At 57.4% G+C, this 54,784-nt stretch carries 61 protein-coding genes and 1 riboswitch (1 of these 62 running past the window's edge); of the genes, 27 read left to right on the top strand and 34 right to left on the bottom strand.

Translation table 11 applies throughout. The annotated features are described in order from the left end of the window. Together EKL15_RS14665 and EKL15_RS14660 are read right to left on the bottom strand one after the other, a co-directional pair. A protein-coding gene (locus EKL15_RS14665; protein ID WP_232734395.1) for an FKBP-type peptidyl-prolyl cis-trans isomerase N-terminal domain-containing protein crosses the window boundary here: on the bottom strand, positions 1-1,355 show its 5' portion. The gene continues 736 nt to the left of window position 1, outside the view; the window shows 1,355 of its 2,091 coding nt (coding positions 1-1,355); the start codon lies at positions 1,353-1,355; the stop codon falls past the left edge of the window. Beyond that, complete coding sequence (locus EKL15_RS14660) at positions 1,352-1,756, bottom strand: hypothetical protein (protein ID WP_087762685.1); 405 nt, start codon at positions 1,754-1,756, stop codon at positions 1,352-1,354. Before EKL15_RS14660 ends, EKL15_RS14665 begins: the two co-directional genes overlap by 4 nt. Before the next feature lie 436 nt (positions 1,757-2,192). Between EKL15_RS14660 and EKL15_RS14655 the strand changes: the two genes are divergently transcribed. Together EKL15_RS14655 and EKL15_RS14650 are read left to right on the top strand one after the other, a co-directional pair. Next, complete coding sequence (locus tag EKL15_RS14655; RefSeq protein ID WP_087762684.1) at positions 2,193-4,013, top strand: exopolysaccharide biosynthesis protein; 1,821 nt, start codon at positions 2,193-2,195, stop codon at positions 4,011-4,013. 130 nt (positions 4,014-4,143) lie between these two features. After that, positions 4,144-4,869 (top strand): IS3 family transposase, encoded by a 726-nt coding sequence (locus EKL15_RS14650; protein ID WP_100395677.1) that lies wholly within the window; start codon positions 4,144-4,146, stop codon positions 4,867-4,869. Positions 4,870-5,140: 271 nt separating this feature from the next. Here EKL15_RS14650 and cutC read toward each other — a convergent pair whose 3' ends face one another. Beyond that, positions 5,141-5,899, bottom strand: coding sequence for a copper homeostasis protein CutC (cutC, locus tag EKL15_RS14645; protein ID WP_047730909.1), 759 nt, complete (start codon positions 5,897-5,899; stop codon positions 5,141-5,143). A gap of 101 nt (positions 5,900-6,000) precedes the next feature. Here cutC and EKL15_RS14640 point away from each other — a divergent pair, with 101 nt between their 5' ends. After that, positions 6,001-7,149, top strand: a complete 1,149-nt coding sequence (locus EKL15_RS14640) for a MalY/PatB family protein (RefSeq protein WP_100395676.1) — start codon at positions 6,001-6,003, stop codon at positions 7,147-7,149. Here the strand turns inward: EKL15_RS14640 and EKL15_RS14635 are convergent. After that, a complete protein-coding gene (locus EKL15_RS14635) occupies positions 7,146-7,712 on the bottom strand; it encodes a VOC family protein (protein WP_100395675.1) in 567 nt (188 codons plus the stop codon). The genes EKL15_RS14640 and EKL15_RS14635 overlap by 4 nt on opposite strands. 842 nt (positions 7,713-8,554) lie before the next feature. On the opposite strand from EKL15_RS14635, the gene argS reads away from it, so the two are divergent. Beyond that, a complete protein-coding gene (argS, locus tag EKL15_RS14630) occupies positions 8,555-10,285 on the top strand; it encodes an arginine--tRNA ligase (protein WP_060423941.1) in 1,731 nt (576 codons plus the stop codon). A gap of 62 nt (positions 10,286-10,347) precedes the next feature. Here the strand turns inward: argS and murJ are convergent, their stop codons facing one another. From murJ to rimJ, 4 genes are all read right to left on the bottom strand, one after another. Next, the gene (gene murJ, locus EKL15_RS14625) at positions 10,348-11,883 is read right to left on the bottom strand and encodes a murein biosynthesis integral membrane protein MurJ (protein ID WP_033647656.1); all 1,536 of its coding nucleotides are present in this window, start codon (positions 11,881-11,883) and stop codon (positions 10,348-10,350) included. A 106-nt stretch (positions 11,884-11,989) separates the two neighbouring features. Further along, a complete protein-coding gene (locus EKL15_RS14620) occupies positions 11,990-12,910 on the bottom strand; it encodes a Gfo/Idh/MocA family protein (RefSeq protein ID WP_147839859.1) in 921 nt (306 codons plus the stop codon). Next, positions 12,903-13,547 carry a YceH family protein gene (locus tag EKL15_RS14615; protein ID WP_203089849.1) on the bottom strand — a complete coding sequence of 215 codons (645 nt, stop codon included), beginning with the start codon at positions 13,545-13,547 and terminating at the stop codon, positions 12,903-12,905. Before EKL15_RS14615 ends, EKL15_RS14620 begins: the two co-directional genes overlap by 8 nt. A gap of 9 nt (positions 13,548-13,556) precedes the next feature. Then, positions 13,557-14,141 (bottom strand): ribosomal protein S5-alanine N-acetyltransferase, encoded by a 585-nt coding sequence (gene rimJ, locus EKL15_RS14610; RefSeq protein WP_087762865.1) that lies wholly within the window; start codon positions 14,139-14,141, stop codon positions 13,557-13,559. 345 nt (positions 14,142-14,486) lie between these two features. Here rimJ and mdtH point away from each other — a divergent pair, with 345 nt between their 5' ends. The 5 genes from mdtH to EKL15_RS14585 all read left to right on the top strand — a co-directional run bounded on the left by mdtH (position 14,487) and on the right by EKL15_RS14585 (position 19,180). Further along, complete coding sequence (mdtH, locus tag EKL15_RS14605) at positions 14,487-15,692, top strand: multidrug efflux MFS transporter MdtH (protein WP_060423950.1); 1,206 nt, start codon at positions 14,487-14,489, stop codon at positions 15,690-15,692. Positions 15,693-15,764: 72 nt separating this feature from the next. Continuing rightward, the gene (locus EKL15_RS14600; protein ID WP_049202450.1) at positions 15,765-16,013 is read left to right on the top strand and encodes a hypothetical protein; all 249 of its coding nucleotides are present in this window, start codon (positions 15,765-15,767) and stop codon (positions 16,011-16,013) included. A gap of 127 nt (positions 16,014-16,140) precedes the next feature. Then, positions 16,141-16,788, top strand: a complete 648-nt coding sequence (gene grxB, locus EKL15_RS14595) for a glutaredoxin 2 (RefSeq protein ID WP_060423952.1) — start codon at positions 16,141-16,143, stop codon at positions 16,786-16,788. A 35-nt stretch (positions 16,789-16,823) separates the two neighbouring features. Then, a complete protein-coding gene (locus tag EKL15_RS14590) occupies positions 16,824-18,464 on the top strand; it encodes an AarF/ABC1/UbiB kinase family protein (RefSeq protein WP_203089847.1) in 1,641 nt (546 codons plus the stop codon). A 152-nt stretch (positions 18,465-18,616) separates the two neighbouring features. Beyond that, positions 18,617-19,180 (top strand): lipoprotein, encoded by a 564-nt coding sequence (locus EKL15_RS14585; protein WP_004927555.1) that lies wholly within the window; start codon positions 18,617-18,619, stop codon positions 19,178-19,180. A gap of 56 nt (positions 19,181-19,236) precedes the next feature. Here the strand turns inward: EKL15_RS14585 and yebF are convergent, their stop codons facing one another. From yebF to cspC, 5 genes are all read right to left on the bottom strand, one after another. Beyond that, positions 19,237-19,596, bottom strand: a complete 360-nt coding sequence (gene yebF / locus EKL15_RS14580; protein ID WP_060423958.1) for a protein YebF — start codon at positions 19,594-19,596, stop codon at positions 19,237-19,239. Between the two features lie 70 nt (positions 19,597-19,666). Then, a complete protein-coding gene (gene yqfB, locus EKL15_RS14575; protein WP_060423960.1) occupies positions 19,667-19,975 on the bottom strand; it encodes a N(4)-acetylcytidine aminohydrolase in 309 nt (102 codons plus the stop codon). Between the two features lie 39 nt (positions 19,976-20,014). Next, a complete protein-coding gene (locus tag EKL15_RS14570) occupies positions 20,015-20,338 on the bottom strand; it encodes a YebG family protein (protein ID WP_060423963.1) in 324 nt (107 codons plus the stop codon). Positions 20,339-20,426: 88 nt separating this feature from the next. After that, the gene (dbpA, locus tag EKL15_RS14565; protein WP_203089845.1) at positions 20,427-21,809 is read right to left on the bottom strand and encodes an ATP-dependent RNA helicase DbpA; all 1,383 of its coding nucleotides are present in this window, start codon (positions 21,807-21,809) and stop codon (positions 20,427-20,429) included. Positions 21,810-21,956: 147 nt separating this feature from the next. Beyond that, positions 21,957-22,166: a cold shock-like protein CspC gene (gene cspC, locus EKL15_RS14560; protein WP_004927572.1), complete on the bottom strand. Its 210-nt coding sequence runs from the start codon at positions 22,164-22,166 to the stop codon at positions 21,957-21,959. A gap of 246 nt (positions 22,167-22,412) precedes the next feature. Between cspC and purT the strand changes: the two genes are divergently transcribed. Beyond that, the gene (gene purT / locus EKL15_RS14555; protein ID WP_060423968.1) at positions 22,413-23,591 is read left to right on the top strand and encodes a formate-dependent phosphoribosylglycinamide formyltransferase; all 1,179 of its coding nucleotides are present in this window, start codon (positions 22,413-22,415) and stop codon (positions 23,589-23,591) included. Between the two features lie 34 nt (positions 23,592-23,625). Here purT and EKL15_RS14550 read toward each other — a convergent pair whose 3' ends face one another. Next, positions 23,626-23,871 carry a YoaH family protein gene (locus tag EKL15_RS14550; RefSeq protein ID WP_049202444.1) on the bottom strand — a complete coding sequence of 82 codons (246 nt, stop codon included), beginning with the start codon at positions 23,869-23,871 and terminating at the stop codon, positions 23,626-23,628. A 70-nt stretch (positions 23,872-23,941) separates the two neighbouring features. After that, on the bottom strand, positions 23,942-24,943 hold the full coding sequence (locus EKL15_RS14545) for a glycosyltransferase (protein ID WP_203090077.1): 1,002 nt from the start codon (positions 24,941-24,943) through the stop codon (positions 23,942-23,944). Between the two features lie 530 nt (positions 24,944-25,473). Between EKL15_RS14545 and pabB the strand changes: the two genes are divergently transcribed. The 4 genes from pabB (at position 25,474) to EKL15_RS14525 (ending at position 31,088) form a co-directional block, all read left to right on the top strand. Beyond that, a complete protein-coding gene (gene pabB / locus EKL15_RS14540; protein WP_203089843.1) occupies positions 25,474-26,847 on the top strand; it encodes an aminodeoxychorismate synthase component 1 in 1,374 nt (457 codons plus the stop codon). Then, positions 26,844-27,422, top strand: a complete 579-nt coding sequence (locus EKL15_RS14535; RefSeq protein WP_060439766.1) for a CoA pyrophosphatase — start codon at positions 26,844-26,846, stop codon at positions 27,420-27,422. The genes pabB and EKL15_RS14535 overlap by 4 nt, the downstream gene beginning before the upstream one ends. A 446-nt stretch (positions 27,423-27,868) precedes the next feature. Next, positions 27,869-29,233 (top strand): L-serine ammonia-lyase, encoded by a 1,365-nt coding sequence (gene sdaA, locus EKL15_RS14530; RefSeq protein ID WP_060423975.1) that lies wholly within the window; start codon positions 27,869-27,871, stop codon positions 29,231-29,233. Positions 29,234-29,501: 268 nt separating this feature from the next. Next, entirely contained in the window at positions 29,502-31,088 is a 1,587-nt protein-coding gene (locus tag EKL15_RS14525; RefSeq protein ID WP_060439765.1) for an EAL domain-containing protein, read from the top strand. A gap of 16 nt (positions 31,089-31,104) precedes the next feature. On the opposite strand, the gene EKL15_RS14520 is transcribed toward EKL15_RS14525, so the two are convergent. Further along, complete coding sequence (locus EKL15_RS14520) at positions 31,105-32,649, bottom strand: TerC family protein (protein WP_049195011.1); 1,545 nt, start codon at positions 32,647-32,649, stop codon at positions 31,105-31,107. A 562-nt stretch (positions 32,650-33,211) separates the two neighbouring features. Between EKL15_RS14520 and manX the strand changes: the two genes are divergently transcribed. From manX to mntP, 5 genes are all read left to right on the top strand, one after another. After that, on the top strand, positions 33,212-34,171 hold the full coding sequence (gene manX / locus EKL15_RS14515; protein WP_033654424.1) for a PTS mannose transporter subunit IIAB: 960 nt from the start codon (positions 33,212-33,214) through the stop codon (positions 34,169-34,171). Positions 34,172-34,226: 55 nt separating this feature from the next. Next, positions 34,227-35,027, top strand: a complete 801-nt coding sequence (locus tag EKL15_RS14510) for a PTS mannose/fructose/sorbose transporter subunit IIC (RefSeq protein ID WP_033634888.1) — start codon at positions 34,227-34,229, stop codon at positions 35,025-35,027. A 15-nt stretch (positions 35,028-35,042) separates the two neighbouring features. After that, positions 35,043-35,885, top strand: coding sequence for a PTS mannose transporter subunit IID (locus EKL15_RS14505; RefSeq protein ID WP_033634889.1), 843 nt, complete (start codon positions 35,043-35,045; stop codon positions 35,883-35,885). A 54-nt stretch (positions 35,886-35,939) separates the two neighbouring features. Continuing rightward, positions 35,940-36,398 (top strand): DUF986 family protein, encoded by a 459-nt coding sequence (locus EKL15_RS14500; protein ID WP_100395669.1) that lies wholly within the window; start codon positions 35,940-35,942, stop codon positions 36,396-36,398. 218 nt (positions 36,399-36,616) lie between these two features. Next, positions 36,617-36,804: riboswitch (yybP-ykoY riboswitch) on the top strand. Positions 36,805-36,811: 7 nt separating this feature from the next. Next, entirely contained in the window at positions 36,812-37,381 is a 570-nt protein-coding gene (gene mntP / locus EKL15_RS14495) for a manganese efflux pump MntP (protein WP_004927615.1), read from the top strand. A 62-nt stretch (positions 37,382-37,443) separates the two neighbouring features. Here mntP and rlmA read toward each other — a convergent pair whose 3' ends face one another. Then, positions 37,444-38,262 carry a 23S rRNA (guanine(745)-N(1))-methyltransferase gene (gene rlmA, locus EKL15_RS14490; protein WP_100395668.1) on the bottom strand — a complete coding sequence of 273 codons (819 nt, stop codon included), beginning with the start codon at positions 38,260-38,262 and terminating at the stop codon, positions 37,444-37,446. A 162-nt stretch (positions 38,263-38,424) separates the two neighbouring features. On the opposite strand from rlmA, the gene EKL15_RS14485 reads away from it, so the two are divergent. Beyond that, positions 38,425-39,141: a polyphenol oxidase family protein gene (locus EKL15_RS14485; protein WP_060439762.1), complete on the top strand. Its 717-nt coding sequence runs from the start codon at positions 38,425-38,427 to the stop codon at positions 39,139-39,141. Between the two features lie 52 nt (positions 39,142-39,193). Here EKL15_RS14485 and cspE read toward each other — a convergent pair whose 3' ends face one another. From cspE to EKL15_RS14470, 3 genes are all read right to left on the bottom strand, one after another. After that, on the bottom strand, positions 39,194-39,403 hold the full coding sequence (cspE, locus tag EKL15_RS14480; RefSeq protein ID WP_002221949.1) for a transcription antiterminator/RNA stability regulator CspE: 210 nt from the start codon (positions 39,401-39,403) through the stop codon (positions 39,194-39,196). A 41-nt stretch (positions 39,404-39,444) separates the two neighbouring features. Continuing rightward, complete coding sequence (locus EKL15_RS14475; protein WP_002211058.1) at positions 39,445-39,561, bottom strand: DUF2627 domain-containing protein; 117 nt, start codon at positions 39,559-39,561, stop codon at positions 39,445-39,447. Positions 39,562-40,243: 682 nt separating this feature from the next. Next, positions 40,244-41,278: an MBL fold metallo-hydrolase gene (locus EKL15_RS14470; protein WP_100395667.1), complete on the bottom strand. Its 1,035-nt coding sequence runs from the start codon at positions 41,276-41,278 to the stop codon at positions 40,244-40,246. Positions 41,279-41,500: 222 nt separating this feature from the next. On the opposite strand from EKL15_RS14470, the gene EKL15_RS14465 reads away from it, so the two are divergent. Beyond that, entirely contained in the window at positions 41,501-41,791 is a 291-nt protein-coding gene (locus tag EKL15_RS14465; protein WP_044031054.1) for a hypothetical protein, read from the top strand. A gap of 47 nt (positions 41,792-41,838) precedes the next feature. On the opposite strand, the gene EKL15_RS14460 is transcribed toward EKL15_RS14465, so the two are convergent. The 3 genes from EKL15_RS14460 to EKL15_RS14450 form a co-directional block, all read right to left on the bottom strand. Further along, on the bottom strand, positions 41,839-43,200 hold the full coding sequence (locus EKL15_RS14460) for an amino acid permease (RefSeq protein WP_038877059.1): 1,362 nt from the start codon (positions 43,198-43,200) through the stop codon (positions 41,839-41,841). Positions 43,201-43,375: 175 nt separating this feature from the next. Then, entirely contained in the window at positions 43,376-43,612 is a 237-nt protein-coding gene (locus EKL15_RS14455) for a DUF4060 family protein (RefSeq protein ID WP_004927680.1), read from the bottom strand. Positions 43,613-43,686: 74 nt separating this feature from the next. Beyond that, on the bottom strand, positions 43,687-43,989 hold the full coding sequence (locus EKL15_RS14450; RefSeq protein ID WP_100395666.1) for a phage protein NinX family protein: 303 nt from the start codon (positions 43,987-43,989) through the stop codon (positions 43,687-43,689). Between the two features lie 170 nt (positions 43,990-44,159). Between EKL15_RS14450 and fos the strand changes: the two genes are divergently transcribed. Beyond that, positions 44,160-44,567 (top strand): fosfomycin resistance glutathione transferase, encoded by a 408-nt coding sequence (gene fos, locus EKL15_RS14445; protein WP_038877053.1) that lies wholly within the window; start codon positions 44,160-44,162, stop codon positions 44,565-44,567. Between the two features lie 37 nt (positions 44,568-44,604). Here fos and EKL15_RS14440 read toward each other — a convergent pair whose 3' ends face one another. After that, a complete protein-coding gene (locus tag EKL15_RS14440; RefSeq protein ID WP_060439760.1) occupies positions 44,605-44,883 on the bottom strand; it encodes a YebO family protein in 279 nt (92 codons plus the stop codon). Positions 44,884-44,964: 81 nt separating this feature from the next. Then, positions 44,965-45,123, bottom strand: a complete 159-nt coding sequence (locus EKL15_RS14435) for a PhoP/PhoQ regulator MgrB (protein WP_004927688.1) — start codon at positions 45,121-45,123, stop codon at positions 44,965-44,967. A gap of 161 nt (positions 45,124-45,284) precedes the next feature. Between EKL15_RS14435 and EKL15_RS14430 the strand changes: the two genes are divergently transcribed. Next, positions 45,285-45,518, top strand: coding sequence for a YobH family protein (locus tag EKL15_RS14430; protein ID WP_038877047.1), 234 nt, complete (start codon positions 45,285-45,287; stop codon positions 45,516-45,518). A gap of 40 nt (positions 45,519-45,558) precedes the next feature. On the opposite strand, the gene EKL15_RS14425 is transcribed toward EKL15_RS14430, so the two are convergent. Further along, positions 45,559-45,798 (bottom strand): DUF2766 family protein, encoded by a 240-nt coding sequence (locus EKL15_RS14425; protein WP_025303170.1) that lies wholly within the window; start codon positions 45,796-45,798, stop codon positions 45,559-45,561. Positions 45,799-45,981: 183 nt separating this feature from the next. Between EKL15_RS14425 and EKL15_RS14420 the strand changes: the two genes are divergently transcribed. Both EKL15_RS14420 and EKL15_RS14415 read left to right on the top strand, forming a co-directional pair. Then, positions 45,982-46,194 carry a YccJ family protein gene (locus EKL15_RS14420; RefSeq protein ID WP_004927694.1) on the top strand — a complete coding sequence of 71 codons (213 nt, stop codon included), beginning with the start codon at positions 45,982-45,984 and terminating at the stop codon, positions 46,192-46,194. Positions 46,195-46,641: 447 nt separating this feature from the next. Beyond that, complete coding sequence (locus EKL15_RS14415) at positions 46,642-47,028, top strand: helix-turn-helix domain-containing protein (protein ID WP_004927697.1); 387 nt, start codon at positions 46,642-46,644, stop codon at positions 47,026-47,028. Between the two features lie 21 nt (positions 47,029-47,049). Here EKL15_RS14415 and EKL15_RS14410 read toward each other — a convergent pair whose 3' ends face one another. The 5 genes from EKL15_RS14410 to lysM form a co-directional block, all read right to left on the bottom strand. Beyond that, positions 47,050-47,397, bottom strand: coding sequence for a DUF1304 domain-containing protein (locus EKL15_RS14410; RefSeq protein WP_225529049.1), 348 nt, complete (start codon positions 47,395-47,397; stop codon positions 47,050-47,052). Positions 47,398-47,830: 433 nt separating this feature from the next. Then, the gene (locus tag EKL15_RS14405) at positions 47,831-48,772 is read right to left on the bottom strand and encodes a pirin family protein (RefSeq protein WP_060423995.1); all 942 of its coding nucleotides are present in this window, start codon (positions 48,770-48,772) and stop codon (positions 47,831-47,833) included. A gap of 107 nt (positions 48,773-48,879) precedes the next feature. Then, positions 48,880-49,044 (bottom strand): hypothetical protein, encoded by a 165-nt coding sequence (locus EKL15_RS14400; RefSeq protein ID WP_164491940.1) that lies wholly within the window; start codon positions 49,042-49,044, stop codon positions 48,880-48,882. Positions 49,045-49,067: 23 nt separating this feature from the next. Continuing rightward, complete coding sequence (locus tag EKL15_RS14395) at positions 49,068-49,301, bottom strand: hypothetical protein (protein WP_148045862.1); 234 nt, start codon at positions 49,299-49,301, stop codon at positions 49,068-49,070. A gap of 186 nt (positions 49,302-49,487) precedes the next feature. After that, positions 49,488-49,934, bottom strand: coding sequence for a peptidoglycan-binding protein LysM (gene lysM, locus EKL15_RS14390; protein ID WP_016927389.1), 447 nt, complete (start codon positions 49,932-49,934; stop codon positions 49,488-49,490). 228 nt (positions 49,935-50,162) lie between these two features. On the opposite strand from lysM, the gene EKL15_RS14385 reads away from it, so the two are divergent. Then, the gene (locus EKL15_RS14385; RefSeq protein ID WP_038877040.1) at positions 50,163-50,354 is read left to right on the top strand and encodes a YebW family protein; all 192 of its coding nucleotides are present in this window, start codon (positions 50,163-50,165) and stop codon (positions 50,352-50,354) included. 121 nt (positions 50,355-50,475) lie between these two features. Beyond that, on the top strand, positions 50,476-50,700 hold the full coding sequence (locus EKL15_RS14380; RefSeq protein ID WP_060423997.1) for a biofilm development regulator YmgB/AriR family protein: 225 nt from the start codon (positions 50,476-50,478) through the stop codon (positions 50,698-50,700). Positions 50,701-50,779: 79 nt separating this feature from the next. Here EKL15_RS14380 and ompC read toward each other — a convergent pair whose 3' ends face one another. The 3 genes from ompC to astB form a co-directional block, all read right to left on the bottom strand. Beyond that, on the bottom strand, positions 50,780-51,862 hold the full coding sequence (gene ompC / locus EKL15_RS14375; protein ID WP_060423999.1) for a porin OmpC: 1,083 nt from the start codon (positions 51,860-51,862) through the stop codon (positions 50,780-50,782). 568 nt (positions 51,863-52,430) lie between these two features. Further along, positions 52,431-53,414: a succinylglutamate desuccinylase gene (gene astE, locus EKL15_RS14370; RefSeq protein ID WP_060424002.1), complete on the bottom strand. Its 984-nt coding sequence runs from the start codon at positions 53,412-53,414 to the stop codon at positions 52,431-52,433. A gap of 10 nt (positions 53,415-53,424) precedes the next feature. Continuing rightward, positions 53,425-54,765 (bottom strand): N-succinylarginine dihydrolase, encoded by a 1,341-nt coding sequence (gene astB / locus EKL15_RS14365; protein WP_203089841.1) that lies wholly within the window; start codon positions 54,763-54,765, stop codon positions 53,425-53,427. Between the last annotated feature and the right edge of the window lie 19 nt (positions 54,766-54,784).

Here is a 54,784-nt window from a genome sequence, read left to right as displayed (position 1 = left end):
TGCAGTGTCGCTTTATCCCGCTGCTGCGCAGCCTGCGCGCTTTCCGCCGTTACCACCGCCAAACGTTGTTCCAACGCTTTAGCTTGTTCGGTTTGCGTCTTGTTTTTTTCCTGCAGCTGCGCCAGCTGCTGCTGCAGTTCACCCGTCGCCTTGACGGCTTCAGCCTTTTGCTGCGCCAGCGCCGTCTTCAGGCTTTTCTCTTGCTGTTCGGCCTGTTGGCGTTGATCATCACGCTCTTTCTGCAGCTGCGCCAGCTGCTGCTGAAGTTCACCCGCCGCCTTGGCGGCTTCGGCCTTTTGCTGCGCCAGCGCCGTCTTCAGGCTTTTCTCTTGCTGTTCGGCCTGTTGGCGTTGACCATCACGCTCTTTCTGTAGCTGCGCCAGCTGCTGCTGAAGTTCACCCGCCGCCTTGGCGGCTTCGGCCTTTTGCTGCGCCAGCGCCGTCTTCAGGCTTTTCTCTTGCTGCTCGGCCTGTTGGCGTTGACCATCACGCTCTTTCTGTAGCTGCGCCAGCTGCTGCTGAAGTTCACCCGCCGCCTTGATGGCTTCGGCCTTTTGCTGCGCCAGCGCCGTCTTCAGGCTTTTCTCTTGCTGCCCACCCTGCTGCCGTTGGCCCTCCTGCTCTTTTTGCAGCTGCGCCAGCTGCTGCTGCAGTTCGCCCGTCAGCCTGGCAGCCTCGGCCTTCTGCTGTTCCAGCTCAGCGGCGGCCGCTTTTTTATCCTGCTCATAACGCTGGCGCGCTTTATCGTTGGTGGTCTGGGCCGCCGCCAGTTTCTCCTGCCAAGCCTTATCCGCCTGTTCAGGCAACGCCGCCAGCCGTTGTTCCAGCAAGGCAATGCGCCGGTCGCGCTCCTCGGTTTGCTGCTTTTGCCGCGCTAACGCCGCCTGCGCTTCGACGATCTGCGCCTGAGCCTTGCGCTCCTGCGGCGTCAGGTTCAGCGCCTGTCGTACGCCGCTGGCGAAGTCGCTCAACGCGCTCAAATCAGGCGCCGGTGTCGGTTTATCGGCAGCGGTCAGGGACGACGCAACCCGCAACGCGGTCAACTCCTGTTGCAGGGATTGAAGAGCGGCTTGCTGTTGCTCCAAGCGAGTCTCTTTCTCGCGCAGCGTCTTTTGCAACTGAGCCAGTTGCTTTCTCTGTGAGCTCGTTTCACGAGCTTGAACCGGCCGGGACGCCGGCTTTTGGCTTTCCTGGGATGGGGTAACCACAGTCTCGGCTGCCGGCGCGTCCTGCCGCTGGTAACGCTCGGCAAACTGCAATAATGCCGGCACGTCGTCATCCGCCCCGGCCACCGCCGGCGCAAACGCCAGCGGTATCATCAGGCTCAGCAAGGCCTTTCTTGCACGAGGGGTCATTGGGCGCGTTCTCCGCGCTCAGCCAGCCCGGTCATCATGGCAGAACTGATGTCCGCGCAAAGACGGCTGGTGCGATAACGATACAGGGCGTCGACGGTTTCCTGCGTGCCCGTGTTGACCCGCTGGCGAACCCCGGCATACTGCGCGGCGCCGCCCATCAAGGTATCGAATTCGCGTTTGAATTTTTGGTATTTTTCGTTATCCATGCCGCGCATGGCATCCAACTCGCGCTGGCACTGCTGCATGCGCTCGGCCTCACGCTGCCGTTTGTCTTGTTCCGCAATTTCTTCTGCGCTGGGCGGCTGGCTTAATGTAGAAACAGATCGCTTGGCGGTCTGGCAGCCGGTCAGGGCCAACGTCAGTAAAAGCGCCGCGCTCAAACAGTGTGCCGTTCGGGTCATTATCGTTATCTCCTTGTTTAGTCCGCCGTTAACGCGCCCTGCGGCTGCGCCGACGGCTCTCCTCAATTGATGCTGTGATGTTCCGGCCATAAGGCAGGCGATGAACAGGTAAAAATACCGGCGCGGTGACGAGCGGCAGAACGCAAACCATTCACCACGGCAATACATACCAAAAAATCATTTAATATTATGATATTTAAAGGATTTTAACTCACAAACTTATCAGCAGGGCATGGCGATCGCAAGAAGAGATGGGGCCGCCGACCGAATAACAGCGTTGAAACGGTGCTGCGTCTTGACAAGGTACCAGGCCAACGCATGCTCCAATTGCCGCGGCCTGAACTTCACGCTGTATCAGCACCCAGCAAACTTCATCGACTTTTTGAAACGTCCATCCTGATTGAGAATCGTGTTGCCAACCAACAGGAGAAATTTCATGAACAATATGATTAGTGTTAATAACATCAGTGAATTGCGTAATCTGACGCCAGTTACAGATGACCAGATTGTCTTTTTAGTTTCTCACACCCCCGGACATTTCACCGGCGGCGGCGAATTCTATTATGCGAAAACGGATACAACCAGTGCGGACAATAACGGTACCGTGGTGGTTACAACGGGAGGAGCCCGCTGGAAACGACTGGATCAGAAACTGACTTTCGATCACTTCGGCGCTGATCCTAGTGGCACTTCCACCTCTGACGCAGCAATCAGCGCGACATTAAACTATGCCGCGAGTTTAAAAAACAAAGTGGTCTATGCTTCGGAAAATGCTCAATATCTGCTGACCAGCACTCAACCTATCAACGTCGCTAATGGCATCACAGTCAGAGGATCCCGCCGCGGTCTTGCTCAAGGCCCTGCAAGTCTTACAAACAATGGCCCTAATCGGGCAGGCCTTGCGGACGATAGTGCTTTCATCATCAAAAAGCCGGCAGGTGCGGTTTGTTTCGCCTGCGATAAGAACGTTGTCTTTGATGGTTGGTCGTTCCTCTATCCAGATCAGAAATATACTGCCACCCAGCCGGAGGCGTTTGTTCCATACGGGGCCACCATTACCGCAACCGGCGCTCTGTCAGTCGCCAACTGCCGTTATGTAGGCGCCTATGATTTTGTTGAAGCTCGTGGAGAAGCCAACAACTTTGAGAATATCTACGGTTGGGCAGTACGCTGCGACTACAGGGTTTATGAAAGCAGGGACATCAACAGATTTACCAATGTTCACGTCAATGCCAACGTCGTGCGCCCGACAGAAAACGCGGTGACTGCCTCTATCGCTGTAACCGGTTCTTGTGCTTTCAATCTCGATCGCCACGACAATACGTTTATGGTGAATGTGTTCTCTTATGGCAAAAAGATCTTTATCAAAACTACAACACAAGGAACCTCCTATTTAGGCGGCCTTAGCCTGAGCAATTTCATGGCTGACAGAAATGGTACCGGAATTGATATCGACTCGGATTCCTCCGCCAATATTCAAATCGCCAACGGTTCTTATATTAATGACTATGGTGATACCGTTGGGGGCTTCCTGGTATTAAGAAAGTCTACTGGCCAATCAAATATCACCCCAGTGCAAATCAGCAATGTTAACTTCGCTACCGCTAATGGACCGAAGGGTTCACTCTCTCCTCAGGCCGTTCGCTTCGAAGCGAACGGCGGGTATCAACTTTCATTCAGCAACACCGTCATGCCAATGTGGACGAACGGCAGTCTGAACAATGAAGCGGGTTACAACATTCTTAGAGGCACACTGAGCATTGCGCAACGCAGCTACCAGCTACATGCGGCTCCGCTAAATTGTTTGACGAACAGCAATATGATCGCCATCGGTGCTGACAAACAGCCTGTAGGCTGGTTTATTGACGGAAATCTGACGGCGGATAGCAATATCCTGACCGCCAATGGAGATAACCCGGCTTATAAAGGTTTAGGTCAACGTATTCATCGGAGCATGGGACTGAGAACATTCTGGGCCATCGCATCCTCTATCGGCGATCAATCTACCGCGCAAGCTTCGACTGGCATTTGGGCCCGCTCGTTCAACGATAACTATACCGACACTGTCGAGAGCAATGAAGCTATTCCCTGGATACGCATCGGCAACCTTTACTACGCGCGTTTTGTCATGAACAACAATCGCACTATCCACGATATCCTGATCAATCCCGGAAATGGCAATAATGCGGTGCGCGTTTTAAACTGCGGCATTACTCCGGGCGAAGTCTTCAACTTCTCGCCCGATGCACAGCACTAATCATCCACATGACTAGTCCTGGCATAGGTTGACACTTTTATGCCTGTAAAACGCCTGATGCACCGCATCGGGCGTTTTATATTTTAGCGACTGGTGTAGTGGCACAGTGAATTTGGCCACCTGATTAAAGGTGATATTCTCACCTCAACATAAAATAGGTGACTTAATGAACAAGAGAACTAAGCGTACTTTTACCCCTGAGTTCAGGCTGGAATGTGCACAGCTGATCGTTGATAAGGGCTACTCATATCGACAAGCCAGTGAAGCGGTTAATGTTGGTTCTACCACGCTTGAATCTTGGGTACGCCAGCTCAGACGAGAGCGCCAGTTCGCTGTACCGGAGCCAGACCGGGTATGGTACGGAGATATTACTTATATCTGGGCAGGAAATCGCTGGTGCTATCTGGCGGTCGTAATGGATCTTTTTGCCCGCAGAGTTATCGGCTGGAGTCTGTCAGCGAATGCCGATACAGCACTGATAAGCAACGCTCTGCGGATGGCATATGAGACGCGTAGCCAACCGCGTGATGTCATGTTCCATAGCGATCAGGGAAGCCAGTATACAGGCCTGAAATATCAGCAACTTCTCTGGCGTTACAGAATAAAGCAAAGCGTCAGTCGGCGGGGAAACTGCTGGGATAACAGCCCGATGGAACGCTTCTTCCGCAGCCTGAAAACAGAATGGGTACCAGCGAATGGCTACGTGGGCAAAGACGAAGCCCGGCGGCAAATCAATCGCTATATATTGAATTACTACAATAGCGTCAGACCACATCATCATAACGGTGGACTGACGCCAGAAGAATCAGAGAACAGATACCGTTCTTACTGTAAAACCGTGGCCAATATTACTTGACCACTACATTTCGCCTTTTTCAACCTGCTCAACAACAGCAATTTTAAAAGACAAAGGATAGTCGCGTTGTGTGCGTTTAAACTCGGCCATTATCACGTTCTCCGGATTTAAGTCGAAAACGTGTCAACGCTATTCAGGACGGGTCAAAGACATAAAAAAAGCCCCGGCAAAACGCCGGGGCCTGGTACTTGCGCGATCGCCGAGGGCTCAGTGACACGCAAAGGGGTCTTACGGCCCGGAAACCGGTTTTCAAACGCGGTTAGCTGCGTGTTTATGCGCTTTGCGCCAGGGGATCAACCAAGGCCAGCGCGTTTTTCATCGCCTCCACCATTTCGCCATCCACGCAATAATGGCTAAATTCGTCAAACTCGTTATCGGAGCACATGGTGACGCCCGCCTTGCGGTAACGCATGGTCGACGGTACCAGATGGCCGGAAGAGCTGTGCAGTTCATGCAGACCGATGTCGACAAACTTGTGCAGATTGCTGAGGCGCACGCCGGCACCCGCCATGATCACCGGGCCGTGACTGGCCTGGCGCAAATCTCGCAGCAGCGGCAGGCCCAGTTCGGCGTTCTGCTGTTGGCCGGAGGTTAGAATGCGCGCTACGCCCAGCTCGGTCAGTTGTTCCAACGCCACCATCGGGTTCTGGCACATGTCGAACGCGCGATGGAACGTCACCGCCATGCCCTCGCACAGCTTCATCACTTCGCGCATGCGCGGCAGATCGATGTGCCCTTCTTCGTCCAGCATGCCGACCACTACGCCGGGGAACCCCATCTCGCGGATCTGGCGGAGATCCTGTTTGATCACCTCGAAATCCACCGCGCCGTAGCAGAAATCGCCACCGCGAGGACGAACGATCGGATGCACCGGGATCGCCACCCGCTCGCGCGCCAGACGCAGCGTGCCATAGCTCGGCGTCAATCCCCCCTCGCTCTGGCTGGCGCACAACTCGATACGATCGGCGCCTGCCCGTTCGGCCGTCAGCGCGCAGTCGACGCTAAAGCAACAAACTTCCAGTTTTATCATTGTCACCCCCAGATAACGGCCAACATACGGCGGCAATTGTTCATTTCTTCATTTCTCACGTAGGCTCATGCTTAGGCATAAACCGGCTCAGGGTTGTAACTATGGCATTCAATTTTGATCAATGGGTAGACCGCAGTCACAGTGACAGCGTTAAGTGGGATAAATATCGCGACCGCGACATTATTCCGCTTTGGGTCGCCGACAGCGATTTCACCTCGCCGCCGGCGGTGATCGAAGCCTTGCAGCGTCGCGTGGCGCACGGCGTATTCGGCTACACTCACCCATCCCCTGATCTTATTGAGGTTTTTACCCGCCGCATGGTAGAGCGCTACGGCTGGCACATCAAGCCTGAATGGATCATTTTCCTGCCTGGGCTGGTGTGCGGCCTGAACCTGTGCGTGCGAGCCTGCACCGAAGAACACCAGAGCACGCTGGCCCCCTCTCCCATTTATCCGCCGTTCCGCAAAGCGGCCCAATTCGCCGGGCGTAAGCACCTCTCGGTGCCGCTAACGGCGGTAGGCCAACGCTGGGTGTTGGACTTCCCCGTGATGCGTGATCGGCTTAGCGGCAACGAGAAGCTTCTGTTGCTGTGCAACCCGCAGAATCCCGGTGGCACCGTTTATCGCCGGGATGAGCTGTTGCAGCACCATCAGTTCGCTCGCGAGCACGATTTAATCGTCTGTTCCGATGAAATCCACTGCGAGCTGCTGCTTGAACCCGGCGTGCGGCATACCCCTTTCGCTACCCTGAATGACGATGCGGCCCAACGCAGCGTGACGCTGATGTCGCCGTCAAAAACGTTTAATCTTGCCGGGCTGGGCGCTTCACTGGCGATCGTTCCCAACGAAGCGCTGCGACAAAGGCTGAAACGCGCGCGCAGCGGCATCGTGCCGGAGGTCAATCTGCTGGCGCTGGTGGCAGCGCAGGCGGCTTATCAATACGGGCAGCCCTGGCTGGACGAGCAGCTGATTTATCTACGTGCCAATCGCGATCGGCTGACCGAGCGCATCAACGCCATGCCGGGGTTGACGGTTTTGCCAATCGAAGCCACCTACCTGGCGTGGATCGATTGCAGCGCTTTACCGGTGGACAACCCGCATCAGTTCTTCGAACGCGCGGGCGTAGGATTAAGCGCCGGTTTGGATTTCGGCGATCGGCGCTTTGTGCGGCTTAACTTTGGTTGCCGGTGGGCCCTGCTCGATGAAGCGCTCGATCGCATGGCGCGAGCCTGTGCGGCACTGCCCGGCTAACCTTGTTCGCTGGCGACGATATCTCGAATGGAATAAGGATGAAACTTTATCGTCACCGTTCCGTCGGTGATGGCCAGCGTCGGGTTCGGTAGCCGCTCGCCCTCGCCTTTTGGCGAGCTTTGCTTCAGTTTGATCCCCGGGGCCAGCAGCGCTTCATCGGCAAGGTAGCTCAACGCCCGGGCGTGCAGCGTCTGCGGATCGCCACTGAGCACTAATTCGACGTGTTCCCAACCTTCGTGCGGATAGCGTTTCTCCCCGGGATACGGCAGCTCGACGCAGTCTATCTGCCACGGCCCCACGGCCAGCGGCTGCGACAAATCGAACAGACAGATAGGTCGCCCGTTGATCATCGACTCGGACAGCAGTGTCCCGCACTGCATCAGCCCCTGGCGCCAGCGTTCGGCAGTGGCGTTCTGATGACAGCGCAGAGAGATGTGATCGGCGGTAAACGCGGCCAGATCAAGCCGCAATTTGGCGGCAAATTGATGCAATGCCTGCTCGAAACGCGGCAGGTCGAGCACCAGGTCGTCCAGCTCGGCAATGGCCTGCAAGGGGGGGGTCATAGAAACCTCAAAACAACGGAACGTATGTGAAACGCCGTAATTTACACGGTGGCGACAGCGCTCGCCAGCATTGCGAGGTTTTTCAGCAGCCGTTCAGAATGATTTTCGACTGCGTGCATGGGGAATAGAAACCTGAGAACTTATTAATATGACAGCTTATAAAATCAACAAAAAAATAAAAAATAAGATTTTTCGCAGTTCATTAAACCCTTTTATCATGACGCTAGGATTTAAGTTATTTTACACAAAATCGTACATGGCATGCAGGTCAAACTGATTGAATAGGTTGGCTTACTGAAGTCTTTCCCACTCATCAAAGCCGCACAAAACACGATGCACAACCCATTGTAAAAAAAGACAATAAAATCCAAAAACTGATAAAAATCTAAGGATTATCTTAATTTAACCCCGAGCAATTGATTCATCGAGGCAACTCAGCTACTTTGGAGGAAATTTAAATTCGAGATGATTATTATGTTATTGCTGACGATTTCCTTGGTGTTGATAATTATCGCCGTATACGCCATCTACCGTCATTTCAAATCACGCAGCGGCAACACGCTGGATGCCAGACGCCACAATAAAAAACGTTAGTCTCCTAATCCTCTCCGCCACACGTTTTCTTTCATTCATCCTGCCTTTCCGCTTCCGGCCATCAACGCGCCGCACCCGACAACAGTTTCATCGCTGCGGCCGAGCCAACTGCTGACGGGGTCCGTCAGATCGGTTACAATTGCAGGCTGTTTTGTGGAAGGCACCGCACCAGTCGTGCACCGGTGCCTGCCACCGTTGAATCCCACAGGGGTTGGCTTCAGCCCCTCGTTCGTCATTAAGGTAACCCGGTGAATATTCAGGTTCTTCTTTCAGATAAAGTCAGCCAGGCGCTGATCGCCGCTGGCGCGCCAGCCGATTGCGAAGCGCAGGTCCGCCCATCCGCCAAGGCGCAGTTTGGTGATTACCAGGCCAATGGCGTGATGTCCGTCGCCAAAAAGCTGGGCATGCCGCCCCGTCAACTGGCGGAAAAAGTGGTGCAACTGCTGGATCTCGGCGACGTCGCCGCTAAAGTGGAAATCGCCGGCCCCGGCTTTATCAACATTTTCCTGAACAGCGACTGGGTCGCGCGCCAGGCCGATCGGGTGCTGAACGCACCGAAACTGGGCATCGCACCGGTTGAGCCGCAAACTATCGTTATCGACTACTCCGCGCCGAACGTGGCGAAAGAGATGCACGTCGGCCACCTGCGCTCCACCATCATCGGCGACGCCGCGGCACGTACCCAGGAGTTTCTGGGCCATAAAGTGATCCGCGCCAACCACGTCGGCGACTGGGGCACCCAGTTCGGCATGCTGATTGCCTACCTGGAAAAAATGCAGAATGAAAACGCCAGCGACATGGGCCTGTCCGATCTGGAACAGTTCTACCGCGAAGCCAAGAAGCATTACGACGAAGATGCCGAGTTCGCCGAACGCGCGCGCGCTTACGTCGTGAAGCTGCAGGGCGGCGATCAGTACTGTCTGAAAATGTGGCGCAAGCTGGTCGACATCACCATGGCGCAAAACCAGCTGACCTATAACCGCCTGAACGTCACGCTGACCGAAGACGACGTGATGGGCGAAAGCCTGTATAACGCGATGCTGCCGGGCATCGTCGCCGACCTGAAAGCCAAAGGGCTGGCGGTGGAAAGCGAAGGCGCTACCGTGGTGTTCCTCGATGAATACCAGAACAAGGACGGCGATCCGATGGGCGTCATCATCCAGAAAAAGGATGGCGGCTACCTCTACACCACCACCGACATCGCCTGCGCCAAGTATCGCTACGAAACCCTGGGTGCCAATCGCGTCCTGTATTACATCGACTCCCGTCAGCATCAGCACCTGATGCAGGCCTGGACCATCGTGCGCAAGGCCGGTTACGTGCCGGAGTCCGTCTCACTGGAACACCACATGTTTGGCATGATGCTGGGCAAAGACGGCAAGCCGTTCAAAACCCGCTCGGGCGGTACGGTGAAGCTCTCCGACCTGCTGGATGAGGCCATCGAACGCGCCGAACAGCTGATCGCCGGCAAAAACCCGGATATGCCGGAAGACGAAATGAAAACCGTGGCCCGCGTGGTCGGCATCGGCGCGGTGAAATACGCCGATCTGTCGAAAAGCCGCACCACCGACTATGTCTTCGACTGGGATAACATGCTGGCCTTCGAAGGCAATACCGCGCCTTATATGCAATACGCCTATACCCGTGTGGCATCGGTATTCAAACGCGCCGGCATCGACGAAACCAGCCTGACGCTGCCGCTGACGCTGACCGAAGAGCGCGAAATTGCGCTGGCCACCCGCCTGCTGCAGTTCGAAGAAGTGCTCACCACCGTCGCGCGTGAAGGCACGCCTCACGTCATGTGCAGCTACCTGTACGATCTGGCCGGCCTGTTCTCCGGTTTCTACGAGCACTGCCAGATCCTGAACGCCGACAGCGAAGAAGTGCGTCAGAGCCGCCTGAAGCTGGCGCTGCTGACCTCAAAAACGCTGAAAACTGGTCTGGATACGCTGGGCATCGAAACCGTCGAACGCATGTAAACTGCGCCGCCCAGAAAGCAAAAAGGTCGCCCAGGCGACCTTTTTTTACGCTTGCCTTTGGCTCAGGCGACCCGGCGAGCAAAATCGCGCGGGCGGAAGCCCAACCCGGCCAGCACGCCAAAGTACGCCACCACACCGGCCACCACCACCGCAGCCAAGCGCAGCAAACGCTCCAGCATGTTGCCCTGATCCCAGGCAGGCATCAGCCACATCGCGCCAATCAACACGGCCGACATCACCAGCACGGCGATCACCAGCTTGGTGAGGAACAGCGCCCACCCCGGCTGCGGCTGGAAAATCTTCTGCTTGCGCAGTTGCCAATACAGCAGCGAGGCGTTCAGACATGCCGCCAAACCGATCGACAGCGCCAGGCCGGCATGCTTCAGCGGGCCAATAAACGCCAGGTTCATCACCTGCGTCATAATCAGCGTAATGATGGCGATCTTGACCGGCGTTTTGATGTCCTGCCGCGAATAGAAGCCCGGCGCCAGCACTTTAACCACGATCAGCCCCATCAGCCCTACCGAGTAAGCCACCAGCGCACGCTGCGTCATCGCCGCGTCAAAGGCGCTGAATTTGCCATACTGGAACAGCGAAACGGTCAGCGGCTTGGCCAAAATGCCGAGCGCAATGGCGCTCGGCAACGCCAGCAGGAAGCACAGGCGCAGCCCCCAATCCATCAGGCGCGAATACTCGTCGTGGTTGCCGCTCGAGAAGCTTTTGGCCAGCGACGGCAGCAGGATGGTGCCCAAGGCCACGCCCAGCACGCCGGAAGGAAACTCCATCAGGCGGTCGGCGTAGTACATCCAGGACACCGAGCCGGACACCAGGAACGAAGCGAAAATGGTGTTGATGATCAGCGAGATTTGGCTGACCGACACCCCGAGGATCGCCGGCCCCATCTGGCGCATCACGCGCCAGACCCCGGCATCGCCCAGCTTGAGGCGCGGCAATACCAGCATGCCGATCTTGCGCAGGTGCGGCAGCTGATACCCCAGCTGCAGCACGCCGCCCACCACCACCGCCCAGGCCAGCGCCAGCACCGGCGGATTGAAATACGGGGCCGCGAACAGCGCGAAGCCGATCATGCTGACGTTAAGCAGCGTTGGCGCAAAGGCCGGGATCGAGAAGCGGTTCCAGGTATTGAGGATCGCCCCCACCAGCGACGCCAGTGAGATCAACAGAATATAGGGGAACGTGATGCGCAACAGCGCCGACGTCAGGGCAAACTTGTCGGGCGTATCGGTAAAGCCCGGCGCAGTGATATAGATCACCCAGGGCGCGGCCAGCATCCCCAGCACCGTCACCACCGCCAGCACCAGCGTCAACAGCCCGGAGACATAGGCGATAAAAGTGCGCGTCGCTTCTTCACCCTGCTGGCTCTTGTATTCGGCCAGGATCGGCACGAAGGCCTGCGAAAATGCCCCTTCGGCAAAGATACGGCGTAACAGATTAGGGAGTTTGAACGCCACGAAGAAGGCGTCCGTTGCCATGCCGGCCCCGAACACGCGCGCGACGATTGCATCGCGGGCAAAGCCCAACACCCGCGAAAACATCGTCATCGAGCTGACGGCAGCCAAGGATTTGAGTAGGTTCATGTGGTTGTCTGATAGGTACCGTAAGTATCAACGCCTGCAACAGCAGGCGTCAGTGAAACAATCGGCTCAGTTTACGCATCCGGAAAAGAATAGCTACCGCCATATGTTACATAGAGTTATCCCGCAGCAAACGCTCGACCACCCGCTGGGCGACCAGCGCCTGTTCGCCGCCGGTTTCCGGCGCGCTCTGGTTGGCGACGGCGCTGAGGAAATGCCGCACCGCCCCGTCGAAGCCGCGTTGCACCAGCGTGCTTTGCCAGCCCGGCACCGGCTGTTCCAACTCGCCCTGCGCATCTTCACGCCGCCAGTGGCGCATGTCGGTCAACTGATACAGCGCACCGTCGGTCACCGCCTGCACGCTTTCACGCTGGCTGCCGCCCCGGCGATGCATGCTGGTCGTCACCTGCGTGTCGCCGCAGGCGAAGTGGTGTTCGGCATACAGCATTTCACCGGCGGCGTTGGCCTGCAAACGGCCGCTCAGCAGTTGCTCGTGCCCGCCCGCCAGCCACAGCGCGGTGTCCACCACGTGCAGATAGTCATCCAACAGGGTAAAACGCAGATCGTGCGGGCCGACGCTGTCCGTCCGATGCTTGTCCATACGAATGGAAGCCGGCTGGTTCATTTGCTGTTTGAGCTGCCGGTAAAGCGGCGCGAAACGGCGGTTGAACCCCACCATCAGCGTTTTGCCTCGCCGCTCGGCCAACTCGAGCAACTGCTCGCCCTGCTCCAGCGTTTCCGCCAGCGGCTTATCGACGTAAACGTGCACGCCGCGGTTCAGCAGCTCTCCTATCACGGAAAAATGGCTGGCGGTGCTGCTGTGGACAAAAACCGCGTCGCACTGTTCGGCCAGGCTGTCCAGACGGGAGAAACAGGCCATGCGGTAGCTGTCGCACAGCGGCTGCGCTTTTTGCTGATTGGGCGAAAAACCGCCCACCAGCGTCCAATCCGCCGCCTGACCGAGGATTGGCAGGTAAGCCTTCTGCGCAATACTGCCCAATCCCACCACGCCCACACGCAATTTAGTCATTCGCTTCCCTCGCCAACAGATGTTGCACCAGCCGTTTCAATTCCGATACTTCGTTTTCCAATGCGCTGACCCTGGCGTTCAGGTCGCCGTCGTCCTCAGACTCAAGCGCCGCCGGCGCTTCATCAATCTGGCCGCTGAACAGATGCATGAACCTGCTTTCGCGTTTGCCCGGCTCACGCGCCAGGCGCACCACGAACGGGCCATCTTCGCGCGTAGCGAGCTGCTGCAGCACCTGTTCGACCTCACTGACATCGTTGAACTCGTGCATCCGGTTGGTGCGGGTGCGCAGCTCGCCCGGCGTTTGCGCGCCGCGCAGCAATAAGGTGGCGATCACCGCCAGTTCGGCGGGCGAGAGTTTCAGTTGGCCGAACTCGGAGTTGCAAAACCGCTGTTCATACTTGACTACCCGGTTGCCGAACCCGCTGAGGGTGCGCAGGAAATGTTTGCGCAGCAACAGATCGAGCAGTTGCTGCACTTCACTTTCGCTCAGATCCATTACCGGCTCGCGGTTGGTTTTTTGGTTGCACGCCAGGGTAATGGAGTTAAGCGAAAGCGGGTATTGCTCCGGGGTCGTGACCTGTTTTTCCAACAGGCAGCCGATGACCCGCGCCTCTTTGGCGTTCAATTCATATTTCATCGTTTGGCCTCAACGTGGGGGTAACCACTCTTTATTGGTGTATGCCGTCAAAACGTGGTCTTGCCACTTGCCGTCGATCAGCAGGTAATCCTTGGCGTAACCTTCACGTTCGAATCCCAGACGCGTCAGCAGTCCACCGCTGCGCTGGTTGTGAGGCATATAGTTGGCCATGATGCGGTGCATGCGCTGTTGGCGCAGCATATAGCGGATAGCGGACTGCAAGGCTTCGAACATCAGCCCTTGTCCCTGCCATTTCTCCCCCAGCGAATAACCGAGGAAACAGGCATGAAACGAACCGCGAAGCACGTTGCTGAAGTTCGCCACGCCGCGCACTTCCTGCTCTTCCGGATCGAGCAGGATAAAATAGTAGGCGCTGCCCTGCTTTTGCATTTCGGTGATCATGCCCAGGCGCGCCTGCCAGCCGGAAGGATAACAGTGGCTTTCGTCGCGCACCGGCTCCCAGGGTTTGAGAAAGGTCCGGTTCTCAGCATAATAATCCGCCAGGCGATAGGCATCCCGTTCATGCACTAAACGGACCACCATCCGGTCGGTTGTAAGACGTACTTTTGGCGATGCAGAGCGATAGCCGAACATCATTTCCCCCGCAGTCAAAACGGTTCGATAAGAAGTATTTATTAGGAAGCCGAGCGGATCATTATCCTGTGCCGATCTTTCGCCATGGTTTTATTTTGCCAATAGCGCCGCAGAACTGCGCTTCCCTGCATTCAATATAACCGTAGCCCGCCCCCGAGGTAAAATCCCGGCCGCTCAGTAAATCGCCGAATACGCGTTTTACGGCGTTTTTCCGCCAATTTTGCAGCTCAGGTAACACCTTGACGATAAAAAAATATTATCTATGCCGCCCCTGTTGCCGTACGGGAATTGGGTAGAGAATGGAACGGCTGTCTCCCCTTCTTTCTTAATTGCTCATGGTGAAGCATGTCTCTGGTGTCGCAAGCGCGCAGCTTGGGTAAATATTTTCTGTTGCTCGATAACCTGCTGGTGGTGTTAGGCTTCTTTGTCGTCTTTCCGCTTATTTCGATCCGCTTCGTCGATCAGCTGGGCTGGGCGGCGCTGATCGTCGGCATCGCGCTGGGTTTGCGCCAGCTGTTGCAACAAGGGCTCGGCATCTTTGGCGGCGCCATTGCCGATCGTTTCGGCGCCAAGCCGATGATCGTCACCGGCATGTTGCTGCGCGCCGCCGGGTTCGCCACCATGGCGATGGCCGATGAGCCCTGGATCCTGTGGTTCTCCTGCGCGCTTTCCGCCCTCGGCGGCACGTTATTCGATCCGCCGCGCACCGCTTTGGTGATCAAACTGACCCGTCCGCACGAGCGCGGCCGCTTTTTCTCGCTGCTAATGATGCAGGACAGCGCCGGCGCGGTGGTCGGCGCGCTGATCGGCAGTTGGCTGCTGCAGTACGACTTTCACTTTGTCTGCTGGGTCGGGGCGGCGATCTTCGTGCTGGCTGCCGGTTGGAATGCCTGGTTACTGCCGGCTTATCGCATCTCCACCGTACGCGTGCCGATGAAAGAAGGCCTGTTGCGGGTTCTGCGCGATCGCCGCTTCCTCACCTATGTCCTGACGCTGACCGGTTACTACATGCTGGCGGTGCAGGTGATGCTGATGATGCCTATCGTGGTCAACGAAATTGCCGGTTCACCGGCGGCGGTGAAATGGATGTACGCGATCGAAGCGGCGCTGTCGCTGTCGCTGCTCTATCCGCTGGCGCGTTGGGGTGAAAAACACTTCCGGCTTGAACAGCGCCTGATGGCGGGTCTGCTGCTGATGACGCTCAGCCTGCTGCCGATCGGTCTCGCCACCAGCCTGCAGGGGGTCTTCACGCTGATCTGCTGCTTCTATCTGGGCTCGATCATCGCCGAGCCGGCGCGCGAAACGCTGAGCGCTTCGCTGGCCGATCCGCGTGCGCGCGGCAGCTACATGGGCTTCAGCCGCCTCGGTTTGGCGCTGGGCGGCGCATTGGGCTATACCGGCGGCGGCTGGATGTACGATACCGGACGGGCGATGAATATGCCGGAACTGCCCTGGTTGCTGCTCGGGGCCGTCGGTTTTGCCACGCTGCTGGCGCTGTACTGGCAATTCAGCCCGCGGCGCAACGCGTCGATGATGCTGCGCGGCGGTTAACGCCATAGAAATCCGGCCGAATCGGCAACAGCTGCTATCCTGTTAGTAAAAACCCCACAGGAGCCCGTCGGCATGATTGAAGAAGCGAAGTTACCGCAACTGCTCGAACATATGATACTGAACCTGCGCATGATTTATGCGCGCTCCACCCTGGTGGAAAAAGCGCTGGCCCACATCATCGCCGGCGACAGCGCGCTGAAAAGCGATATCATCAAACAGCTGCAGGTCGTCTCCGCCGCCAACGAGCGCGATCAGGTCGATCTGGAACAGGCCCGCATTCACCTGATCGATGTGCTCAATTCGGTACCGGCCAAGAAATAACGCCCCTCGCCCGCGCCTGTTGCGCGGGCAATGTCGCAATAACGCACCATCCAACACACGCGCTTCAAGACAGCCTCGGTAAGCTGTGGTAACTATTGCTGTTAAAACCTGACAACCCGGAGCAAGCATGAAACTGTTCATTTACGATCATTGCCCCTTCTGCGTTAAAGCCCGTATGATTTTCGGCCTGAAGCGCCAGCCGATTCGGCTGGTCACCTTGCTCAACGACGACGAGACGACCCCATTCAATCTGATTGGCACAAAAATGGTGCCAATCCTGATCAAAGACGACGGCGAAGCGATGCCGGAAAGCCTGGATATCGTGCGCTATGTCGATAGCCTGGACGGCAAGCCGGTGCTGACCGGTAGCACCAACCCGGCCATTGCCGAGTGGCTGCAGCGGGTCGGCAGTTACAGCGCCAAATTGCTGCTGCCGCGTATTGCGCATGCCGATTTCGAAGAGTTCGCCACCGACAGCGCCCGCCGTTACTTTATCGATAAAAAACAGGCGGCTATCGGTGATTTTGCCGAACATCTCGCCAACAGTGCCGATCTGATCGCCGAACTGGAAGCCGACCTGCAAGCGCTGTCGCCGCTGATCGTCTCCGCCGACGCGGTAAACGGCGAGCTGTCCGAGGACGACATTCACCTGTTCCCGCTGTTGCGCTCGTTGTCGATCGTCGCCGGGGTTGCGCTGCCGGACAACGTGGAAGCCTACCGCAACCGCATGGCGCAGCGCAGCGAGGTGCCGTTGCTGCTGGATATGGAACAATAACGTTCGAGAATGACAAATAAGGACATGGCGTACTGATGTTGAAAATGGTGCTCGCCACCGCTCGCGACCGGGCGCGGCTGAAGGAAATAACCTCCGTTCTGATTCGTTATGGTCTGCAAGACGTTCTGCGCCTGCTGGGCCTGGGAGCCTTGTTGCGCGGCGCCTGCGGTGAATCCGCCCCGCAGGATGCACAAACCCTGCCTGAGCGGCTGCGCGAAGCGCTCGAGGCGTTGGGCCCCACCTTCGTCAAATTCGGTCAGATCCTGGCCACGCGCTCTGATCTCCTGGATCCGGCCTGGACCGACGAACTGGATCGCCTGCACAGCCAGGCGGCGGTGTTGCCATGGGAAACGCTGGCGCCGCAAATCATCGCCGATCTGGGGGGCGAGCCGGAACAGCGGTTTGCCGAATTCGATCGCACGCCGCTGGCCGCGGCGTCAATGGCGCAAATCTACCGCGCACGCTTGCACAGCGGCGAGCAAGTGGTGGTAAAAGTGCTGCGGCCCGGTCTGGCGAAAACCATCCACGCCGATCTGCGGCTGCTGGCCTCGCTGGCGGAGACCGTGGAGCAGCAGAGCCCGGCGCTGGCGCGCTATCGGCCGCGGCAGATGGTCCGAGCGTTGGCAACGGCGCTCAATCACGAGCTGGACTTGACCCACGAAGGGCATAACTGCGACCGCGTTGCCGGGATGTTCGCGCGTCAACCCGACGTGGTGGTGCCAAAAATCTATTGGCAATACTCTTCTCCCCGCCTGTTAGTGCAGGAATACTTGCCCGGCACCGCGCCGGAAAGCCCTGAACAGCTGGCGGCGGCAGGCTTTGACGGCCCGCTGCTGGCGCAACGCGGCGCCCGCGCCTTTATGAGCATGGTGCTGGAGCATCGGCTGTATCACGCCGATCCGCACCCCGGCAACGTCATGGCACTGAGCGGTGACCGCGTCGGTTTTATCGACTTCGGCATGGTGGGCCAGCTGTCCGAGCGGCGGCGCAACCAGTTGCTCCTGCTGCTGCAGGCCATCGCCGATCGCCAGTCCGAAGGCATCGTCAACACGCTGATCGCCTGGTCGGACAGCGAACCGTTGGACCTGATGGATCTGGAGTTGGCGGCACAAAACTTTCTCGACAAACAGGCCGCCACCACCCTGACGCTGGGTAAAGCCTTGACCGACCTGCTGGTGATGGCGCGCGAACACCAGCTGGCGCTGCCGCCCGATCTGGTGCTACTGTTCAAGGCATTAATCACCGCCGACGGCGTGCTGCATCGTCTGGATCCAAACTTCGACATCGTGGCCACACTCAAGCCGATGCTGCAACAAACGGTGCTGCAGCGCTACGCCCCCGACGCCGTGCGCCAGCGGCTGTTGGCCTTGGGCGGGGAAACGCTCGATGCCGGAGAAGAGCTGCCGCAAACGCTGCGGCTATTGGTTCGCCGCCTAAAACGCGGGCGGCTCAATGCCGATATCAACGTCAGTAACCTCGGCCAGCTGAGCAAAGCGCTGGAACGCGCCGCCGTCACCCTGGCCATCGCCATCGTCACCGCCGCTTTTGCCCTGGGGCTGGCGCCTTATCTGATGCATTCGTCGCTGCGACTGTGGGGCATTCCGCTGTTCCCGCTGTTGGGGGGCGCAGCCTGCCTGGCCGGCGTGATTCTCTTGGCGCTGCGGCTGCGGCGCTGACGCTTTCGGCGTTATCCGATAGGTCTTGCCCGCTTTTGCGCGCACTATCCTCTGCACATCGCCACCTGCCGTTTTCACGCGCAGGCGGAACGTTTATAATGATTAATCAATTATCTGCAGCACTTTTCGCCAGCAGTCGCAATGAGGCATTAATGAAGAAGATCCTGATGGGCGCAGCCGCCCTGCTGTTCGCCGGCGTATTGGCCGGTTGCAATCAACTGACCCAATACACCCTGAGCGAGCAGGAAGTGAATGATTACCTGCAGAAACACAATGATTATCAGAAGCAGATCGGCGTGCCCGGCCTGGTGGACGCCAACATCGTGCTGACGCAGCTGCAAAGCCAGATCGGCCGCAGCGAGCCGGGTAAAGTCACCCTTTCCGGCGACGCCAAGGTCAACATCACGTCGATTCTCGGCCCGCAGGCGGCGGACCTGAAGCTGACGCTGAAAGCGCAGCCGGTTTACGACCGTGCACAGGGCGCCATTTACCTGAAGGATATGGAGTTGACCGATTACAGCGTGCAGCCGGAAAAAATGCAGACGGTAATGAAAGCGCTGACGCCATACCTGAACCAGTCGCTGAAATCTTACTTCGACCAAAAGCCGGCTTATGTGCTGAATCCTGACAACAGCAAAACCGAAGCGCTGGCGAAAAAACTGGCGAAGGGATTGGAAGTGAAACCGGGTGAGTTGGTGATCCCGTTTAGCGACTGACCGAGCTTTGATGTATCAAGCCCGCCGATCGGCGGGCTTTTTATTGCGGGAAAGTATTACTGCGGCGCGCTGTAGGCAATCTCGCCGGTGTTGCAGTTGAGCGTCACGTTGTAGGTTTTATCCATCTTGGTACCCCGCACCGTCAGCGGCACCTGCCACACCTGATCCTTGCCGGTGATGGCATCCGGGCTGACCCAGGCGATCGGGGTTGCGGTGCCCAGCAGCTTTTTGTCCGCCTCCCAGCGCGTGATGCGGTTCTGCAAGAAATCACGCTTGACCTGAGCGGCAATATCCGCCGGCTGCAGACCGGCACACTGCCCCACCTTGGCGGTGCGTTGCTCTTGATCCTGCGCCCACACCGCAGTCGATGCTCCCATCATGGCCAACAAGGCGATAGCCAAACCCGTTTTTTTCATATGTCCTCCCGTTGTGATTAGCGCTATCCGGGCGCCCATCCCTGGCTCACAACAGGGTTTCGGCAAAGAGTTACCGTTTGACGAACTCGATGACAAACAGCGCATCCAGGCCCGGATAGATTTCCTTGATCACCTGCTTCAGCTCGCTCAGCGACATGTTCTCCTGCTGTGCGTGGCGTTCGGTCAGCGCATCCAGGCGCACCGGCGTTACCGACAGCACTTCGATAAAGCAGAAAAATACGCCGTCTTCATTGCGGCTTACGCGCAATACCTCGCCCGGTTCGAAGTGCGACTCACTGGCATCCCGAATGGTGATGGTTTTGCGCCCGGCCAGAATGTCTTGCTCAAAGCGGCTGAAGAAAGTTATTTCACGGCTCATTTTAGATCCTTTTTCATCACAACACCGCAACATAAGTCATTATGCCGCTTGCTTTTCTGACGCAGATCCCTCTTTTGAGTTAGAGACCGTTTTTTTCGCTTTCGCTTCCGTCGGTTTTTTGCCGGTTTCCGCCGGTGATGCGCCGCGCAGAATCAGACCCAGTGCGTCCTTATTCTCTGCCAGGAAGAAGCTCAGCCCTTCGCGCTGTTCGTCGTCCAGGTTCAGCGGCGCCTGTTGCAGCCACTCTCCGAGGTTATCCGCCAAATCCAGCATTTTGTCGTAGGCGTCGGCTTCTTTCTTGCTCGCGAAAGTCATTTTTTCCTCACCGTTTCTCACCACCACATATTTAACTTCAACCGCCATGCGTGCGTCCTCAAATACTCAAATAACTGTAATTATATACAGTATAAATAGATAGCGGCGGGAAGGCAAACCGCCACCCGCCTTCGGCTTATTTCAGCAGCCGCACCTTGCAGCTCTTGCCTTTGATTTTGCCCTGTTGCAGCTGCTGCAGCGCCTTGCGCGCGCTGGCTTTACGGATCGCGACGTAGGCATGCACCGGGAACATGTCGATCTTGCCCACTTCCGCCGCCGTCAGTCCGGCATCGCCGGTCAGCGCGCCAAGGATATCGCCGGGGCGGATCTTCGCCTTACGGCCGCCGTCGATGCACAGCGTCACCATCTCCGCCTCCAGCGAACCGTTAGCGGCCCCGCTCAGCTCGGACACCGGCGCCCAGGCAATGGTCATCTGCAGGTAGTCTTCAATCGCGTGCGCCCGCGCCATTTCCTGCGGCGTGCACAGGCTGATCGCCAGCCCGCTCATGCCGGCGCGGCCGGTACGACCGATACGGTGCACATGCACTTCAGGATCGAACGCCAGTTCGTAGTTAACCACCAGCTCCAGCTCTTTGATATCCAGCCCGCGAGCGGCGACGTCGGTCGCTACCAACACCCGGCAACTGCGGTTGGCAAAACGCACCAACACCTGGTCGCGGTCGCGCTGCTCCAGATCGCCATGCAGCGCCAGTGCGCTGATACCGCGGTCCTCCAGGGCCTCAAGCACCGTTTGGCAATCGCGTTTGGTATTGCAGAACACCACGCAGGACGCGGGTTGATGATAACGAATGGCCGACACCAGCAGCGCCGGCCGCTGATCGCGCGTGGTCTCATAGAAACGTTGTTCGATGGCGGTCTGCGCTTCGTCATCGTCCACTTCGACGCTCAGCGGCTGACGCTGAACGCGCTTGCTGATGCGTTCGATACCCGCCGGGTAGGTAGCGGAAAACAGCAGCGTCTGACGCTGCGGCGGCGTGTAGCTGATCACATCGTCGATGTCGTCGGCGAAGCCCATGTCCAGCATACGGTCGGCCTCATCCAGCACCAGCACCTTCAGCTCGTCCAGCAGCAGCGTTTTCTTGCGCAGGTGTTCCTGGATGCGGCCCGGCGTTCCCACCACGATATGCGGCGCGTGCACCAGCGAATCGAGCTGTGGCCCCATCGGTTGGCCGCCGCACAGCGTCAGGATTTTGATGTTCTGCGTGAAGCGCGCCAGGCGGCGCAGTTCTTTGCTCACCTGATCGGCCAGCTCGCGGGTGGGACAGAGCACCAGCGCCTGCGTGGCAACCTGAGCAACGACGATGTTATTCAGCAAACCAATGCCGAACGCCGCCGTTTTACCGCTACCGGTTTTCGCCTTGGCGCGCACGTCTCGCCCTTGCAGGATGGCGGGCAACGCGGCGGCCTGCACCGGCGTCATTTTGGCGTACCCCAGTTCGTTGAGGTTGGCCAACTGTTCGGCTGGCAGAGGCAGGGAAGAAAAAGAAACTGTGCTCACGGCGATAACTCTTATATGACGAATGGAATGGCGGCGCGCCCGCAGGCTGGCGCCGAATCAGCGGTAAATGATAACAGAGATGGGCGGCGTTACGGGCAGCGGGCATAAAAAAACCCGCCGGCGGCGGGTTTCTTGGCGGCTCAGTCGTTAAATAGCAACGACGTTGGCTGCGGCTGGGCCACGTTGGCTGTCCTGGATGGAGAACTCAACCTGCTGGCCTTCAGCCAGGGTCTTGAAACCATCGCTAACGATAGCGGAAAAATGAACGAAAACGTCTTTAGAGCCGTCGGCAGGCGTGATGAAGCCGAAACCTTTGCTTTCGTTGAACCATTTAACGTGACCAGTGATCTTGCTCATTTGTGTTTCCTTTACTTGATAAACCTGCCTTGACGGCACGAGACGCGAAAACCTTGCTATATGTAGGCCTTCTTTCGCCGTCGCTTATTAACGCACAATCGCCCATGCAGGGCAAATATTTCTGCTTGTTATAAAAACAGTCAGTTAGCAACAAACTTGGCGCGGCGGCTGCGCACGCAATCGTTTTCGTATATACTGCCCGCCGATCATCAATCCGCTTACTTTCACCGATCCAGGTACGAAACTATGTTAACGATTGGAACCGCCCTGCGCCCTTCCGCCACCCGCGTTATGTTGCTCGGCTCCGGGGAGCTGGGTAAAGAAGTCGCCATTGAATGCCAGCGCCTCGGTCTGGAAGTGATCGCCGTCGATCGCTATCCCGACGCCCCCGCCATGCATGTGGCGCACCGCAGCCACGTCATCAATATGCTGGACGGTGACGCGCTGAAAGCCGTTATCGAACAAGAGCGGCCGGACTATATCGTTCCCGAAATCGAAGCGATCGCCACCGCCATGCTGGTCGAACTTGAACGCCAGGGCCACCGCGTAGTGCCCTGCGCCGAAGCCACCCGCCTGACGATGAACCGTGAAGGCATCCGCCGCCTGGCGGCGGAAGAGCTTGGCCTGCCCACCTCCAGCTATCGCTTTGCCGACAGCGAGGCGACTTTCCAGCAGGCGGTCGAACACATCGGCTATCCGTGCATCGTCAAACCGGTGATGAGCTCTTCCGGCAAGGGGCAAAGCCTGATCCGCACGCCTGAACAACTGCAAAGCGCCTGGGATTACGCCCAACAGGGCGGCCGCGCCGGCGGCGGCCGGGTGATCGTCGAAGGGCTGGTAAGATTCGATTTTGAAATTACGTTGCTGACCATCAGCGCCGTGGACGGCGTGCACTTCTGCGAACCGATCGGCCATCGTCAGGAGGATGGGGACTATCGCGAATCCTGGCAGCCGCAACTGATGTCGGCGACGGCGCTGAGCCGGGCCCAGGCTATCGCGGAGAAAGTGGTGAAAGCCTTGGGCGGTTTCGGGCTGTTCGGCGTGGAGCTGTTCGTCTGTGGCGACGAAGTGATCTTCAGCGAGGTGTCACCGCGCCCGCACGATACCGGCATGGTCACGTTGATTTCACAGGATCTGTCCGAGTTCGCCCTGCACGTTCGCGCTTTTCTCGGGTTGCCGATCGGCGCCATCCGCCAGTTCGGCCCTTCCGCTTCGGCAGTGATCCTGCCGCAGCTCACCAGCAGCGATGTACGTTTCAGCGGATTGGAAAATGCGCTGTGCGGGCACAACCAGCTGCGCCTGTTCGGCAAACCGGAGATCGCCGGGCAACGTCGTCTGGGCGTAGCGCTGGCGACGGCGAGCACGACGGAACAGGCGGTGGAGCTGGCGAAACAAGCCGCCGCCGCCGTGGCGGTCAACGGCTGAAACTGACGGGGCCGCTTGCGCGGCCCCGATAACATCAATAGTCTTCGTCTTCTTCAGCATCGTCATCCCGCGACGCCTCCGGTGCGGCATCATGCTGCTCGTCTTCATCATCGTCATCGAACAGTACCGCAACCTGAGCGCCCTGATGCTTCTCACGAATTTCCTGCGCAACGCGAGCAATGGCTTCACCGCTGCTCATGCCCTGCTCCATCAGTTGATGGATGCGATCCGCCGCTTCCTGCTGCTCCGCGTGACTCAGTAATGGCATACCTGCATGCATGTGTCGTTCTCTCCGGCAAAAGGGAGAAGGAGTATACGCGCTAACGCGACGGATCCCAACGTCTTGTGCCTCAGGCCACTTGCGAGCAGCCGTTATCGCTGCGCCACTGCTTCAGGCGATGCCGCCACAGCATGACATGCCACCCCTGCTTCACGCCGCGCGCGTTGGCGAACATCGCTCTGTCGATGCCACGCTGATAAAACTCTTCGGTAATCTGATTCTGGGCGACCGGATCCGGCTCACGGCGAATGCTGTGGCAAATGCCCAACGCTTCACGGGTGATTTGCCAATGAAAAGCCGGACGAATAGCAATGCTGCTTGCATAGCGCAGATTGAGCCGCTCCAGCATTTCGACGATTTTCATATAGTGGCGTTGATAATCCACGTTTGCTTTGCCGGTGCGGCGACGATTGCTGATCGACTTGTCGTGTACTCGTTGACGGTACAGCGGCGTACTTAAATATTTGACCCGTTGGGCATTAAACATGACCTCGGTCGTCCAGGGAATATCCTGATGATGTAATCCCGGTTCAAAATAAAGCCGATGCCGGCGGATAAAATCGAGGCGATATATTGCCAACCATACAACGTGAATAAATTTTCTCGATTTCAATGCACGTTCGAGCCACTGTACGCCGGTGATAACGTCGGTGGTCTGTAAACGTGCCTCGGGAAAAATCGGCTGTAATTCGTCTTCACTGGCGAAATAGCGCTCGCCATTGCATTGCATCACGTCTAATTGGTGGAGCTCCGCCTGCTGCAGCAGCGTGGAATACATGTCCGGCGCCAGCAGATCGTCGGCATCGGGAAACGCCACGTATTTTCCCCGGGCCACGGCGAGCCCGGCATTACGCGCGTTAGAAACGCCGGCGTTGGCCTGATCGATGACCCGAATATGCGGATGCGCCGCCGCGTAACGGTGCGCGGTCTCTCCTGAACCGTCGGTAGAACCATCGTTGACGATGATCACCTCCAGGCGTTGTTCGCGTTGGGCCAGCAACGAAGCCAGGAAAGGCTCTAATAATTCTCCCGCATTGTGCATCGGGACGATGACGCTCAGCATTAACGACATAGGCAGCTCTTCAATGATAATGTAACAAAATAATAATTTTATTTTTTTTAAAAATATCAATCCATTCAGCGCCAGAGGGAATAAATAGGCCTAAGGCACTCAGATTTCCGCAACAGGCTAAATAAGATTTATCTTGTTTTGTCTTTTCATGCTTTCAGCAAGAAAAACAGTGTCGAATCAGGCATCCATTTCACAGAGTGGCCCGCGCGACAAAACACAGACAAAACTTTCCCGCATCACCCAGTTAATAACCATGGGTAACAATAAATTGATGAAATTAACGAATCGTTTTTATATTTCTCGGGTCTTGCGCCCTCGATAAAGCAGGATTCCAGTTTATTTGACGTTAAATTTTTAACATACCGAAGTATAATGAATGGCGCAAAAAATGCCTTATTTCAGGTTTATTGAACTGCCGTTTATGTGAACTGTGCTGCATGTCTCGCATGGCAAAACATGCATGCCGTAGCCGTCTATGGCACACTAACGCCCAGACATTGCCGTCTTCACAGCCAGGTTTTTTGACGTTCATGAGCGTAACCGCCCCAAACATAAAGTCTTTGCCCTATAGCCGCAGTGCCCTGATGACGCTTTTCGCCCCGCTTTCAGCACAGCCCTGGGCGATGTTGCTGCATTCGGGCTTTGCCGATCACTCGCATAACCGCTTCGATATTCTGGTCGCACAGCCGCGCGTTACGCTCACCACGCGTGGCCCCGACACGGTAATTGAAAGTGACGGCGTCACTACTCAGTCGAAGGAAGATCCGTTTTCCCTGCTGCAGCAGCAGTTGGCAGAGCAAGGTTGGCAGCCGGCCTTTAACCCGGATCTGCCGTTTCAGGGCGGTGCCCTGGGACTGTTCGGCTACGATCTTGGGCGCCGGGTGGAAACCTTGCCGCAGTTGGCCGAAGCCGACCTCGCGTTGCCGGACATGGCGGTGGGCATTTACGACTGGGCAGCGATCGCCGACCACCAATTGCAAACCCTGACGCTGCTCAGCTATGGCGATGTGGAGCAGCGCTGGCGCTGGCTCACTCGCCAAACCGCGCCGGCGGAGCGCCCTTTCACGCTGCGTAGCGGCTGGCATGCCAATATGACGCGGCGGCAATACGGCGAGAAGTTCCAACGTGTTCAGCACTACCTGCGCAGCGGCGACTGTTACCAGATTAATCTGGCACAGCGATTCTCCGCCGACTACCAGGGGGACGAATGGCAGGCGTTTTGCCGACTGAGCGCCTGCAACCGTGCGCCGTTCTCAGCCTTCCTGCGGCTGCCGCACAACAGCGTGCTGAGCGTCTCTCCCGAGCGCTTCCTCTGGCTGGAGCAGCAGCGTATCCAAACCCGCCCGATCAAGGGCACGCTGCCGCGGCTGGCGGACGCACAACAAGACGCCGCACAGGCTCGCCGTTTGGCCGATTCGCCCAAGGACCGCGCTGAAAATCTGATGATCGTCGATCTGCTGCGCAACGATATCGGCCGCGTCGCCCAGCCCGGCAGCGTACGGGTGCCGGAACTGTTCGTCGTGGAGCCGTTCCCGGCGGTACATCACCTGGTGAGCACCATTACCGCCACCCTGCCGGAGCAGACCTCGGCCACCGAGCTGCTGCGCGCCTGCTTCCCCGGCGGTTCGATCACCGGCGCGCCCAAGGTGCGAGCGATGGAAATCATCGAAGAGCTGGAGCCGCAGCGTCGCAACGCCTATTGCGGCAGCATCGGTTACCTGAGCGCCTGCGGCACCATGGACACCAACATCACCATCCGCACGCTCGTCACCGAAAACGGCCGCATCCACTGCTCCGCCGGCGGCGGCATCGTGGCAGACAGCCAGGAACAGGCGGAATACCAGGAAACCTTCGACAAGGTTGGTCGTATTCTGCCGCAGCTTGGGGAGTACTCCCTGTCGTGATCCCATCGAATTCACCGGCCTCACTGCACGCCTTTATCAGCCGTTTTCAACTGCAGTTACCGCAGGCGGCGCAGATCTCGCACAATGTGCGCCCGGCGGCGGTGCTGATCCCGATCGTTTGCCGCGCCGAGCCCACCTTGCTGTTGACCCGCCGTGCCGATTCGCTGCGTAAACATGCCGGCCAGGTGGCCTTCCCCGGCGGGAAAACCGATGCCGAAGACGGGTCGGCGATCGTCACGGCGCTGCGGGAAGCGCAGGAAGAAGTGGCGATACCGCCACACGCGGTAACCGTCCTCGGCCAAATGGCGCCGCTCGACAGCAGCACCGGATTTCAGGTCACGCCCATCGTCGGCCTCATCCCGCCGGACGTGCAGTTCCACGCCAACGAGGGCGAAGTGGCGGACGTGTTCGAGATGCCCCTGCGGGAAGCGCTGACCCTGTCGCGTTACTACCCGCTGGATATCCATCGCGCCGGCCACACGCACCGCATTTACCTCTCCTGGTATCACAGCCAGTTTATCTGGGGGCTGACCGCCGCCATTATTCGCCGCTTGGCGCAGCAGGTCAGTATTTGACCCGCATTGCGTGATCTGACTCGCAATCTGGCATGGCCGTCGACGTCCGCTGCAGGTAAAGCGATCGAAATCACTTCATTTGATCGCTTTTTCAACTACCGTTCTGGTTGAATGGTTTTAAAAAAACTGTAAACCCTCTCTTAAACCTTACGAAATACCTGTAAAATACCACCGTCCGAGATAAACCACTGTAGAAACAGGGATTAAGCCGGCGGCGTTCAGCACGGAAAGCTGGCGCGATTACCGCTAATGGAGCTTGGGCGAAAGCGGATACCCCGCTTAAGGGTTCGCCCCGGGTAATCAGCAAAAAAAGCGACACCACGGATTATTTAATTTCATGCGAAAAAGGCAGCCGAACCCGCACGGCCCTTTTACAATATCGCTGTTCCCTGCGCGGTTTTTAACCGCCGCAGCCATAACAATACGTCTCTTTAAGGAGTTTTAGCGTGATTAGCGTTTTCGACATGTTTAAGATCGGCATCGGCCCGTCCAGCTCTCATACGGTTGGACCGATGAAAGCCGGCAAACAGTTTGTCGACGATCTGGTAAATAAAGGCCTGATGCCTTCTATCACGCGTGTTGCCGTAGACGTTTACGGCTCACTCTCATTGACCGGTAAAGGTCACCATACCGATATCGCCATCATTCTCGGCCTGGCCGGCAATATGCCGGACACAGTCGATATCGATAGCATTCCGGGTTTTATTCGCGATGTAGAACAACGTCAACGCCTGATGCTGGCCAATGGCCTGCATGAAGTCGATTTCCCGCGCGACGGCGGCATGGTCTTCCGCAGCGACAACCTGCCGCTGCATGAGAACGGCATGCAGATCCACGCCTTCGCCGGCGAGAAAGAAGTGTACAGCAAGACCTACTACTCCATCGGCGGCGGCTTCATCGTCGACGAGGAGAACTTCGGCAAGGCCGGCGAGCAAGAGCTGAAAATGCCTTATCCGTTCAACTCCGCGCGCGAAATGCTCGACCACTGCCGCGAGACCGGCCTGTCGCTGTCCGGCATGGTGATGCAGAACGAGCTGGCGCTGCACAGCAAGCAAGAGATCGACACCTACTTCGGTAACGTCTGGCAAACCATGCGTGCCTGTATCGATCGCGGTCTGAACACCGAAGGCGTGCTGCCGGGGCCGCTGCGCGTGCCGCGCCGTGCCTCCGCGCTGCGCCGCATGCTGGTGGCGTCGGACAAACTGTCCAACGATCCGATGAACGTAATCGACTGGGTCAACATGTTCGCGCTGGCGGTGAACGAAGAAAACGCCGCCGGCGGCCGCGTGGTCACCGCGCCGACCAACGGCGCCTGCGGCATCGTGCCCGCGGTGCTGGCTTACTACGATCACTTCATCGAATCCGTCAGCCCGGATATCTATATCCGCTACTTTATGGCGGCAGGCGCCATCGGCGCGCTGTACAAGATGAACGCTTCCATTTCCGGCGCCGAAGTTGGCTGCCAGGGTGAAGTCGGCGTGGCCTGCTCCATGGCGGCGGCCGGTCTGGCCGAGCTGCTGGGCGGCAGCCCTGAACAGGTGTGCGTGGCGGCGGAGATCGGCATGGAACACAACCTGGGTCTGACCTGCGACCCGGTCGCCGGCCAGGTACAGGTGCCGTGCATCGAGCGCAACGCCATCGCTTCGGTCAAGGCGATCAACGCCGCCCGCATGGCCCTGCGCCGCACCAGCGAGCCACGCGTTTCGCTGGATAAGGTGATCGAGACCATGTACGAAACCGGCAAAGACATGAACGCCAAGTACCGCGAAACGTCACGCGGCGGCCTGGCGATCAAGGTGCAATGCGACTGACAGACAACCCCGCCGCCCGGCGGGGTTTTTTATGGGTAATCAATTCATTGACCGCTTTTAGTGACAATGTCACCAGAAAATATCCTGCATTTTTCTCATCGATCGGGCGGTTAGCCTGCAAATTGGCCTTCTGTTTTACCATACTGAAATAATTTACTGAGTTACCATCAATCTTGTATAACCTCAGGCTAGAATTAGCCGAGCGCAACTTAAGGATCTATGGCCTGACTGTGACTCGGAGCTGGATTACCGAACAAGGATTTACCGGATGTTGATGACCCACCTCGCCGCGTCCCGATATCGTTACTACCGTTGGCTGCTGGCCGGAGCGGTGGGCGTGGCTATTCTGTTGGTATCGCTGTATACCCGTTACTATCAAGAGGTCAAAAGCATCGAGCAGAGCCAGCAGACGTTGGCTACCCGCACCGTCGGCAAGATCAACCAATTGCTGACGCCAGCGCAGATGCAGGCGGAACGCAGTATGGACATGCTGGACCAACCCTGCGAAAACGTTTCATCGACCCTGCGCTTTCGCGCCGCGCAAAATCAGGCGCTACGCGCGATGTTGCTGGTGAAAAACGGTGTTATTTACTGCTCCAGCCTGTTTGGCGCCCGTCATTATCAGCTGGCCGCGGTGATGCCCACCTTCGTCGACAGCAACGCCAGGCTGGCGCTGCGCCCCTCTCTGGCGGTCAGCAAAGGCCTGCCCACGCTGGTGATGTGGACGCCATCCCCCCGTGATAAAACCAGCGGCGTGCTGCACGTATTCAATATCGAGCTGCTGTCCAACTTTTTACTCGAACCGCAAGAGCCTTACGTTCAGCGAGTGGTCCTGAACGTGGACGACAGCAGCCTGGAATATGGCCGCCGCGAAATCCTGAGCCGCGACACCCTGACCAACGACCTGCGCTACACCGCCGGCTCCGCGCTGTACCCGTTCTCGATTTCACTGTTCGGCCCACAGATCGGCATGCTGGCGCTGTCCGCATTGCCGCGCCATATCCCGCTGGCGCTGTTGATCAGCCTGCTGGCGGCCTATGTGGTCTATCTGCTCACCGCCAACCGCATGAGCCTGTCTTACCACATCGGCCATGCCATCACTCATCGGGAGTTCCGCGTCTACTGTCAGCCTATCATCCACAGCGACACCGGGCGCTGCGCCGGCGTCGAGATGCTGCTGCGTTGGAAAAAGAAGCGACAAGGATGGATCTCGCCTGACGTGTTTATTCCGCTGGCCGAGCAGCATGAGCTCATCATTCCGCTCACTCGCTATCTGATGAACACCGTGACGGAAAATCTGCAGCTGTTCCCGCCACGACCGTCCTTCTACATCAGCATCAACGTCGCCGCCGAGCACTTTAAAACGCTCAACATCATCGACGATATCCGCCAGATTTGGCTGCCGGCGCACCCGATGCCCTCATTGATGCTGGAGCTGACCGAACGCACCGCGCTGTCGGCGATCCAGTATGACCAGATCCGCACGCTGAAAGACATGGGGATCATGCTGGCCATCGACGATTTCGGCACCGGCCACAGCTCGCTGAGCTACCTGAAAAACCTCAGTCCGGACGTCTTGAAGATCGATCGCGGGTTTACCGCCGCCATCGGCACCGATGCGGTCAACGCCACAGTGACCGACACCATCATTACGCTGGCGCAGCGCCTGAAGCTGAAACTGGTGGCAGAGGGGGTGGAAACGGAGGAACAGGCCGACTATCTGCGCTCACGCGAGGTCAATGCCCTGCAAGGGTATTATTTCGCCAAGCCGATGCCGATTCATGTTTTCCCGCTGTGGTTGCAGCAGTACGAATCGCGCGTCAGGAAAGCGGAAGAGGAACCGCCGGAGGCCTGAGCCCCCGGCGGGAGGGTTACGCGTGCGCCGGGTCGTCCAGGGCGACGCGGGTAACGCGCACCAGTTCGATACGGTATTCGGACACCTCAACGATATCGAAACGCAGGTGGTTCAGCTCGATGGTGTCTCCCGCCACCGGCATCTGCCCGTAGTGGGCCAACAGCAGCCCCGCCAGGGTGGCGTAGTCGGCGGTGGGGCTGACCAGGTCATCGCAGGCCAGCGCCTGTTCCAGCGAGTGCAGATCGGTTCCGCCCTTCACCAGCCAGCCGTCGCCTTCCGCCACGATGTCCGGCGTTTCGTCCTCGTCCGGGAATTCACCGGCAATCGCTTCCAGCACGTCCAGCGGCGTCACCAGCCCCTGCACGACGCCGAACTCATTGGTGACCACCACCAGACGCCCTTTGGCGCGACGCAGCACCGCCAGCAGCTTGATGACGTCCATGGTTTCCGGCACCACGATCGGCGGCGTGCGGGCGGCGAACTCGGCGATGTCTTCACCCTGCTCCAGCGCCACCAGCAGATCCTTGGCGCGTACCACGCCGACAATCTCATCCACCGAATCACGACACACCGGGAACAGGCTGTGCGGCGTATCCAGCAGCTGTGCGCGTACCTCCTCGCGGGAGCGCTCGCAGTCGACCCAGGAAATGTCGGTGCGCGGCGTCATCACGCTGCGCAATGAACGCGAGGCCAGCGTCAACACGCCGCTGATCATATAGCGCTCTTCCGCCGCAAAGGTTTCATCCCTCGGCAAGGCGACCGCATCGTCCGTCTGCTGTGTACGCTGCTGCCCCATCAGGCGCATGATCGCTTCCGCGGTGCGCTCGCGCATCGGGCGACGCGCTTGATGCTTGATGAAGTTGCGACGCGCGATCTGGTTGAACAATTCAATCAGGATCGAGAAGCCGATAGCGGCGTACAGGTAGCCTTTAGGAATGTGCAAACCGAAGCCTTCGGCGATCAGGCTAAGGCCAATCATCAACAGGAAACTCAGGCACAGCACCACGATGGTCGGGTGCGCGTTGACGAAGTTGGTCAACGGCTTCGACGCCAACAGCATCACCGCCATCGCGATCACTACCGCCGCCATCATCACCGGCAGATCGTTCACCATACCCACGGCGGTAATCACCGCATCGAGCGAAAACACCGCGTCAAGGATCACGATCTGCACCACCACCGCCCAGAACTTGGCGTAACCGCGGTTGGCGCCGTCCTGGTGCGTCTGCCCTTCCAGCCGTTCGTGCAGCTCCATGGTCGCCTTGAACAGCAGGAACACCCCGCCGAACAGCAGGATCAAATCGCGGCCGGAGAAGCTGAAATCGCCGACGCTGAACAGCGGCGTAGTCAGGGTTACCATCCAGGAGATCACCGACAGCAGGCCCAAACGCATCAGCAACGCCAGCGACAGGCCAATGATGCGCGCCTTATCGCGCTGCTTCGGCGGCAGCTTGTCGGCCAAAATGGCGATGAACACCAGGTTGTCGATGCCCAGCACGATTTCCAGCACCACCAGCGTAAGCAACCCCGCCCAAATAGAGGGGTCCATTAAAAATTCCATATCAGACTCCAGAGAAAAGTGGGAATGCGCGCACACCGCTCAGACGTGACGATGCCGCCGCTGCATGGGCGCAGTCGACAATAGCAAAGTGACGGGATGGGATTACCGGGAGATGGCCGAAGGGCCGAACAGCATATGCAACGCCAGCAGGTGGCGGGTGAAACCTAGTAAAACAGTAACTTCGGTGACAGTCCATAGGGAGGGCTGAGGCCCTTCACTCCTTAGTGATGAAAGAGGAAATTACTGTATCAGGATTTTTCTGGGGGACAAAGCGGCTTTTTCAACGGCGGTTTAGCATGGCGCCGCGCCGTATCATCTGCGACAGCTAAGATTTCTCCGAGCATTCAATAACGGAGCAGCGTCACAAAAAATATTTTTTCACTCACTAAAATAAATGTCGCGTTCGTGAAGCATCACGCACAGGCATTTGAAACTGCGTGAGAAATGTTAGGCGTGCGTTTCTTTTTTTCTACCATAATGTATCTGAACCGCGGAAGTGACTGCCAAGACGGCGCGGAGAAACGACACAAACCGCGCCTGGAGTTCAACGAGGAGGTAGCGAGTGGCAATAGCTATTATCATCGGCACACACGGGGCTGCAGCGGAACAACTGCTGAAAACGGCGGAGATGCTATTGGGCGAGCAGGACAACGTCGCCTTTATAGACTTCGTTCCCGGTGAGAATGCCGAAACGTTAATCGTCAAGTACAACGAAAAAATCAGTGGGTTGGATACCAGCGGCGGCGTGCTGTTCCTGGTGGATACCTGGGGCGGCAGCCCGTTCAACGCCGCCAGCCGCATTGCGGTCGACAAAGAAAACTATGAGGTCGTCACCGGGGTCAACATTCCGATGCTGGTGGAAACCTTCATGGCGCGGGACGACAACCCCGCCTTCGATGAACTGGTGGCGCTGGCGTTGGAAACCGGCCGCGAAGGCGTGAAAGCGCTGAAAAAACCGCAGGAAGAACCCGCAAAACCCGCAGCACCCGTCGCCAAAGCCGCTGCCCCTCAGGCGCCGCTGGGGCCGAACGACCACATGAAAATCGGCCTGGCGCGCATCGATGACCGTTTGATTCACGGCCAGGTCGCCACCCGCTGGACCAAAGAAACCAACGTCAGCCGCATTATCGTCGTCAGCGATGAAGTCGCCGCCGACCATGTGCGCAAAACCCTGCTGACCCAGGTCGCCCCGCCGGGCGTCACCGCTCACGTGGTGGACGTGGCGAAGGCGATCCGCGTCTGGAACAACCCGAAGTACGCCAACGACCGCGTAATGCTGCTGTTTACCAACCCGACCGACGTTTTGCGTCTGGTGGAAGGCGGCGTGGATATTCAATCCGTCAATATCGGCGGCATGGCGTTCCGCCAGGGGAAAACCCAGGTGAACAACGCCGTTTCCGTCGATGAAAAAGATATCGAAGCGTTTAAGAAACTGAACGATCGCGGTATCGAGCTGGAGGTGCGTAAGGTCTCGTCCGACAGCCGGCTAAAAATGATGGACCTGATTAACAAACTCAATTAGTGGCGCCAGCCGCTGATTATTTTACTCAGAGCTTTTTGGTCATAGGAGAAGTGCAATGGAGATCACCACTCTTCAGATTGTGCTGATATTTATCGTTGCCTGTATCGCCGGGATGGGTTCCGTCCTCGACGAGTTTCAGTTCCACCGTCCGCTGGTCGCCTGTACCCTGATCGGCTTCATTCTCGGCGATATGAAAACCGGCATCATTATCGGCGGTACGCTGGAAATGATCGCCCTGGGCTGGATGAACATCGGTGCGGCAGTCGCACCGGATGCCGCCCTGGCGTCCATCATCTCGACCATTCTGGTCATCGCCGGCGGGCAAAGCGTCGGCGCCGGTATCGCCCTGGCCATTCCGCTGGCGGCGGCCGGCCAGGTGTTGACCATCATCGTACGTACCCTCACCGTGGCCTTCCAGCACGCGGCGGACAGCGCGGCGGAGCGCGGCAGCCTGCGGGCCATCACCTGGATCCACATCGGCGCCCTGCTGCTGCAGGCGATGCGTATCGCCATTCCGGCAGTCATCGTCGCCATCTCGGTTGGCACCGCCGGGGTACACGCCCTGCTCAACTCGATCCCGGAAGTGGTCACCAGCGGCCTGAACATCGCCGGCGGCATGATCGTGGTGGTCGGTTACGCGATGGTGATTAACATGATGCGCGCCGGCTACCTGATGCCGTTCTTCTACCTTGGTTTCGTGACCGCCGCCTTCACCAACTTCAACCTGGTGGCGCTCGGCGTCATCGGCGTGGTGATGGCCGTGCTGTATATCCAGCTCAGCCCGAAATACAACAAGTCCCAGGTTGTCCAGGCCGGCCCGGCTAATGCGAACGATCTCGATAACGAACTCGACTAGGAATAGGTGAGAGAAATGGTTGATACAACTGCTCAAAAGAAACTCACGCCGGCCGATATTCGCGGCGTATTCCTGCGCTCCAACCTGTTCCAGGGGTCGTGGAACTTCGAGCGCATGCAGGCGCTGGGTTTTTGCTTCTCGATGGTACCGGTGATCCGTCGCCTGTATCCGGAAAACAATGACGATCGCAAACAGGCGATCAAGCGCCACCTCGAGTTCTTCAACACCCACCCTTACGTGGCGGCGCCGGTGCTCGGCGTGACCATGGCGATGGAAGAGCAACGCGCCAACGGCGCGCCGATCGACGACGGTGCGATCAACGGCATCAAGGTCGGTCTGATGGGGCCATTGGCGGGCGTCGGTGACCCGATTTTCTGGGGCACCGTGCGGCCGGTGTTCGCCGCGCTCGGCGCCGGTATCGCCATGAGTGGCAGCCTGCTCGGGCCGATCCTGTTCTTCGTGCTGTTCAACCTGGTGCGCCTGCTGACCCGCTACTACGGCGTGGCCTACGGTTACCGTAAAGGGGTGGATATCGTCAACGACATGGGCGGCGGCTTCCTGCAAAAACTGACGGAAGGGGCGTCCATTCTCGGCCTGTTTGTTATGGGCGCCTTGGTCAACAAGTGGACGCACGTGAATATCCCGCTGGTGGTGTCCAAGATCACCGACCAGACCGGGCATACCAACGTCACCACGGTGCAGACCATCCTCGACCAGCTGATGCCGGGCCTGGTACCGCTGCTGCTGACCTTCGCCTGTATGTGGCTGCTGCGCAAAAAAGTCAATGCGCTGTGGATCATCATCGGCTTCTTCGTCATCGGTATCTTTGGCTATTGGATTGGCCTGCTGGGCCTGTAATCGTTCGAATCGGCCGGGGGGCAACCCCCGGCTTTTTTATGTGTGGAGCAAGAGATGTCACTGACCGACGCCGTACTGATGCTGTTTATCGCCCTGCTGTTGCTGTACTCGCTGTATGACGAATTCGGCATGGACCTGCTGAAAGGTAAAACACGGCTTAAAGTGGCGCTCAAACGCCGTCATCGCCTCGATAGCCTGATTTTCGTCGGCCTGATCGCCATTCTGATTTACCGCAACGTCACCACCAACGGTGCGGTATTAACCACCTATTTGCTTATTTCTTTGGCGCTGCTCGCGATCTATATCTCTTATATTCGCGCCCCCAAGATGGTGTTTAAAGCACAGGGTTTTTTCTTCGCGAACGTGTTTGTCGAATATAACCGCATTAAAGCCATGAATTTATCGGAGGATGGCATTCTGGCCGTCGACCTGGAACAGCGCCGGCTGTTGGTTCAGGTGACGCACCTGGATGACCTGGAGAAGATTTACCACTTTTTCATTGATAATCAATAGATAAAGAAAAGCTCATTTTACTTTCGCTCAAACCTTGCGCTGCTTGTGGATAATTAATCGGCAGCGCCATTTTTACTCTGACTATTATTTCCGCAACATTGTTACCCACGTCTACATTATATTCCCGCATGAACTTAGATTAATGAAAACGAGTCTCAATTAAGAGCGAACATGACTCTAGAATAAAGTTGTCGGTGGCGGAAATAATATGGTATGGTTGCGCCGTCATTGGGGAGTAGCCGGTTTCTGGAGAATAAAACGCCAGAAACGCCCGTATCAACATACTCGTTTCGCCGTATGAAACGTGGTGCGGGCAGCCAGGTAAGGTTGGCGAGACCATAGACACGTAACTCCGTCGTTTGGTTGGGGGTGGGTTACGTGTATATGGAGCCACCCGGCCGAGGCTATTTCACATGAACCTTTCAGCAACACTCATTCTCGCTTTTGGCATGTCCATGGATGCTTTCGCCGCTTCGATCGGCAAAGGTGCCAGCCTGCATCAACCCCGTTTCCGCGAAGCGATCCGCACCGGCCTGATCTTCGGCGTGGTCGAAGCGATCACCCCGCTCATCGGTTGGGCCATCGGTCTGTTCGCCAGCCAATACATCATGGAATGGGACCACTGGGTCGCCTTCTCCCTGCTGTTCATTCTCGGCATGCGCATGATCGTCGAAGGGGTGCGCAACAGGCCCGATGAGGAAGAGAAGGTCAAACGCCACGGCTTCTGGATCTTGGTGGCCACCGCTATCGCCACCAGCCTCGACGCTATGGCTATCGGCGTCGGCCTGGCCTTCCTGCAGGTGAATATCGTGCATACCGCCATGGCCATCGGCTGCGCCACCATGATCATGGCGACGCTGGGCATGATGATTGGCCGCTTTATCGGCCCGCTGCTGGGCAAACGCGCCGAGATCCTCGGCGGCGTGGTGCTGATCGGTATCGGCGTCAACATTCTGCTGGAGCACCTCGGCTACCTGGCCTGAGGCGATGACTCTGCAAAAAAACCTGCCGCGGCAGGTTTTTTTGTTTTTGAGTTCAAGGTCCCTTAGGCGTGACGTCGGTACAACGCCAGGACGAAATCCGTCTCGCACACGAACTCGGCGCCATCCGCCAGCCGCTGCTGCACCTCCGGCGTAGCACGCCAGGCGAACGGTGTCATCTGCAGCAGGTTGGCGGCCTGCGCGCCCGGCAGGGTCATCGTATAGGCCAACGCCTCTTTACGCTCGCACTCGAAACCGTCGAACTGTTCGTCCTGCTCGGCATGCAGCTGCACCTGCTGGTAGACCTGCTCTTTCAGCTGGTACAGATGACGCGGGCCCGGCGAAACCGTCACCACCACACCGCCCGGCTTCACCACCCGCGCCAGCTCCTCTGCCTTGCAAGGCGCATAAATGCGCAAGACCGCATCCAGCGCCGCGTCGGCGAACGGCAGACGGTGGCTGGAGGCGACGCAGAACGAGACCGCAGGATAACGTTTGGCGGCGTAGCGGATCGCTACCTTGGCGACGTCCAGCCCATAGACCGCCATATTGCGCGCCTGCGCCAGCCGTGCGGCCACGGCGGCGGTGTAATACCCTTCCCCACAGCCTATGTCCAACAACGCGCCTGCATCGGCCGCCAGCGCCAAATCCAGCCACTCGGCCACCTGCTGCTGCAGCGGTTGATAATAACCGCCGTCGAGAAACGCGCGCCGTGCCTGCATCATTTCCGCGCTGTCTCCCGGCTGCTTCGATCGTTTATGCTGCACCGGCAGCAGATTGACGTAGCCTTCTTTGGCTTGATCGAACTGATGATTGCCGTCGCAACGCCAGTGTTGCGATGAAAAATGCAGCGGTTGATGACACAGAGGGCATTGATAAGACATGAAATGGGCTTCCAGAAAGACAGGGCGCGGCTAGTCTAAAGAAGGCGTCGGCTCGATGCAAGGCGCATCCCCGCTCGCTTTCGCCGCCAACAACGCCTGGTCAAGCGGGGAAAAAGCTGGCTACACTGAGAGTCTGTTTTCTCACGCAGGTGAAAATAACTTATGAGCGATCGTTCCGCGCTGCTCGATGCGGTGCCCCACATTCAGCACGGCTTCGGCAGCAAACTCGCGCTGCTGCCCGGGCATCTGCTGCCCTACAGCGCCACGCTACCGGAAAAGAAGCAGGTGCACGGCATCCGTATCGTCGACGTGCTGCAACCGGCGCAGGCGTGCGGCGAGGCCGATGGTTTCTATACCCGCCAGCCCGGCATTCTGCTCAGCGTACTGACGGCGGACTGTCTGCCGGTGCTGTTCAGCCGCCGCGACGGGGGCGCCATCGCCGCGGTTCATGCCGGCTGGCGCGGGCTACTGGACGGCATTCTGGAACAGATGGCAGCGCGCATTCGCCAGGACGGCGACACCGCCGATTGGGTGGCCTCTATCGGCCCTGCCGCCGGCCCGTGCTGCTACGAAGTCGATGAAGCGCTGGTGGAAAATTTTAAACAGCGCCTGCCGCTGCCCGCCACGCTGATCAGCCCACATTACCGGCATCTGGATCTGGCCGCGATTGCCGAATACAAGCTGGCGGCGCTCGGCTTCGCCGCCGTTGACCGCGCAGGCAGCTGCACCATCTGCACGCCGGACGTCGACCCACAGCGGCCACAGCGCTTCAAATACACCAGCTATCGCCGCAACAGCCACCGGCGCGCGCAGGATCCGACGCATCCGGGGATCAAAGGCCGCAACCAGTACGCCGGCATCATCATCGCCGCCGGATGACGGAAACGAAAAAGCCCGCTCGAAGGCGGGCTTTTTGTACAGCTGACGCTGATTAGATAGCAGTAACGTTTACTGCAGATGGGCCTTTCTGGCCATCTTGGATTTCGAACTCAACGTTCTGGCCTTCAGCCAGGGTTTTGAAGCCGTTACCCTGGATTGCAGAGAAGTGTACGAACACGTCTTTGCTGCCGTCAGCCGGGGTGATGAAACCGAAACCTTTAGACTCGTTGAACCACTTAACTTGACCTTTGATCTTTGCCATCTTGAGTATTTCCTTTGGATTGTTTAAACCGCCCGAGGGCGTTACATAGACAAACTAGAGTCGTTACTGCTTGAGGCACTAAGATAAGGATCGGCAGAGAAGCGGTATTCAACGCTAACGTCTTTACTCAGAACTTCTTTACTGAAAATGCCACACATATACAGAACTGTACCTCGTTTTACCCAGATGCGTTATCACATACTCTGTATGCGATGGCAAGCCATTTTTAATCACTGAACGACATGTCGCACATATTTGAAACGGTCGAGAGCCACATTTGCTTAAATAGGCCAAAAGATGTTGAAGCATCGGCTATTTTCTGCTTGCCAAACTGGCTGCGCCAGACCCCGCATTCTGATAGCGTTTTAACAAAACTTTCATCGTTTTGACGCATCTCCTTCTCGACGTTTTCGCTTTTTCGTCGCTTATAGCGTTAAAAAATTTGAATCTTTATGGAATGTCATATGCAACATTTGAATATCGATGAACGGGGGCCAATTTATTCAATGCTCCTCCGACCTTTTACCGTCGGAAAGCGCATTCACCATCGGCCTTCAGCCCTGTCACCGCACGGCATGCGCCAGAGCGTGACGAGAGCCGGCAACCGCGCTGACACGCCGACCAACGGCTGCATAAGCATGCAACGTCCTGACGCCTCCCCCGCTGGCCGGTGGCTTCATCCTAAATAATCCGAAAACCCTAAATCTGAATAACCGGAATAACCTTATGAATAGCGAAAGTGCGGCATTGAATTAAATCCGGAAAATCGGGTGGTTATTTGGATCCCACCCCGCACTTATCAATTTTGCTAATTACTGCCACGCTTTCAAACCGTTGATCTTATTCTTTCCTCTGTACCACCGGGTGGATAGACAACGCCTGCTGCGAGTCCTGCAACGCGATGCGCTCGCCAATCTTCAGCGGATGGAATTGATGCTGTTCCAGCCCCGCCTCGCTCAGCGCCAGGTTCAGTTGCTGCGGCGGTTCGTCCAGCGATTCATCCGCCAGTTCGAATACCCCCCAATGGATGGGAATGGCTCGCGGCTGATTCAGCTCGCGATACAGCGCCACCGACTGCTGCGGATCCATATGCTGCTCCTGCATGAACCAGCGCGGCGCATAGGCGCCAATGGGCAGTGCCGCCACGTCGAACGGGCCCAGCCGTTGACCGATTTCCGCCAACCGCGCCGAATAGCCGCTGTCGCCGGAAAAATAGAACCGCAGCGCCGGATGATGGATCACCCAACCGCACCACAGCGAGCGATTGCGATCCCACAACGTGCGCATGCTCCAGTGCCGCGCCGGGGTGGCGTAGACCGTCAGCCCACCTAACGACAGGCTCTGCCACCAGTCCAGCTCATGCACCTTCAGCCGATAACGGCGGAACCAACGCTTCAAGCCGAGCGGCACGATAAACTCGGCCTGTGGGAAGCGCCGCGCCAGCTGCCGTACCGTGCGCCTGTCGAGGTGGTCATAATGATTATGGGAGATCAGCACGGCATCCACCGCCGGCAATTGCTCCACCGTCAGCGGCGCCGGCGTTCTGCGCTTCGGCCCGTAGAAGCTCAGCGGCGAGGCGCGTTCGGACAACACCGGATCGATCAAGATATAGCGGCCACCCAGCCGCAATAGCATGGATGCATGCCCCAGCCACCAGATGCTGTCATCGCTGCCGCTGAGATCGGCGGGTTGCCACCAGCGTTCGGTAAATTGCGCGTAGCCCTGCTGCGGCGGCCTGGGCAGCCCCTGCCGCTTGCGCTCATCCTGCCAACGCTGCAGGTCGCCCTCCTGGCGCTGAGAGGGTTCCGGGTTGCGAAATCCCTCCGGCGTGTGATGCGCCTTGGCCGCGTCGTAATAACGATTGATTCTCTTCATCCAGCCCCTTCTCCTGACCGCTGCGCCCCCTGCATGGGCGTGACTTTCAGTGTAACAAACCCGACGAGACTCGCACTTCGTCAGCCGTGCGCTGCATTGCGGGACCTTTTGCCGTATGCTGTTGTCTCACTCCGGTGAGACAGCCAGGGCCGCCAAGAGCCCGTTAAGACTCTCTTAAGATCTTTGTGATTGACTTGTAGGGCATACAGAAAAGGAGAAGTTATGAGTCGTTCTACATCCCGCAAATCAGGCATCGGCCTGGGGCGCCGTATTCGCAGCGCGCTGCTGGCGCAGAAGCAATACTGGAAAATGTATTTCGCCATGAAGCTGCGCCGTCTGCGCGTACCGGCGCCACTGGTTCTGCTGGGCGGTTCGCTGCTCGGGTTTTTCATGCTGACCCTGCTGATGCTGAGCGTGGTCGCCATCGACGTGATCAGCACCCTGCTGCTGCTGTGCCGGAAACTGCTGGGGCGGGGTCACGGTGAGGGGCGCGCCTTTATGCCGCGCGGCTGACGTAGAAAAGAAGCGGAGGCGCAGACTACGCCTCCGCCGCATACCGATTAGCGCTTGGCGCCTTTACGGCGCGTCAGCATAAACCCGCACCACAGCACCGCAATCCACACCGGCATCAGCAACACCGAAATGCGGATCCCTTCGCTGAAATACATAATCACCAGAATCAGGCCGAGGAACGCCAGGCACAGGTAGTTGCCGAACGGATACCACAGCGCCTTAAAGCTGGGAATGACGCCCTGGCGATTCTTGGCGGCGCGGAATTTCAGGTGCGCCAGGCAAATCATCACCCAGTTGATCACCAACGTTGACACCACCAGCGCCATCAGCAGCTCAAACGCCTTGCCGGGCATCAGGTAGTTGATCAGCACGCCAATCGAGGTAATCAACGCCGACAGCGCGATGGACAATACCGGCACGCCGCGTTTATTCACGCGCGTCAGCGCCTGCGGCGCATTGCCCTGGCTGGCCAGCCCGAACAGCATGCGGCTGTTGGCGTAAACGCCGCTGTTGTAGACCGACAGCGCGGCGGTCAACACCACCACGTTGAGCACGGTCGCCACCAGATTGCTGTTCAGCGCATGGAAGATCAGTACGAACGGGCTACCGCCCTCCACCACTTGCCCCCATGGATAGAGCGACAGCAGCACGGTCAGCGAGCCGATATAGAAGATCAGAATGCGGTACACCACCTGATTGGTGGCTTTGGGAATGCTGCGGCGCGGATCGGCGGCTTCCGCCGCGGTGATGCCGACCATTTCCAGCCCGCCGAACGAGAACATGATGACCGCCATCGCCATCACCAGCCCGGAGAAGCCATGCGGCATAAAGCCGCCCTGCTGCCACAGGTTGGTGATGCTGGCCTGCGGGCCGCCGTTCCCGCTGACCAACAGCCAGGCGCCGAACACGATCATGCCGACAATCGCCACCACTTTGATGATGGCGAACCAGAACTCGGTTTCGCCGTACAGACGCACGTTCACCAGATTAATCAGGTTGATCAGCACGAAAAACAGCGCGGCGGAGGCCCAGGTGGGGATTTCCGGCCACCAGTACTGAATGTAGATGCCGACGGCGGTCAATTCCGCCATGCCGACCAGAATGAACATTGCCCAGTAGTTCCAGCCGGAAAGGAAGCCGGCGAAGTCGCCCCAATATTTATAGGCAAAGTGGCTGAAAGATCCGGCGACCGGCTCCTCCACCACCATTTCGCCCAGCTGGCGCATGATTAAAAACGCGATAAAACCGCCGATGGCGTAGCCCAACAGCACGGCGGGGCCGGCCATTTTAATGGTTTGCGCAATGCCGAGAAATAAACCGGTACCGATGGCGCCCCCGAGGGCAATAAGCTGTATGTGTCTGTTTTTTAAACCGCGTTTTAGCGGAGTGTCCTGATGCTGACCGCCCATCTTATCCTCATATGGCGTACACCCTTGCCGTTATCGGCCAAGATTTCACCAATCAATAAATGTATCTGCGGGCGGCTTTTTAACACTTAACCCCGTGAGCATCAAGGAGAAGCGCCCCGAGACGGCGGGCCGGAGCGCGATTTTTTTAGCGTGAGAAAGCGGATAAGGGCGGCGTTTAGCCGGGCATTCCGCACAGTTTGGTCAGGTTGCGCGCGCCGATCATCAGCGTGGCGACATAAGATTGGCTACGCGTGACCACTTCCACCGCCACGCGATCGTTTTGATATTTTATCAGGTAGGTCGAGGGCCAGCCCTGACGGCGCTGGCCGAAGCTTTCGGCATGACGATCGATCGCCGCATGGGCAATCACCAGATGAGACAAGTTTTTATCACCTTTGATAATGCGCTTCATAAACAGCCTCCGCCAACGACAGCTCTGTTATTAGAAAAAGGAGAAACTCTTACCAATCACCGGTATTGTTCGAATCAGTTAGCCTGCTGGCTCATCAGGAAGCAGATCATCGCCGCGCGCAGCGGGCTGACGCTGTCCGCCTGCCATTCACCGCCCTGGGTGCTCATGCGCGCCTGCCATTGCGGGCTGTCGCTTTGGTTATCGGGGTTCAGACTGATTTTGTTGGCGCAAATGATCGGCCAGGCATCGGAGGGATTCTTGCAGTAATCTTTACCTTTCACACCACCGTAGGGATACCACTTGTCCGGGTTCTCCCCGGTCAGCAGCGCGATGCTGCGGTTCACTTCGGCATCGCTTTCTTCGTACCATTTAATCATCGGCTTTATCCATCTTTCGTAAGGTTCGCGCTACATTACGATGTCTGTACGACAGTTTTATGACAGCGCCGCCGGTTTTCACATTATCTCTACTAATGCTTTGCCCCCTTTATCTTTCCTTAGCGTCTGCGTACACTTTTCCCTCTGTTCAGCGCCCAGGAAATGCATGCATGTTGACCGGCCTCAATCACCTGACGCTCGCCGTCAGCGATCTCGATCGCAGCTTCGAATTTTATCGTCATCTGTTGGGGTTTACCCCGCACGCCCGCTGGCAGGGCGGCGCTTATCTCTCGTTGGGGGCGTTGTGGCTGTGTCTGTCGCGGGATGAGGCCCGGGCGCAACAAAGCGCGCGCGATTACACCCATTACGCCTTCAGCGTAGCGCCGGAACACATTGAGCAGGTCAGCGAGCGGCTGCGCCAGAACGGCGTCAAAGAGTGGAAGAGCAATCGCAGCGAAGGCGAATCGCTCTATTTTCTCGATCCTGACGGGCACCAGTTGGAGATCCATGCCGGCGATCTGGCCAGCCGCCTGGCGGCATGCCGGGAAAAACCGTATCAGGGCATGGTGTTTTACTGAGGCGCCCCGGCGGCGCTGCCGCCGGGGCGCCTCATGCTTAACGTTCGGGGATAAAACCTTTGAAATCCAGCGCGGGGCTGAGATCGTCGTCGTCAGCAGCATCGCCGCCATCAGCGCGTGCACGGTGCGCCAAGCGTTTCAACAGCGCCGTTTGTTGGCGTTGTTGCTCGACAATCTCCTGCAGCAGACGAATCTGCTCGTTGGCGCGCACGCTGGCGCGGTTCACCAGAAACCAAACCCACAGCCCAACCAGCAACGCCACGGCGGCGAGGGCCAGCGACAACAGGCCGTTCTGGCCAAAACCTAAATCGTACATGGACAACCCTATCTACTGCGACATTCAGGCCGCCATCTTAACACTCGCGGCGGCCGTGCGAACATCCCTGCCAAAAATTGCTTACCAGGGCACGAAGCGCGTTACCGAGCAGATGCCCAGCGCAAAGTTTCCGCCATCGTCGCAATAACTGTCCAGCGCCAACAGGTAGAAAAACAGGCAGGCAGCGACGGCCGTCATTATCACGAGGATTTTTTTTCGCAACAAATTTAGCAGCCTCATTGTTATCTGGGTAATCTATCGCGCATGTTATCACAGCGAAGTTAAACGAAGTTTAACTTGTCGTTTAGATTTCTGGCTATCGCCCGGTTTTCAGACTGTTACCCTTGCCGTCATGCCGTTGCCGTGGCTAGATGGGCCCTCAGGGACAATGAGGAAGCACAATGAGCAGATTGATTAAGTGGGTACTGGTGTTGGCGGTCATTTACGGCGGCTTTTTGATCTCGGGTTACGGCGTGCTGATAGGCAGCAACAAAAACGTTGGCGGGTTGGGATTGCAGTGCAAATACCTGACGGCGCGCAACGTGGCGATCGCCCAGTACGTCAATGGCGACAACGGTTTCATCGGCGTAGCCGACTGCCCGCTGTTCAAGAAAATCGAAACGGTGGTGGATTAACCGCCACCGCCCGACGCCGCCGCCCTGCGGCGGCCCCGCCTCAGCTGCGGGTGAACTTCATCTCGATCAGCGCAATCGCCTTGTCAATCGCGCGGCGAGTCACCGGATCGGCGCCTGCAGGATGCGTGGAGAAATCGATGCTTTTAAGCTGACCCGCCATCTTGTCACGCACTTCGGTAGGCGCAATCACGTCGATAACGTCCAGAATCTGTTTGATGACCAGTTGGCAAGCGACCAGATCGGAAGCCAGTTCCTGCTCGTTGCTCAGCATGTCAGACATAATAATTTTCCTCTTGATTCAAACGCCGCACAGAATAGCACGCCGCCTGCACCATTGCCCGCTCTCCCCGCCTTTTTCCCCCTTCTGCGCACCGCCGGGCAAAAGCCCGCGGCGGATTAGCCTATACTTGCAGCATGACGGTGGCAAAAACCACCCGTAAGCCACAACCAACAGGAGAAAGTTATGGCGAATCACAATGTGAAATCCTGGGCGACAGTGCGTGAAACTTCGGTGGAAATCGCCGAAGCTATTTTTGAACTGGCAGGGAACGACGAAGTGTTGGCACAGAAGATCTGGGAAGAAGGCAGCGACGAAGCGTTGGAGAAGGCCTTTGCCAAAACCACCGCCGATCAGCTTTATTGGGGAGAGGAAACCGTCGAGCGGAAAAACGTTTGAGCGGCTACGCAACAAAAAGCCCGGGTTTCTGACCCAGGCTTTCCCGATTCGCGATCGCCCCGCTCAGCGGCGTGCAATGTCTCTTGCTCTCACGGTTCTTCACCTCCCACACCTTCCGCATTTTTCATGCTCATCACCGGCATCGCCATAAAAGCGCCGACGCCCACGATTACAACCAGAGTAATAATCACTGTCATTAACATGCGATCACCCCATCAACGTTGAGTTGTTACGGCTGACTCTGTTTTGGCGGTTACTTGCTGTGGCCTTTTCCGCGTCACCCACCGCGGCGGCGACAGTCTCAGATTAGCCGTTTTTCCTTTCTACTGACAAGCTGTGGTTGAACGGTTTTTCCGAATAATTGCCCCCCGTCACCGGCGGCGTTTTTGTCCGCGGCGGCAAGTTGTGTATACTTCACCGCTATGTAGATCTCACACTGACGCACTGATGATACAAGAACACCATCTCTCATTGGTCTGCGCCCTCAGCAAATGGGTCGAAACTCACCTTGGACGAGTGATCCATCTCGAAGAGCTGGCCGAGTACTCCGGCTACTCGCTGTGGCACATGCAGAAGCTGTTCAAAGAAGCGACAGGGATTTCGCTGGGCAAATACATTCGCGAACGCCGTCTGGCCGGCGCGGTTTACCAACTGCGCAGCAGTGAAGCGTCGATCTTCGATATCGCCCTGGACTTTGGCTTCGGCTCACAGTCCCACTTCACCTACATGTTCAGAAAGCGTTTTAATATCACGCCTTATGATTTCCGTCAGGATTTGAGCGTCGATCTGCACATCGACCCGCCGTTGCACGTCATTCACCAAAAATCCGCCTGACGCCCGCCGTAAACCGGCGGGTTAACGCGCCCCCCATACCGCCAGCATCGCGATCAAGGCCGGCAGCGCCTGCACCCACAGGATCTTGCGGCTGGCGGTCAGCCCGCCGAACACCCCGGCCGCCAACACGCACCCGAGAAAGAACAGCTGCAGCGCCATGTCCTCACGCCAGTAGCCCCATGCCAGCCCCAGCGCCAGAAAACCGTTGTACAGCCCCTGATTGGCGGCCAATACCCGCGTGGCCGCGGCAAACTCCGCCGTTGTACCGAAGGCGCGTCTGCCGAGCGGCGCACGCCACAGGAACATTTCCAGCACCAGGATATAAAGATGGAGCACCGCGATGAGCAACAGCAAAATATCGGCAAACAGCTTCATGAGTGTCCCTATCGCTTATTGAAGATGTCATTAAGTATAATCGCGTAGCCTCTATCGCCAGACAACGGCGATAAAAAAACCCGCCGAAGCGGGTTTATGCAGGAGTCATTTTTTGAGGTTAGTTTAATACGGCGACCAACAATGCCGCGACAGAGACCCAAAACAGCGCCGTGGCAATCACGACATGGGACAGTCTTGCACGATAGAGTACCTGGCTCATAATGACCTCACTGACATCTGACTAACGGGAGACAACCTGACTTCCTGAGGATTATCCTAAACTTCTTCTCATTGTCATTATATGCGCCAGATCACTGTTCTGCCGATAAACCTTATTCTGTGGTAAAGCTGGAGCCGCGATCACAGTAATTTCGCCTTATTAGAGCGAAATAAGCCGAATAATCGCGGCGATTATATCCTAACGCTATCAAACATCGCCCCAAGGCAGGCGCGGCGCGGTCATCCGCTCGCCGGAATAACCGCTCACCGGCGGAAAACGCGGCGCCCCTTGTTCCCAATCATGCTGGGCCCGAGTAATTTCAGCCTTGGTATGACCAACGAAATTCCACCAGATAAGAATCTCTTCGTTTAACGGCGCGCCACCAATTAATAATCCCCGGCTGCCTTTCCGTGCATTTAACTCGATAGAGTTATTCTTCATGCCCAAATAGGCAAACTCGTCAGGTGAAAAGGTTTCACCATTAAGTTCGAATTCTCCCATCAGCGGCAAGAAGCCGATTTCATAGTCATCGCGCAGCGGCAATTGCACCGTCGCCGCTTCCTGCCATTCCATATCTATGGCGATCAATGGCGAAAGGGTAAATACCGGCGAACGATAAGCGTCAAATTCGCCGACCAGCAAACGGTGATTCACGCCGTTATTCTGCCACTGCGGCAAGTCAGGATAATGATCGAAACGCGGTGCCATGTCGGCATGTTCGGCCGGCAACGCTATCCATAATTGTGCAGCATGCAATCGCCTCGGTTCGCCCACCGACTGTTCAGTATGTGCGATCCCGTGCCCAGCGGTCATCAGATTGACCTGGCCCGGACGGATCACCTGCTCGCTGCCGAGGCTGTCGCGGTGCAGCACTTCGCCTTCGATCATCCAGGTGAACGTTTGCAGACCGATGTGCGGATGTGGCCCCACATCCATGCCGGGCGAGGTACCGTTGAATACCGTCGGCCCGGCGTGATCGAGAAAGCACCAGGCACCGACGGTGCGCCTTTCCCGGGTTGGCAGCGCGCGGTTGATCGGAATGCCCCCCACTTCGGCGTTACGCACGGCAATACGCTGGATCTGGCGCACGCCGTCAACGACGGGGCACTCGCGTGAGGGTGAAGAGAGCGTAGGACGGGACTGACTCATCGCAAAAACCTCCTGAATGGCGCCGATTCGCCAAGGGATAACCGTCCCAGCTTAACACAGGACAGCTCACCTCACAGATCGGCGGCGCTCAGGCGCATTCGCGCGGATTAGGACGCTTTGATATAGCAGCTTTTGATGTCAACATCGTCGTGCGCGTGCCTGAGATCGGAGAAATAGGTCACGCCAAAGAGAATTGATACCACCAGCAGCACGGAAACCAACAGGCCGATAATCGCCAGCAGTTTGGTTTCATCATGGAGATTAGGCTCCATTTTATCTCCCCTAGTTAATCGCGTCAGGTCACCCACAGCGTGACCGCCAGCGTAAAGATAATCAGTGAGCAGGAAGCCACCGCCAACACGACGATAGCAAATTGCGCATCACCCAAGGTTTCTCGATAGTTTTTATCCGTTGAGGCGTTACGCTGTTGTTTCACTAAATCGGTTTTCACTCGTTCAACTGCTGCATTGCTGTTTGGCGGGGCAAAAGGCCCCTCAGTATAAGGCGTTAACGTTGCCGCCTTGGGCATTCCGGCCTCAACCGGGGCATGACGCTATCAACTTTCCCCATCAGGGTCAACACCGCACCTGCCGGCGAGCGAGCGGGTACACAGGGTAGATGTAACCGACATTGATATAGCAAGGGAATAAGAGACGGCGATTACAGAGGACAAAAAAAAGCCCGGTACGCAACCGGGCTCTGGCAGAGCGACAGATTATTGCGGGATACGCAATACCTGCCCCGGATAGATCTTGTCCGGGCTCGACAGCATCGGCTTGTTGGCTTCGAAAATCTTGTTGTACAGATTGGCGTTGCCGTACATCTCTTTGGAGATCGCGCTCAGCGTATCGCCCTTCTTCACGGTGTAGAAACGGCTCTCGGCGTCGGATTGCGCCACCGCCACCTTGTCTTCCACGCCGCTGATGCCGGCCACGTTGCCGATCGCCACCAGAATCTTCTCTTTCAGCTCCTGGCTGACGGCATCGCCGGTCACTACGGCTTTACCATCGACCACCTGCACATCGACTTTGTCGGTGCCTGGCAGGCCGCTCTTATCGAGATGCTCCTTGAGTTTGGCGCTTTGATCTTCGGCGGAGGCATTGCCGGTGACTGTGTCCCACAGTTTTTCGCCCGCTTCTTTGACGAAGTTAAACAAGCCCATATTCACTCCTTTTGATGGTTGCACTGATGCATTGAAGTAAGGCTTGTTAAGCTTAGCATCGTCAAAAGGATATGCCATCCGCTCCCGGCGTCAGAAATGGTTAGAGAATTCCGAAAGTGCCGTCAGCGGCGTCTCGATGGCGATTTATCACGCAATGATGCTGAAAAATCGCGCTTTTTTGCCTACACTGTTGCCTACAGGGCGGTTCGACGAAGGAGGCATGCAACGATGTACGCATTGGTGATGTTTGTCTGTTATCTGGATGGCGGCTGCAGTGAAATGGTGGTCGATATATTGCGCGACGAACCGCAATGCCTGATCGCGATGAAGGAACAGAACCTGCGCCACGCCGGTTGTTATCCCATGGAAGAGTTTATCGACGGCTTTTGGTTACCGGCCAGCGAATATTCGGATTTTTAACGCCTTCCCCGTCCGGTGCTGAGGAATTTCTGATTTCATCGGAAACTTCGTCTGCCTCCGAGGCTTTAGGCCGCTGTTTTGCTAAATTGCGGCTCCCGAAGAAGAGAGACAGAGAAAGGTCATGTCAGCATCAGCTCATTCCAACGAGCATTATGAAATTCTGCTGCGCAACGTCAGCCTGGCGTTGGGCGATGCGGTGTTGCAGTTAATCAAAAACCATAAAAAGGTCTCCGGCAGCAATATTCTTTCACAGCTGGTCACGGAGATAGAACGCGAGCAGGATCAGCAACGTTTCGCCGCGCTGCGTTCTGCCATCGAACTGGTGGGATTGGCGCCAAAAGGCTGAGCACCTGAAAAAACGAAGGCAGGGCTTGCGCCCTGCCTGATTACCGATCCCGACACAGGATGAAGGTAATGATGGAAACTTAGAAGCGGTAGGTCAGGTTGACAGCAACAATGTCGTCGGTGCTCAGCTTCAGTTTGTTGTCGTCGTTCAACTGGTTGATCTTGTAGTCGACGTAGGTGTACATGTTTTTGTTGAAGTAGTAAGTCGCGCCCACTTCCACGTATTTCACCAGATCGACATCGCCAATCCCTTCAATGTCCTTGCCTTTGGACTGTACGTAGGCCACGGACGGACGCAGGCCGTTTTCGAACTGGTACTGAGCCACAACTTCGAAGTTTTGCGTTTTATTGGCGAAGCCTGAAACGCCGTTGCCGCTGATCGGCGTCATGTTGCGCGTATCGGCATACATGGCCGCCAGGTACACCTGGTTGGCGTCATATTTGATTGCGGTGGTCCAGGCGGTGGCCTTATCCCCTTTACCATACTTCAGCGCTTTCTGGTCGCTGGTACGGTTGGAATCAGAGAACGCCGCCGCTACGCCGATGCCGCTGCCGCCGATGTCCTGATAGTCCAGAGACATGCCGTAGCCGTCGCCGTTTTGCTTGCTGACGCTGCGGCCGTCACCGTCGTTTTTACCCTGGTACTGCAACGCCAGGTTCAGGCCTTCCACCAAACCGAAGAAGTCACGGTTGCGGTAGGTTGCCAGGCCGTTGGAGCGCGCGGTCATGTAGTTGTCGGTGTAGCTGTAGGAGTCGCCGCCAAATTCCGGCAGCATGTCGGTGTAGGCTTCGGCGTCGTACACCACGCCGTAGTTACGGCCGTAGTCGAATGAACCGTAGTTGGCGAACTTCAGGCCGGCGAAGCCCAGACGCGTTTTGGTGCCGGTGGTGCCCTGCGCTTCGTCGTGGTTGGAAGCAACCTGGTATTCCCACTGGCCGTAACCGGTCAACTGATCGTTGATTTGGGTTTCGCCTTTAAAGCCCAGACGAACGTAAGTTTTGTCGCCGTCTTCACCCTTGTCTTTACTGAAAACGTGTTTGGCAGCAACGCGGCCGTACAGGTCGAGTTTATTGCCATCCTTATTATAGATTTCAGCCGCGTTGGCGAAGGAGGTGACCGCCCCGAGGGCGACAGCTAAGGCTAATACACTGCGTTTCATCATTTATTTTCCTAGATATTATAATTAGAACCCTGCCCGTCACGCCCAATTTATATTTTGGGCTGTGATTTTATCTTTTGGTATTTTATGAGCTCCCCTAATGCGGGGGTGATGTGACATTAGCATCATGAATCAAAACTTAAAATCAAAAAGTTCATGAAACAACGAGGATAAAGCATGTTTATTTGTAACCAAATATTACAACAAAGGAATTGCACAACTCATTGAATATAAGAATATTTTATCACATAAGTTATAACCAAAATGGTGCAATGCACCAATGTAGTGCATTTTGGTTTCGTTTTGTGTGCTTTCTGCACGATCCCAAAGTAACAACAAAATTAGCATGGTTATTAAAAACGTTACTTATTTCACATTTTTATCTTAACAAATTCACCAGGCAATTAAGACTTTCAGCTAATCATCTGACACCGCCTTTTATTCATTCACATAAGGGAATCTCTTCGGAACGAATAAAATTCGCCTTACGCCAATTAAAATAGCGGGAAATAGCAGAATAAAATAATGAAGGGAATAACGGCGGCGCGCTGACGGCGCCGCCGTGGATAAATCAATACAGCGTAGAGCGGGGCACTTCGTTCAACAACATACCGGCGCGCAGGCCCAACGCCACATTGGGGTTAGGGAACAGTATCCACGCGCCCTCCTGGCCCACGCGATAGTCCTCCTGCGGCTGCTCGCACAGCAACATGCCCGGTTTCAGTTCGGTGAAGTTGGCCGTGTCATCGCCCAGGTGCAGCTTGAAATCTTCGCTGTGCTTGATCAACGAGTGCATCACGCGGAAAACCCGAATCTCATCGGCCGCACGCACCGGCAGGGGCCCTTCACTGACCGCCGCCCGCAGAGCGAGATCGATGGCGGCGAACTGCTGCAGATCGTTGCTGCCGAACGGCCGCGCCTTGCCCAACTCGAGCGTACAGCTCGCCGCATTGAGATGTTCGCTGGAATAATGGCTAAAAGTGCCGCCCGGCGCGCTGTGTACCACCAGCGCATCCAGATCGGCCGCATCCAGCAGCTTCAACATCGGCTCGCTGTACGGGCGTTTCTGGAAAGGCAGAATGCCAAAGCGCGGCAAACGCGATTCACGGATGGCGGTGTGCAAATCGTAATGGAAACGCGCCGCCTGTTCCCCATCGAAAAAGGCGGCGAGCGCACGCTCCAGCTGCTGCGCACGCACGGTTTCGCCGCTGGCGGCGAAGTTGCGGTAGCGGCCGCCAAACATGCGGTTCATATCGCTGTGCAGATAACGCTTGCCGGCCCGCATCGCCGCCGGGTTACCCAACACCACCAACAGCCGCACCCTCAGCGGCAACCGGCCGGCCAGCAGGTCGCCGACCAGCTGATTGAGCAGTTCGATCGGCGCAGTTTCGTTGCCGTGCACCCCCGCCGACATCACCATCGCCTGGCGGTAGGGTTGCCGCGGCGTGAGCTCCAGCACCCCTTCCCCCTGCCAGCGCCAGCGCAGCTGCGGGGTTTCACCTTGCCATTCGACGGGTTCGTTCCCTTCCAGCGTCAGGGGCAGTAGATCGATCATGCCGCCTCCCTTAGCGTTGGAATGGATAGATGGAGCCGAGACCGAGGATCGACGTCAGCGAATCCAGCGCCTCGCGCCCTTCACGCAGCAGCAGCGGATCGGCCAGATCATCCTGCGTCAGGCGATCGCGATAATGGCGGTCGACCCATTCGTTCAGCGTCGCGAACAGCCGCTCGTTCATCATCACGCGCGGGTTAACCGCCCGCAGCTCCTGCTCGTTAAGCGCCACCCGCAGCCGCAGGCAGGCCGGGCCGCCGCCGTTGCGCATGCTTTCACGCAGGTCGAACACGCGAATTTCATCGATCGGGCCGCCGCTGCCGACCATGTCGTTGAGATAACGCCACACGCCGGCGTGCTGACGCGACTCCTCCGGCACGACGATCATCATCTTGCCGTTCGGCTTGGTAAGAATTTGGCTGTTGAACAGGTAGGTCGCCACCGCGTCCGCCACCGAGACACGCTCCGTCGGCACTTCGATCGCCACCAGCTCGCTGTCCAGCGTCGCCATCTTGCGGCGCACTTCATCCAGCGCCTGCTGCTGGCGGTAAAACGCCTGCTGGTGGTGGAACAGCACGTTCTGGTTGCTGACCGCAATCACGTCGTTATGGAACACGCCCTGATCGATCACCGCCGGGTTTTGCTGCACGAAGACCGTATGCTGTTCGTCCAGCTGGTGCAGGCGAGCGATCGCCTCGCCGGCTTCGCGCGTCTGGCGCGCCGGATAACGCGCCGGCGCCGTTTCGCCGCCGAACTCCTGCCGACCGTAGACGAACACCTGCACGCTGCGTTTGGCATAGTCGCCGCCCAAACGGTTGTGGTTGGCCGCCCCTTCGTCACCGAACAACGCCACCTGCGGCAGCGCTTCATGGTGGGCGAAATGCCGATCGTCGCTGAACATCGCCCGCAATACGGCGGTGGTGGTTTCCGCTTCGATGGCGCGGTGGAATTTGTTATTCAGGTTGGCAGCGGTTAAATGCACCTTGCCGTCGGCGCTGTCCGCCGAGGGCGACACGGTGGCCGCATTGGCGGTCCACATGCACGACGCCGAACTGAGCGCCGACAGCAGGCGCGGCGACTGACGCATCGCCTGCGCCAGCACCGCCTCATCGCTGCCGCTGAAGCCCAGGCGACGCAGCATCGGCAAATGCGGGCGTTCCTGCGGCGGCAGTACCCCTTGCTGGAAACCGAGAACGGCCAACGCCTTCATTTTCAGCAAGCCTTGTTTCGCCGCCAGCTTCGGGTTCGATACGCTGTTTTGATGCTGCGTCGACGCCTCGTTGCCGAACGACAACCCGGCATAGTGGTGCGTCGGCCCCACCAAACCGTCGAAATTGACTTCATATCCTGACATGTTCATCCCCTGGGGATAG

The organism is Serratia sp. 4542 (assembly GCF_016805595.1).
GTDB classification, from domain to species: domain Bacteria; phylum Pseudomonadota; class Gammaproteobacteria; order Enterobacterales; family Enterobacteriaceae; genus Serratia; species Serratia nevei.
The sequence above is the reverse complement of the archived record's forward strand: the minus strand, read 5'-3'. Positions and strand labels throughout refer to the sequence as shown.

What these genes read in the sequence shown, in the direction of transcription:
- EKL15_RS14660 (WP_087762685.1), bottom strand. Translation starts at nt 1,756, where the DNA reads ATGACCCGAACGGCACACTGTTTGAGCGCGGCGCTTTTACTGACGTTG.
- EKL15_RS14655 (WP_087762684.1), top strand. Translation starts at nt 2,193, where the DNA reads ATGAACAATATGATTAGTGTTAATAACATCAGTGAATTGCGTAATCTG.
- cutC (WP_047730909.1), bottom strand. Translation starts at nt 5,899, where the DNA reads ATGATAAAACTGGAAGTTTGTTGCTTTAGCGTCGACTGCGCGCTGACG.
- EKL15_RS14640 (WP_100395676.1), top strand. Translation starts at nt 6,001, where the DNA reads ATGGCATTCAATTTTGATCAATGGGTAGACCGCAGTCACAGTGACAGC.
- EKL15_RS14635 (WP_100395675.1), bottom strand. Translation starts at nt 7,712, where the DNA reads ATGACCCCCCCCTTGCAGGCCATTGCCGAGCTGGACGACCTGGTGCTC.
- murJ (WP_033647656.1), bottom strand. Translation starts at nt 11,883, where the DNA reads ATGAACCTACTCAAATCCTTGGCTGCCGTCAGCTCGATGACGATGTTT.
- EKL15_RS14620 (WP_147839859.1), bottom strand. Translation starts at nt 12,910, where the DNA reads ATGACTAAATTGCGTGTGGGCGTGGTGGGATTGGGCAGTATTGCGCAG.
- EKL15_RS14615 (WP_203089849.1), bottom strand. Translation starts at nt 13,547, where the DNA reads ATGAAATATGAATTGAACGCCAAAGAGGCGCGGGTCATCGGCTGCCTG.
- rimJ (WP_087762865.1), bottom strand. Translation starts at nt 14,141, where the DNA reads ATGTTCGGCTATCGCTCTGCATCGCCAAAAGTACGTCTTACAACCGAC.
- mdtH (WP_060423950.1), top strand. Translation starts at nt 14,487, where the DNA reads ATGTCTCTGGTGTCGCAAGCGCGCAGCTTGGGTAAATATTTTCTGTTG.
- EKL15_RS14600 (WP_049202450.1), top strand. Translation starts at nt 15,765, where the DNA reads ATGATTGAAGAAGCGAAGTTACCGCAACTGCTCGAACATATGATACTG.
- grxB (WP_060423952.1), top strand. Translation starts at nt 16,141, where the DNA reads ATGAAACTGTTCATTTACGATCATTGCCCCTTCTGCGTTAAAGCCCGT.
- EKL15_RS14590 (WP_203089847.1), top strand. Translation starts at nt 16,824, where the DNA reads ATGTTGAAAATGGTGCTCGCCACCGCTCGCGACCGGGCGCGGCTGAAG.
- EKL15_RS14585 (WP_004927555.1), top strand. Translation starts at nt 18,617, where the DNA reads ATGAAGAAGATCCTGATGGGCGCAGCCGCCCTGCTGTTCGCCGGCGTA.
- yebF (WP_060423958.1), bottom strand. Translation starts at nt 19,596, where the DNA reads ATGAAAAAAACGGGTTTGGCTATCGCCTTGTTGGCCATGATGGGAGCA.
- yqfB (WP_060423960.1), bottom strand. Translation starts at nt 19,975, where the DNA reads ATGAGCCGTGAAATAACTTTCTTCAGCCGCTTTGAGCAAGACATTCTG.
- EKL15_RS14570 (WP_060423963.1), bottom strand. Translation starts at nt 20,338, where the DNA reads ATGGCGGTTGAAGTTAAATATGTGGTGGTGAGAAACGGTGAGGAAAAA.
- cspC (WP_004927572.1), bottom strand. Translation starts at nt 22,166, where the DNA reads ATGAGCAAGATCACTGGTCACGTTAAATGGTTCAACGAAAGCAAAGGT.
- purT (WP_060423968.1), top strand. Translation starts at nt 22,413, where the DNA reads ATGTTAACGATTGGAACCGCCCTGCGCCCTTCCGCCACCCGCGTTATG.
- EKL15_RS14550 (WP_049202444.1), bottom strand. Translation starts at nt 23,871, where the DNA reads ATGCATGCAGGTATGCCATTACTGAGTCACGCGGAGCAGCAGGAAGCG.
- EKL15_RS14545 (WP_203090077.1), bottom strand. Translation starts at nt 24,943, where the DNA reads ATGTCGTTAATGCTGAGCGTCATCGTCCCGATGCACAATGCGGGAGAA.
- pabB (WP_203089843.1), top strand. Translation starts at nt 25,474, where the DNA reads ATGAGCGTAACCGCCCCAAACATAAAGTCTTTGCCCTATAGCCGCAGT.
- EKL15_RS14525 (WP_060439765.1), top strand. Translation starts at nt 29,502, where the DNA reads ATGTTGATGACCCACCTCGCCGCGTCCCGATATCGTTACTACCGTTGG.
- EKL15_RS14520 (WP_049195011.1), bottom strand. Translation starts at nt 32,649, where the DNA reads ATGGAATTTTTAATGGACCCCTCTATTTGGGCGGGGTTGCTTACGCTG.
- EKL15_RS14510 (WP_033634888.1), top strand. Translation starts at nt 34,227, where the DNA reads ATGGAGATCACCACTCTTCAGATTGTGCTGATATTTATCGTTGCCTGT.
- EKL15_RS14505 (WP_033634889.1), top strand. Translation starts at nt 35,043, where the DNA reads ATGGTTGATACAACTGCTCAAAAGAAACTCACGCCGGCCGATATTCGC.
- EKL15_RS14500 (WP_100395669.1), top strand. Translation starts at nt 35,940, where the DNA reads ATGTCACTGACCGACGCCGTACTGATGCTGTTTATCGCCCTGCTGTTG.
- mntP (WP_004927615.1), top strand. Translation starts at nt 36,812, where the DNA reads ATGAACCTTTCAGCAACACTCATTCTCGCTTTTGGCATGTCCATGGAT.
- rlmA (WP_100395668.1), bottom strand. Translation starts at nt 38,262, where the DNA reads ATGTCTTATCAATGCCCTCTGTGTCATCAACCGCTGCATTTTTCATCG.
- EKL15_RS14485 (WP_060439762.1), top strand. Translation starts at nt 38,425, where the DNA reads ATGAGCGATCGTTCCGCGCTGCTCGATGCGGTGCCCCACATTCAGCAC.
- cspE (WP_002221949.1), bottom strand. Translation starts at nt 39,403, where the DNA reads ATGGCAAAGATCAAAGGTCAAGTTAAGTGGTTCAACGAGTCTAAAGGT.
- EKL15_RS14475 (WP_002211058.1), bottom strand. Translation starts at nt 39,561, where the DNA reads ATGTGTGGCATTTTCAGTAAAGAAGTTCTGAGTAAAGACGTTAGCGTT.
- EKL15_RS14470 (WP_100395667.1), bottom strand. Translation starts at nt 41,278, where the DNA reads ATGAAGAGAATCAATCGTTATTACGACGCGGCCAAGGCGCATCACACG.
- EKL15_RS14465 (WP_044031054.1), top strand. Translation starts at nt 41,501, where the DNA reads ATGAGTCGTTCTACATCCCGCAAATCAGGCATCGGCCTGGGGCGCCGT.
- EKL15_RS14460 (WP_038877059.1), bottom strand. Translation starts at nt 43,200, where the DNA reads ATGGGCGGTCAGCATCAGGACACTCCGCTAAAACGCGGTTTAAAAAAC.
- EKL15_RS14455 (WP_004927680.1), bottom strand. Translation starts at nt 43,612, where the DNA reads ATGAAGCGCATTATCAAAGGTGATAAAAACTTGTCTCATCTGGTGATT.
- EKL15_RS14450 (WP_100395666.1), bottom strand. Translation starts at nt 43,989, where the DNA reads ATGATTAAATGGTACGAAGAAAGCGATGCCGAAGTGAACCGCAGCATC.
- fos (WP_038877053.1), top strand. Translation starts at nt 44,160, where the DNA reads ATGTTGACCGGCCTCAATCACCTGACGCTCGCCGTCAGCGATCTCGAT.
- EKL15_RS14440 (WP_060439760.1), bottom strand. Translation starts at nt 44,883, where the DNA reads ATGTACGATTTAGGTTTTGGCCAGAACGGCCTGTTGTCGCTGGCCCTC.
- EKL15_RS14435 (WP_004927688.1), bottom strand. Translation starts at nt 45,123, where the DNA reads ATGAGGCTGCTAAATTTGTTGCGAAAAAAAATCCTCGTGATAATGACG.
- EKL15_RS14430 (WP_038877047.1), top strand. Translation starts at nt 45,285, where the DNA reads ATGAGCAGATTGATTAAGTGGGTACTGGTGTTGGCGGTCATTTACGGC.
- EKL15_RS14425 (WP_025303170.1), bottom strand. Translation starts at nt 45,798, where the DNA reads ATGTCTGACATGCTGAGCAACGAGCAGGAACTGGCTTCCGATCTGGTC.
- EKL15_RS14420 (WP_004927694.1), top strand. Translation starts at nt 45,982, where the DNA reads ATGGCGAATCACAATGTGAAATCCTGGGCGACAGTGCGTGAAACTTCG.
- EKL15_RS14415 (WP_004927697.1), top strand. Translation starts at nt 46,642, where the DNA reads ATGATACAAGAACACCATCTCTCATTGGTCTGCGCCCTCAGCAAATGG.
- EKL15_RS14405 (WP_060423995.1), bottom strand. Translation starts at nt 48,772, where the DNA reads ATGAGTCAGTCCCGTCCTACGCTCTCTTCACCCTCACGCGAGTGCCCC.
- EKL15_RS14400 (WP_164491940.1), bottom strand. Translation starts at nt 49,044, where the DNA reads ATGGAGCCTAATCTCCATGATGAAACCAAACTGCTGGCGATTATCGGC.
- EKL15_RS14395 (WP_148045862.1), bottom strand. Translation starts at nt 49,301, where the DNA reads ATGCCCAAGGCGGCAACGTTAACGCCTTATACTGAGGGGCCTTTTGCC.
- lysM (WP_016927389.1), bottom strand. Translation starts at nt 49,934, where the DNA reads ATGGGCTTGTTTAACTTCGTCAAAGAAGCGGGCGAAAAACTGTGGGAC.
- EKL15_RS14385 (WP_038877040.1), top strand. Translation starts at nt 50,163, where the DNA reads ATGTACGCATTGGTGATGTTTGTCTGTTATCTGGATGGCGGCTGCAGT.
- EKL15_RS14380 (WP_060423997.1), top strand. Translation starts at nt 50,476, where the DNA reads ATGTCAGCATCAGCTCATTCCAACGAGCATTATGAAATTCTGCTGCGC.
- ompC (WP_060423999.1), bottom strand. Translation starts at nt 51,862, where the DNA reads ATGATGAAACGCAGTGTATTAGCCTTAGCTGTCGCCCTCGGGGCGGTC.
- astE (WP_060424002.1), bottom strand. Translation starts at nt 53,414, where the DNA reads ATGATCGATCTACTGCCCCTGACGCTGGAAGGGAACGAACCCGTCGAA.
- astB (WP_203089841.1), bottom strand. Translation starts at nt 54,765, where the DNA reads ATGTCAGGATATGAAGTCAATTTCGACGGTTTGGTGGGGCCGACGCAC.